Origin of the sequence: Herbidospora solisilvae, assembly GCF_009901565.1 — a bacterium.
Taxonomy (GTDB): Bacteria; Actinomycetota; Actinomycetes; order Streptosporangiales; family Streptosporangiaceae; genus Herbidospora; species Herbidospora solisilvae.
Genome location: NZ_WXEW01000005.1, coordinates 277788 through 335301 on the forward strand (window position 1 = coordinate 277788; position 57514 = coordinate 335301).

At 70.1% G+C, this 57514-nt stretch carries 52 protein-coding genes (2 of these 52 only partly in view); 31 read left to right on the plus strand and 21 right to left on the minus strand.

What is annotated here, in order from left to right; translation table 11 throughout:
- The 3 genes from GT755_RS18175 to GT755_RS18185 form a co-directional block, all read left to right on the plus strand.
- Nucleotides 1-4164 carry the 3' end of a DUF7927 domain-containing protein gene (locus GT755_RS18175; protein WP_161480884.1) on the plus strand. Its footprint begins 4713 nt before the window's first position, so only the last 4164 of its 8877 coding nucleotides appear in the window; the start codon falls outside the window, past its left edge; it ends in the stop codon at nt 4162-4164.
- 62 nt (nt 4165-4226) lie between these two features.
- On the plus strand, nt 4227-4736 hold the full coding sequence (locus tag GT755_RS18180) for a hypothetical protein (RefSeq protein ID WP_202610187.1): 510 nt from the start codon (nt 4227-4229) through the stop codon (nt 4734-4736).
- A gap of 51 nt (nt 4737-4787) precedes the next feature.
- Nucleotides 4788-5345, plus strand: coding sequence for a DUF11 domain-containing protein (locus GT755_RS18185; protein ID WP_161480885.1), 558 nt, complete (start codon nt 4788-4790; stop codon nt 5343-5345).
- On the opposite strand, the gene GT755_RS18190 is transcribed toward GT755_RS18185, so the two are convergent.
- A complete protein-coding gene (locus GT755_RS18190) occupies nt 5335-5934 on the minus strand; it encodes a TetR/AcrR family transcriptional regulator (RefSeq protein ID WP_161480886.1) in 600 nt (199 codons plus the stop codon). The genes GT755_RS18185 and GT755_RS18190 overlap by 11 nt on opposite strands.
- A gap of 93 nt (nt 5935-6027) precedes the next feature.
- Between GT755_RS18190 and GT755_RS18195 the strand changes: the two genes are divergently transcribed.
- The 4 genes from GT755_RS18195 (at nt 6028) to GT755_RS18210 (ending at nt 11793) form a co-directional block, all read left to right on the plus strand.
- Nucleotides 6028-8061, plus strand: a complete 2034-nt coding sequence (locus tag GT755_RS18195) for an MMPL family transporter (protein WP_161480887.1) — start codon at nt 6028-6030, stop codon at nt 8059-8061.
- A complete protein-coding gene (locus GT755_RS18200) occupies nt 8061-9110 on the plus strand; it encodes an LLM class flavin-dependent oxidoreductase (RefSeq protein ID WP_161481194.1) in 1050 nt (349 codons plus the stop codon). Before GT755_RS18195 ends, GT755_RS18200 begins: the two co-directional genes overlap by 1 nt.
- A 50-nt stretch (nt 9111-9160) precedes the next feature.
- Nucleotides 9161-10462 carry an FAD/NAD(P)-binding protein gene (locus tag GT755_RS18205; RefSeq protein ID WP_161480888.1) on the plus strand — a complete coding sequence of 434 codons (1302 nt, stop codon included), beginning with the start codon at nt 9161-9163 and terminating at the stop codon, nt 10460-10462.
- 200 nt (nt 10463-10662) lie between these two features.
- Entirely contained in the window at nt 10663-11793 is a 1131-nt protein-coding gene (locus GT755_RS18210) for a glycosyltransferase family 4 protein (RefSeq protein WP_235966839.1), read from the plus strand.
- Here GT755_RS18210 and GT755_RS18215 read toward each other — a convergent pair.
- On the minus strand, nt 11735-12619 hold the full coding sequence (locus GT755_RS18215) for an RNA polymerase sigma-70 factor (RefSeq protein ID WP_235966840.1): 885 nt from the start codon (nt 12617-12619) through the stop codon (nt 11735-11737). The genes GT755_RS18210 and GT755_RS18215 overlap by 59 nt on opposite strands.
- A 96-nt stretch (nt 12620-12715) precedes the next feature.
- Between GT755_RS18215 and GT755_RS18220 the strand changes: the two genes are divergently transcribed.
- Both GT755_RS18220 and GT755_RS18225 read left to right on the plus strand, forming a co-directional pair.
- Complete coding sequence (locus GT755_RS18220) at nt 12716-13774, plus strand: NAD(P)/FAD-dependent oxidoreductase (RefSeq protein ID WP_161480890.1); 1059 nt, start codon at nt 12716-12718, stop codon at nt 13772-13774.
- Nucleotides 13775-13981: 207 nt separating this feature from the next.
- Nucleotides 13982-17110, plus strand: coding sequence for a glycosyl hydrolase family 95 catalytic domain-containing protein (locus GT755_RS18225; RefSeq protein ID WP_161480891.1), 3129 nt, complete (start codon nt 13982-13984; stop codon nt 17108-17110).
- A 35-nt stretch (nt 17111-17145) separates the two neighbouring features.
- Here the strand turns inward: GT755_RS18225 and GT755_RS18230 are convergent, their stop codons facing one another.
- The gene (locus tag GT755_RS18230; protein ID WP_161480892.1) at nt 17146-17742 is read right to left on the minus strand and encodes a hypothetical protein; all 597 of its coding nucleotides are present in this window, start codon (nt 17740-17742) and stop codon (nt 17146-17148) included.
- A gap of 147 nt (nt 17743-17889) precedes the next feature.
- Between GT755_RS18230 and GT755_RS41175 the strand changes: the two genes are divergently transcribed.
- Both GT755_RS41175 and GT755_RS18240 read left to right on the plus strand, forming a co-directional pair.
- Complete coding sequence (locus GT755_RS41175) at nt 17890-19887, plus strand: sensor histidine kinase (RefSeq protein WP_161480893.1); 1998 nt, start codon at nt 17890-17892, stop codon at nt 19885-19887.
- The gene (locus GT755_RS18240) at nt 19884-20528 is read left to right on the plus strand and encodes a response regulator (protein WP_161480894.1); all 645 of its coding nucleotides are present in this window, start codon (nt 19884-19886) and stop codon (nt 20526-20528) included. Before GT755_RS41175 ends, GT755_RS18240 begins: the two co-directional genes overlap by 4 nt.
- Nucleotides 20529-20532: 4 nt before the next feature.
- On the opposite strand, the gene GT755_RS18245 is transcribed toward GT755_RS18240, so the two are convergent.
- Both GT755_RS18245 and GT755_RS18250 read right to left on the minus strand, forming a co-directional pair.
- Complete coding sequence (locus GT755_RS18245) at nt 20533-21510, minus strand: aldo/keto reductase (RefSeq protein WP_161480895.1); 978 nt, start codon at nt 21508-21510, stop codon at nt 20533-20535.
- A gap of 36 nt (nt 21511-21546) precedes the next feature.
- The gene (locus tag GT755_RS18250; protein WP_161480896.1) at nt 21547-22176 is read right to left on the minus strand and encodes an HAD family hydrolase; all 630 of its coding nucleotides are present in this window, start codon (nt 22174-22176) and stop codon (nt 21547-21549) included.
- 126 nt (nt 22177-22302) lie between these two features.
- On the opposite strand from GT755_RS18250, the gene GT755_RS18255 reads away from it, so the two are divergent.
- Nucleotides 22303-22884 carry an HNH endonuclease family protein gene (locus tag GT755_RS18255; protein WP_161480897.1) on the plus strand — a complete coding sequence of 194 codons (582 nt, stop codon included), beginning with the start codon at nt 22303-22305 and terminating at the stop codon, nt 22882-22884.
- A 75-nt stretch (nt 22885-22959) separates the two neighbouring features.
- Nucleotides 22960-23394, plus strand: a complete 435-nt coding sequence (locus tag GT755_RS18260) for an ester cyclase (protein WP_161480898.1) — start codon at nt 22960-22962, stop codon at nt 23392-23394.
- On the opposite strand, the gene GT755_RS18265 is transcribed toward GT755_RS18260, so the two are convergent.
- Nucleotides 23391-24122 (minus strand): GDSL-type esterase/lipase family protein, encoded by a 732-nt coding sequence (locus tag GT755_RS18265; protein WP_161480899.1) that lies wholly within the window; start codon nt 24120-24122, stop codon nt 23391-23393. The two genes, GT755_RS18260 and GT755_RS18265, sit on opposite strands and share 4 nt — an antisense overlap.
- 49 nt (nt 24123-24171) lie before the next feature.
- Here GT755_RS18265 and GT755_RS18270 point away from each other — a divergent pair, with 49 nt between their 5' ends.
- Nucleotides 24172-25341 carry a cytochrome P450 gene (locus tag GT755_RS18270; protein WP_235966842.1) on the plus strand — a complete coding sequence of 390 codons (1170 nt, stop codon included), beginning with the start codon at nt 24172-24174 and terminating at the stop codon, nt 25339-25341.
- A 23-nt stretch (nt 25342-25364) separates the two neighbouring features.
- Here the strand turns inward: GT755_RS18270 and GT755_RS18275 are convergent, their stop codons facing one another.
- Entirely contained in the window at nt 25365-26342 is a 978-nt protein-coding gene (locus GT755_RS18275; protein ID WP_161480900.1) for a polysaccharide deacetylase family protein, read from the minus strand.
- Nucleotides 26343-26521: 179 nt separating this feature from the next.
- Between GT755_RS18275 and GT755_RS18280 the strand changes: the two genes are divergently transcribed.
- The 4 genes from GT755_RS18280 (at nt 26522) to GT755_RS18295 (ending at nt 30551) form a co-directional block, all read left to right on the plus strand.
- Complete coding sequence (locus tag GT755_RS18280) at nt 26522-28522, plus strand: cellulose binding domain-containing protein (protein ID WP_161480901.1); 2001 nt, start codon at nt 26522-26524, stop codon at nt 28520-28522.
- A gap of 111 nt (nt 28523-28633) precedes the next feature.
- A complete protein-coding gene (locus GT755_RS18285; protein WP_161480902.1) occupies nt 28634-28915 on the plus strand; it encodes a ribbon-helix-helix domain-containing protein in 282 nt (93 codons plus the stop codon).
- Between the two features lie 38 nt (nt 28916-28953).
- On the plus strand, nt 28954-29340 hold the full coding sequence (locus tag GT755_RS18290) for a hypothetical protein (protein ID WP_161480903.1): 387 nt from the start codon (nt 28954-28956) through the stop codon (nt 29338-29340).
- Nucleotides 29341-29717: 377 nt separating this feature from the next.
- Entirely contained in the window at nt 29718-30551 is an 834-nt protein-coding gene (locus tag GT755_RS18295) for a WD40 repeat domain-containing protein (RefSeq protein ID WP_161480904.1), read from the plus strand.
- Here GT755_RS18295 and GT755_RS18300 read toward each other — a convergent pair whose 3' ends face one another.
- On the minus strand, nt 30552-31586 hold the full coding sequence (locus GT755_RS18300) for a LacI family DNA-binding transcriptional regulator (protein WP_161480905.1): 1035 nt from the start codon (nt 31584-31586) through the stop codon (nt 30552-30554).
- Nucleotides 31587-31696: 110 nt separating this feature from the next.
- On the opposite strand from GT755_RS18300, the gene GT755_RS18305 reads away from it, so the two are divergent.
- From GT755_RS18305 to GT755_RS18340, 8 genes are read left to right on the plus strand one after another with little or no spacing between them, the layout of a single operon-like run.
- A complete protein-coding gene (locus GT755_RS18305; protein ID WP_161480906.1) occupies nt 31697-32779 on the plus strand; it encodes a Gfo/Idh/MocA family protein in 1083 nt (360 codons plus the stop codon).
- Nucleotides 32776-33762 (plus strand): Gfo/Idh/MocA family protein, encoded by a 987-nt coding sequence (locus GT755_RS41180; protein WP_161480907.1) that lies wholly within the window; start codon nt 32776-32778, stop codon nt 33760-33762. The genes GT755_RS18305 and GT755_RS41180 overlap by 4 nt, the downstream gene beginning before the upstream one ends.
- Entirely contained in the window at nt 33759-34769 is a 1011-nt protein-coding gene (locus GT755_RS18315; protein ID WP_161480908.1) for a Gfo/Idh/MocA family protein, read from the plus strand. Before GT755_RS41180 ends, GT755_RS18315 begins: the two co-directional genes overlap by 4 nt.
- Entirely contained in the window at nt 34766-35848 is a 1083-nt protein-coding gene (locus GT755_RS18320; RefSeq protein ID WP_161480909.1) for a Gfo/Idh/MocA family protein, read from the plus strand. Before GT755_RS18315 ends, GT755_RS18320 begins: the two co-directional genes overlap by 4 nt.
- Nucleotides 35849-35863: 15 nt before the next feature.
- Nucleotides 35864-37186, plus strand: coding sequence for an extracellular solute-binding protein (locus GT755_RS18325; RefSeq protein ID WP_161480910.1), 1323 nt, complete (start codon nt 35864-35866; stop codon nt 37184-37186).
- 51 nt (nt 37187-37237) lie between these two features.
- The gene (locus GT755_RS18330) at nt 37238-38098 is read left to right on the plus strand and encodes a carbohydrate ABC transporter permease (RefSeq protein ID WP_161480911.1); all 861 of its coding nucleotides are present in this window, start codon (nt 37238-37240) and stop codon (nt 38096-38098) included.
- Complete coding sequence (locus tag GT755_RS18335; protein ID WP_161480912.1) at nt 38095-38919, plus strand: carbohydrate ABC transporter permease; 825 nt, start codon at nt 38095-38097, stop codon at nt 38917-38919. Before GT755_RS18330 ends, GT755_RS18335 begins: the two co-directional genes overlap by 4 nt.
- The gene (locus GT755_RS18340; protein ID WP_161480913.1) at nt 38916-40853 is read left to right on the plus strand and encodes a beta-galactosidase; all 1938 of its coding nucleotides are present in this window, start codon (nt 38916-38918) and stop codon (nt 40851-40853) included. Before GT755_RS18335 ends, GT755_RS18340 begins: the two co-directional genes overlap by 4 nt.
- A 37-nt stretch (nt 40854-40890) precedes the next feature.
- Here GT755_RS18340 and GT755_RS18345 read toward each other — a convergent pair whose 3' ends face one another.
- Both GT755_RS18345 and GT755_RS18350 read right to left on the minus strand, forming a co-directional pair.
- On the minus strand, nt 40891-41970 hold the full coding sequence (locus GT755_RS18345) for a beta-L-arabinofuranosidase domain-containing protein (protein ID WP_161480914.1): 1080 nt from the start codon (nt 41968-41970) through the stop codon (nt 40891-40893).
- Nucleotides 41967-42143, minus strand: coding sequence for a hypothetical protein (locus GT755_RS18350; protein ID WP_235966844.1), 177 nt, complete (start codon nt 42141-42143; stop codon nt 41967-41969). The genes GT755_RS18345 and GT755_RS18350 overlap by 4 nt, the downstream gene beginning before the upstream one ends.
- On the opposite strand from GT755_RS18350, the gene GT755_RS18355 reads away from it, so the two are divergent.
- Nucleotides 42130-42471, plus strand: a complete 342-nt coding sequence (locus GT755_RS18355; protein ID WP_235966846.1) for a substrate-binding domain-containing protein — start codon at nt 42130-42132, stop codon at nt 42469-42471. The genes GT755_RS18350 and GT755_RS18355 overlap by 14 nt on opposite strands.
- A gap of 59 nt (nt 42472-42530) precedes the next feature.
- Nucleotides 42531-43004 carry a hypothetical protein gene (locus GT755_RS18360; protein ID WP_202610191.1) on the plus strand — a complete coding sequence of 158 codons (474 nt, stop codon included), beginning with the start codon at nt 42531-42533 and terminating at the stop codon, nt 43002-43004.
- 210 nt (nt 43005-43214) lie between these two features.
- Here the strand turns inward: GT755_RS18360 and GT755_RS18365 are convergent, their stop codons facing one another.
- Nucleotides 43215-44063 (minus strand): hypothetical protein, encoded by an 849-nt coding sequence (locus GT755_RS18365; RefSeq protein WP_161480915.1) that lies wholly within the window; start codon nt 44061-44063, stop codon nt 43215-43217.
- 102 nt (nt 44064-44165) lie between these two features.
- Complete coding sequence (locus tag GT755_RS18370; protein ID WP_161480916.1) at nt 44166-44882, minus strand: SDR family NAD(P)-dependent oxidoreductase; 717 nt, start codon at nt 44880-44882, stop codon at nt 44166-44168.
- A 71-nt stretch (nt 44883-44953) separates the two neighbouring features.
- On the opposite strand from GT755_RS18370, the gene GT755_RS18375 reads away from it, so the two are divergent.
- Nucleotides 44954-45862 carry a LysR substrate-binding domain-containing protein gene (locus GT755_RS18375; protein ID WP_161480917.1) on the plus strand — a complete coding sequence of 303 codons (909 nt, stop codon included), beginning with the start codon at nt 44954-44956 and terminating at the stop codon, nt 45860-45862.
- On the opposite strand, the gene GT755_RS18380 is transcribed toward GT755_RS18375, so the two are convergent.
- Both GT755_RS18380 and GT755_RS18385 read right to left on the minus strand, forming a co-directional pair.
- A complete protein-coding gene (locus GT755_RS18380; protein ID WP_161480918.1) occupies nt 45782-47185 on the minus strand; it encodes a hypothetical protein in 1404 nt (467 codons plus the stop codon). The two genes, GT755_RS18375 and GT755_RS18380, sit on opposite strands and share 81 nt — an antisense overlap.
- A gap of 59 nt (nt 47186-47244) precedes the next feature.
- A complete protein-coding gene (locus GT755_RS18385) occupies nt 47245-48411 on the minus strand; it encodes an endo-1,4-beta-xylanase (protein ID WP_161480919.1) in 1167 nt (388 codons plus the stop codon).
- Nucleotides 48412-48664: 253 nt separating this feature from the next.
- Here GT755_RS18385 and metH point away from each other — a divergent pair, with 253 nt between their 5' ends.
- Entirely contained in the window at nt 48665-52201 is a 3537-nt protein-coding gene (gene metH, locus GT755_RS18390; RefSeq protein WP_161480920.1) for a methionine synthase, read from the plus strand.
- A gap of 97 nt (nt 52202-52298) precedes the next feature.
- On the opposite strand, the gene GT755_RS18395 is transcribed toward metH, so the two are convergent.
- From GT755_RS18395 to GT755_RS18415, 5 genes are all read right to left on the minus strand, one after another.
- On the minus strand, nt 52299-52685 hold the full coding sequence (locus GT755_RS18395) for a nuclear transport factor 2 family protein (RefSeq protein WP_161480921.1): 387 nt from the start codon (nt 52683-52685) through the stop codon (nt 52299-52301).
- A gap of 4 nt (nt 52686-52689) precedes the next feature.
- Nucleotides 52690-53499: a sigma-70 family RNA polymerase sigma factor gene (locus tag GT755_RS18400; RefSeq protein WP_328794401.1), complete on the minus strand. Its 810-nt coding sequence runs from the start codon at nt 53497-53499 to the stop codon at nt 52690-52692.
- A gap of 40 nt (nt 53500-53539) precedes the next feature.
- A complete protein-coding gene (locus GT755_RS18405; protein ID WP_161480922.1) occupies nt 53540-54376 on the minus strand; it encodes a hypothetical protein in 837 nt (278 codons plus the stop codon).
- 90 nt (nt 54377-54466) lie between these two features.
- Entirely contained in the window at nt 54467-55111 is a 645-nt protein-coding gene (locus GT755_RS18410) for a hypothetical protein (protein ID WP_161480923.1), read from the minus strand.
- A 105-nt stretch (nt 55112-55216) separates the two neighbouring features.
- Nucleotides 55217-55708: a MarR family winged helix-turn-helix transcriptional regulator gene (locus GT755_RS18415; protein ID WP_161480924.1), complete on the minus strand. Its 492-nt coding sequence runs from the start codon at nt 55706-55708 to the stop codon at nt 55217-55219.
- Between the two features lie 63 nt (nt 55709-55771).
- Here GT755_RS18415 and GT755_RS18420 point away from each other — a divergent pair, with 63 nt between their 5' ends.
- Complete coding sequence (locus GT755_RS18420; protein ID WP_161480925.1) at nt 55772-56911, plus strand: amidohydrolase family protein; 1140 nt, start codon at nt 55772-55774, stop codon at nt 56909-56911.
- Here the strand turns inward: GT755_RS18420 and GT755_RS18425 are convergent.
- Nucleotides 56908-57321, minus strand: a complete 414-nt coding sequence (locus tag GT755_RS18425; RefSeq protein ID WP_161480926.1) for a hypothetical protein — start codon at nt 57319-57321, stop codon at nt 56908-56910. The two genes, GT755_RS18420 and GT755_RS18425, sit on opposite strands and share 4 nt — an antisense overlap.
- Nucleotides 57233-57514: the 3' portion of a CopD family protein gene (locus tag GT755_RS41185; protein WP_161480927.1), read on the minus strand. It continues 1419 nt past the right edge of the window; only the last 282 of its 1701 coding nucleotides appear in the window; the start codon falls outside the window, past its right edge; the stop codon is at nt 57233-57235. The genes GT755_RS18425 and GT755_RS41185 overlap by 89 nt, the downstream gene beginning before the upstream one ends.

The following is a 57514-nucleotide window of genomic DNA, read 5'->3' on the forward strand; positions in this document are numbered from 1 at the left end:
ACGAGCACCACTCCGGGCTCGGTCATCCGCCTGAATGCCACCTTCACCAACACGGGCCAGACGCCCTACACGGGCCTCACCGTGTCGGCATCCAGCCTGGACGTGATCGACGACGCCGTTCCGAACGGCGACCAGGTGGCCAGCTCGGGGAACCTCGTGCTGGGGCCGACCGGCATCAACTGGACGGGCGACATCCCCGTCGGCGGCACGGTGACCGTCACCGGGACGCTGACCGTGAAGAACCCCGACACCGGTAACAAGATCATGCGGGGTACGCTCGTCTCCGACGCGCCGGGCAGCTCCTGCCCGACCGGCGGCACGAATCCGGCCTGCACCGCGCGGATCGACGTGCTGATCCCGGCCCTGACGATCACCACCACGCCCGACACCACCACCCAGGTGCCCGGAGGCGTCGTCCAGTACACGACGACGATCACCAACAGCGGCCAGACGCCCTACACCGCGATCACCGTCTCCAACGACCTGACCGGCCTGCTCGACGACGCCGTCTACAACGGCGACGCGTCGGCCACCGCGGGCACAGCCGTCTTCGTCACGCCGCAACTGCACTGGACGGGCGACCTCGCCGTCGGCGCCACCGCGATCGTGACCTACAGCGTGACCGTGCGCGACCCCGACCCGGGCGACAAGCAGCTCATCAACGCGGTGACCTCGGCCGAGCCGGGCAGCACGTGCGTCTCGGCCTGCACGTCGCGGGTGGTCGTGCTGACTCCGGCGCTGACCGTGGCGACCTCGGCCGACCGGCAGACCGCCGTTCCGGGCGACACCGTCACCTTCACCACGACGATCACCAACACCGGCCAGACGTCCTACACGGGCACCACCGCGCTCACCGACCTGGCGGGGCTGCTCGACGACGCCGCGTACGGCGGTGACGCCGTCGCCACGTCGGGGTCGGTCGCCTACACGGCGCCCACGCTCACCTGGACCGGGGACCTCGCCGTCGGCGCCAGTACGACGATCACCTTCACGGCGGTCGTCGACAACCCCGACCTGGGCGACAAGCGGCTGACCGCGGTGACCACCTCGGCCGCACAGGGCGCCAACTGCCCGGCGGGAGCGGCCGATCCGCCGTGCGCGGTCACCGTGGTGGTCACCGACGCCACCGATCTCACCTTCACCAAGACGGCCGACCCGTCGTCGGTGGTGCGGGGCGGGGTCGTGACGTACACGATCACCGTGGCCAACACCGCCGCCACGACCTATGTGGGGGCGACCTTCACCGACCCGCTGACGGAAGTGCTGGACGACGCGTCGTACAACGGCGACCTGGCCGCGACGTCGGGCACCGCCGATTTCACCTCGCCGAACGTGACCTGGACGGGGAACGTCCCGGCCGGGGGCACGGTGACCGTCACCTACTCGGTGACGGTCAATCCGGCGGGCGGTTCGGGCGACGACCTGCTCACCGGTACGCTCACCTCCCCCTCGCCGGGAGACAACTGCCCGGCCGGGGGCACCGACCCGCGCTGCTCGGCCACGGTCACCGTGTCGGAGCTGCGGATCGCCGCGTCTTCCAGCGCCGCCAGCGTCAAGCCGGGGCAGACTATGCAGCTCACCACCGTGTTCACCAACACCGGGCAGACGCCCTACTACGGGATCAGTGTGACGATCCCCGCCGGCGGCTTCGTCGGCGACATCACGCCGACCGGCGAGCAGACGGTCACCTCGGGGACGTTGTGGGTCGAGGGTCCCAACCTGATGTGGACGGGCGACATTCCCGTCGGCGGCAGCGTCACGGTGTCGGCGGTGTTCATCGTCGACTCGCCGCCGACCGGAGACCGGCGCATCGTCACCCGGCTGACGTCCGCCGCGCCGGGCTCCAACTGCCCGGTGGGCGGCACCGACCCGGCGTGCGCGATCGACGTGCCCGTGCTGCTGCCGCAGCTCACCATCGCCAAGACGGCAGACCGTGCGGTGGCCCAGCCGGGCGACGTGGTGGCGTACACGATCACGATCGCCAACACCGGCGAGACGCCCTACACGGGAATCAGCGTTTACGACCCGCTGGAGGGCGCGCTCGACGACGCCGTGTACGGCGCGGACGCCGCCGCCACGACCGGATCGGTGGACTTCGCCGACTCGGCGCTGAGCTGGACCGGGGACCTGGCGGTCGGGGCGTCGGCGACGGTGACGTACACGATGACCGTGCGGTCGCCCGATCCGGGCGACAAGATCATGGCCAACACGGTGACGTCGGACGCCGAAGGGGTGTCGTGCGCGGCGTGCACGAGCAACGTCCAGGTGCTCACCCCGGCGCTGACGATCGTGAAGTCGGCGAGCCCGGAATCGACGACGCCGGGCGGGACGGTGACCTACACGGTCACGGTCGCCAACACCGGGCAGACGAACTATCCGGCGGCGACGTTCACCGACGCGCTGGCGGGGGTGCTCGACGACGCCGTCTACAACGGCGACGGAAGCGCCACGAGGGGGACCGTCGACGTGTCGGCCGGCGAGTTCGCCTGGACGGGCGCGCTGGCCCCCGGCCAGACGGCGACGGTCACCTACTCGGTCACCGTCCGCAGCCCCGACCCGGGCGACCGGATGTTGTCGAGCCGGATCACCTCACCGACGGTCGGGAGCAACTGCGGGACCGACCCGCGCTGCGAGACCGACGTGCCGGTGGCGGTGTTCACCGTCGCCACCGCCGCCGACCGGACGGTCGCGTTGCCGGGAGACGTCGTGCGCTACACGGTGACGGCGACCAACAACGGCCGCACCACCTTCACACCGGCCGACTTCACGCTGTCGCTGGCCGGCGCGCTGGCGAACGCCCAGTACAACAACGACGCGGTGGTCAGCAGCGGCACCCTGACGTTCAACCTCGACGACTCGGTCACCTGGAACGGCCCGCTGGCCCCCGGCGAGTCGGTCACCGCTACGGCCTCGATCACCGTGATCGACCCGGGCGGCGACGGCGGCACGCTGACCAGCGAAGTCACCTCGACGACCCCGGGCCTCGACTGCCAGGCCTGCACGACCGCGGTCACCGTCCTCGTCCCGGAACTGAGCCTGACCACGGTCGCCGACCGGGAGACCGCGACCCCGGGCGACGTCGTGACCTACACGATCACCGCCAGGAACACCGGCGAGGCGCCCTACCAGGACGCCACCTGGAGCACGTCACTGATCGGCGTGCTCAGCGACGCCGACTACGACGACGACGCCACCGCGACCTCGGGCGTGGTCGACTACGCCGAGCCGACGTTGTCGTGGACCGGCGACCTGGCCGTGGGCGCGGTCGCCACGGTCACCTTCTCGGTGCGGATCAAGGACCCGGATCCGGGCGACGGCCGGCTCACCCAGCAGGTCGTGTCGCCGACGACAGGCGCGACCTGTCCGGGCGGCCCGTCGTGCTCGACGACCGTGCGGGTGCTGACGCCGCAGCTCACGATCACCAAGCGGGCCGACGCGGCGAGCATCGTCGCCGGTGGCATCGTGACCTACACCGTGACGGTCGCCAACACGGGGCAGACGCCGTACACGGGGGCGACCTACACCGACCCGATCGGAGGGGCGATCTACGGCGGCGACGCCTGGGCGTCCACGGGCTTCGTCTCGCCCGTCGACGGCGAGCTGATCTGGACGGGCGACCTGACGGAGGGCGCGACCGCGACCGTCACCTACTCGGTGCGGATCGACCCGGCGGCCGGGAACGGCTCTCTGGCCACCACGATCACGTCGCCCACCCGTGGCTCCAACTGTGCGGTGGGCTCGGCCGACCCGCGCTGCTCGACGACCATCACCGTGCTCGCCCAGAGCATCGCCGTGGCCGACCTGACCACGAGCTTCACGCTGACCGGCCCGCCCGACACCACCCAGCGGGGCGACGGCATCGTGACGATGAACGTCATCACCAACAGCCCGACCGGCTACACGGTGACCGTGCGGTCGTCGGCGTCCGCGCTGACCTCGCCGGTCACCGGCGCCTCGATCCCGATCTCCGCGCTGAAGGTGCGGTCACCCGAGACGTCCGGGTTCGAGCCGCTGTCGGCGACGACGCCGATCGTGGTGCACCGGCAGCCGGGACCGTCGGCGCAAATCGGGGATTCACTCTCGAATGATTATGAGGTGGATATTCCATTTGTCCCGACAGGAAGCTATTCGGTGATCCTCGACTACATTGCCAGCACATCGTGAGTTTAACTGCGGGAAAACGCGGTGATCATGGCTGTCGAGGTTAATTGAAAGGGATGGCACAAATGCCTGACATGAAAATCGTGTGCGCGGCCTTCGCCTGCGTCGCGGGCGTGCTGCACGCCGTGCCCGCCGCCGCCGACACGGCCACCGGCAACACCGAGGCGGTCGTCGTGGTCACCGACGAGATCACGCTCACCGAGCTGACCCCGTCGTTCACCCTGACCGGCGTGCCGGGAGCGGTCGTGACCACCGGATCCCCGGTGACCATGCGCGTGACCACGAACAACTTCGCCGGCTACACCGTCACGGTGCAACCGACGACGCCCAACCTGCTGCCGTCGATCGCCGGCAGCACCGACGTCATCCCGGCCTCGCTGCTGGAGGTGAGCGGGCCGGCGCAGGCCGGTACATTCACCCCGCTGGACCCGGGAACGCCGGTCGTCGTCGACACCAAGGCGTCGGCGTCGGCGCCCACGGGCGACATCATCGCGAACAACTACCGCATCACTGTTCCGTTCGTCCGCCCCGACACCTACACGGGCACGCTGAATTACATCGCCACCACGCTCTGAGGCCGGAAGAATGGCCGGCGGAATATCCGTCCGCCGGCCTCTGGGGGGACCATGGCGTTTTGGGGAAAAGCCGCGGGAATAATCGCCGTACTGCTCGTCGCGGCGCCGGCCGCGCACGCGAAACCGAAGGCCCAGCTGACCATCGCGGTCGAGGGCGGCAGTGATTCGATCAAGCAGGGTCAGCGGCTGACGTACACGACGACGGTGGTCAACACCGGCGCCGGCGACGCCAGGTCTCTCGACATCAGCCAGACGATCGATCCCGGCCTGACGCTGGTCTCCTCGTCGCCGTCGGGGAAGGCGGCCGACGGCCGGGTGCACTGGATCCACCCGCTGAAGGCCGGCGAGACCGTGACGTTCAGCGTGACCATGGACGTGAAGCGGCTGACGCCGGGCCTCAAGCGCCTGGCCGTGGTCTCCTGCGCGGCCCGCGAGGGCGAGGCGCGGCCGCTGGTGTGCGCGACCGACTCGGCCCCCGTGGCCGCCCCCGCGCCGGTGGCCATGAAGACCCAGGGGTCGTCGGCGCCGCTGACCTGGGGGGTGGGCGCCGCCCTCCTGGCGGTGCTCGGCGTGCTCGTCTGGCGCCGCCGGCTCAGCGCTACGCGCTGAGCGACGTCAGGTAACCCTTCAGCACCCGCTTGAGCTCGGCGACCTCGGCCGGGCGCTCCTCCTCGGGCGCCGCCGCCACGAGCGGCGTCATGGCCTGGAAGACGCGCACCAGCACCCGCGCGCTCCGCGCCCGGTCGGCCGGGGCCAGCCCCGGCACCCGGGCGTCGAGGATCGACTCGACCTGCCCGAGCATCGCCGCCTGGATCGGCCGCGACGACTCGGCGAGCGCCGACGGCATGTCGGGCCGGGCGAACAGCGCCTTGAACCCGGGGTTGGCGAGGTTGAACGCCACCAGCGGGTCGACCACCCGGTCGAGCAACTCGTCGAGGTCCATTCCGGCGACGTCGGCCTCGCCGAACGCCGAGCCGTGGGCGGCGCGCATGTCGGCCACGAACCGGCCGGCCAGCGCGCTCGCCACCGCCTCCTTGCTCGGGAAGAACTGGTAGAGCGACCCCGGCGAGATGCCGGCCCGCGCGGCGATGGCGTTCGTGGACGCCTTCTCGTAGCCCAGTTCGGCGAAGGCGTCGGCCGCCGCGTCGAGGATCTCGGCCATCCGCCGCTCACCGCGCGCCTGCCGGCGTCGCTCCATCGCGATCTCCCTTGAAAATGCGAGCGACCGCTCGTATTGTTCAAAACGCGAGCGATTGCTCGCAAAGAATCCTACCAAGGGGATCGATTCGCCGTGCCCGGAGCCAGATGGGTGCTCGTCCTGGGCGTCCTGATCACGCTCGCCGCCGGGGCCGTCGCCGCCGGAACGCTCGACGCCCTGTCGCTCAACCGCTTCGAGGCCCCCGGCTCGGAGTCGATGCGGGCCAAGGAGGCGCTCGCCGATCGGTTCGGCACCGGCAGCCCCAACCTGGCCCTCCTCGTCACCGCCCGGCAGGGCACCGTCGACGACCCCGAGGTGGCCGAGGCGGGCCGGGAACTGACCCGCGAACTCGCCGCCCGGGTGGGGGACGCCTGGTCGTACTGGACCCGAGGGTCGGCCACCCTGCGCAGCCGGGACGCCCGCCAGGCGCTCGTGCTCGCCTGGATCCCCGGCGACGCCGACACGGTGCGCCGGACCGTGCTGCCCGCGCTGGTCCCGTCGTTCACCCGCGACGGGCCGCTGGTCAGGGTCGAGGTCGGCGGCGGAGACGAGGTGTTCCGGCAGGTCATGGAGCAGGCCAGGGCCGACTTCCTGCGTGCCGAGCTGGTCGTGCTGCCGATGGTCCTGCTGCTGCTCTGGCTGGTCTACCGCAGGTTCGCCGCCGCCCTCGTCACCCTCGCCGTCGGCATCGCGGCCGTGGCCGGGTCGCTGGCGCTCATCCGGGTGGTGACGCTGTTCACCGACGTCTCGACCTTCGCCGCCAACCTCGCCCTCGTCATGGGCGTCGGCCTCGGCGTCGACTACGGCCTGTTCGTCGTCTTCCGGTTCCGTGAGGAGCTCGGCCGGGGCGCGGAGGTGGCCGAGGCGGTCGCCCGGACCGTCCGGACCGCCGGGCGGACCGTCCTGTTCAGCGGCGTCACCGTCGCCGCCGCGCTCGCGGTCCTGCTCGCCTTCCCGTTCCCGTTCCTCCGGTCGTTCGGCTACGCCGGCCTCGCTGTCGTCGCCGCCGCCGTTCCCGGCGCGACGGTGCTGCTCCCCGCCGCGCTGCGGCTGCTGGGCCACTGGGTCACCCGGCGTCGTGCCGCCCCGCCCTCGGTCTTCTGGGGCGAGGTGGCCACTCGGGTCATGCGCCGGCCGTTCTTACTCGGCGGGGCCGCGCTGGCGCTCGTCCTGCTGCTCGGCTCGCCGTTCCTGGGCATCAGGTTCGGTCTGCCCGACGACCGCGTGCTGCCCGAGTCGGCCCCGGCCCGCCAGCTCTACGACCAGGTCAGAGCCGGGTTCCCGGTGGAGGAGGCGGACGCCGTCCAGGTCGTGGCCCCGGGCGGGAGCCTGACGGCCGCCTACGCGGCGGAGTTGTCCCGGATCGAGGGCGTCGCACGGGTCGACTCCGCCGCGGGGTCCTTCACCGGCGGGCGGCCGGTCGAGGCCCCCGGCGGGACCCGGTACGCCGCCGGAGGCGCGAGCCGGTTGTCGGTGGTGGCCTCCGGCGACCGGCTGGGCCTGGTCGCCGACATCCGGGCCGTGGCGGCTCCCGTCGAGGTGGTCGTCGGCGGCTATCCGGCCGAGCTGACCGACTACCGTGACGGCGTCGTCGGCCGCCTGCCGCTGGTCGCCGGGCTGATCGTGCTGGTCACGTGTGTGGTGTTGTTCGTGATGAGCGGCAGCCTCGTGGCCCCGCTGAAGGCGGCCGTGCTGAACCTGCTCAGCCTCTCGGTCATGTTCGGCGCGCTGGTCTTCCTCTTCCAGGACAGAACGGGCAGCATCGAGCCCAGCATCCCGATCCTGATGTTCTGCGTCGCCTACGCCCTGTCCATGGACTACGAGGTCTTCCTGCTCTCCCGGATCAAGGAGGAGTACGACCGCACCGGTGACGTCGTGAGCTCCGTACCGAACGGGATCGCGCGGAGCGCGCCGCTCGTCACCGCGGCGGCCGCGATCCTGGCGGCCTCCTTCGCCGTGTACGCCACCTCCGGCGTCGTCTTCCTCCAGATGCTCGGCGTCGGGATGGCCCTCGCGGTCGTGGTCGACGCGACGATCATCAGAGGGGTGCTGCTGCCCGCCGCGATGGCGCTGGCCGGGCAGGCGAACTGGTGGGCGCCACGATCACTGAGAAGGAGAGGCCGCTGATCCGCATCGGGATCTTCCTGGTCGGCGCGCTGTTCCCCGGCCAGACCTCCGGCGAGGTGCTGCGGAACACCGTCGAGACCGTCGTCGCCGCCGAACGGGCCGGTTTCCACGACGCCTGGCTCGCCGAACACCACTTCATGTCCTACGGCGTGATCCCCTCGGCCGTCACGCTGGCGGGGGTGGCCCTGGGCCGCACGTCGCGCATCCACGTCGGGACGGCGGTGAGCGTGTTGTCCACCCGCCACCCGGTCGCCCTCGCCGAGGAGGCCGCGATCCTGCACCACACCTCGGGCGGCCGGTTCGAACTCGGTGTGGGCCGGGGCGGGCCCTGGGTCGACCTGGAGGTCTTCGGCACCGGCCTGCCCCGGTTCGACCGGGGCTTCGCCGAGTCCCTCGACCTGCTCAGCGCGGCGCTGACCCGGGAGAGCGTCTCGGCCGACGGGGAGTTCTTCCGCTTCCGCGAGGTGCCGATGACGCCCTCGCCGCCGAGACTGCGCCCGGTCGTCGCCTGCACCTCCGGCGAGACCGCCGACGTGGCCGCCGCGCGCGGCCTGCCGATGTTGCTGGGCATGCACGTCGGCGACGACGAGAAGGCCGCCATGCTCGCCCGATACCAGGACCGGGCGATGCCCAGGTGTTCGCCGCCGCGCGCGCAGACGCTGACGGCCGAGCAGATCGCGGCCGCCGACACGGCGTCGGCTGACCACGTCGGGGCCGCCGTCGGTTTCGTCGCCGACACGACCGAGGACGCGGTCGCCGAGCTCAAGAGGGCCATGCCCCGATGGCTGCGCCCCGGCCTGGCCGGTTACGTCCCGGTCGACGGCCGCCCGCGCGCCGCCCGCGACGTCGACGCCTACGTCGACCTGCTCTGCCGCATCCACCCGGTCGGCTCGCCGGAGCACTGCGTGCGGGTCATGCGCGAGACGCTGCGGACGACCGGCCTGACCCGGCTGATCCTCCTGGTGGAGGGCGCGGGCGACCACCGCAGGACGCTGGAGAACGTGGCCAGGCTCGGCCGGGAGGTTCTGCCGCACGTGTCCGGGGCGTGAACTCGAGATTGCCTATAAAAGAGGTAGGTAAAGTTGCCTATCCTGGGGGCATGACTCCCGTCATCGTGGTCGTGGGCGGTGGGGCCAGTGGCACCCTGGCCGCCGTTCACCTGCTGCACAACGCACGCACCCGCCGTCTCCCGCTGCGCGTCGTGCTGATCGACCGGTACGCCCGGCACGGTCTCGGTCAGGCCTACTCCACCACCGACCCCGCCCATCTCCTCAACGCCGCAGCGGCGAAGATGAGCGCCCTCCAGCACGACCCCGACGACTTCGTCCGCTGGGCCAGGGCGCCGGAGTGCGCCTTCCTGCCCCGGCAGACCTACGGCCACTACCTGCGCGAGGTTCTGGAACGTGCCCAGGACGGGTCCGAGCGCACCGTCCAGCGGATCACCGGCGAGGTCGCGGCGGTCTCGCGGCGGCCCTACCGGGTGGGCCTCGCCGACGGGCGGCGCTTCGACGCCGACGCGATCGTGCTGGCCACCGGCAACGCCGCCCCGGGGCTGCGGCTGCCCGGCGAACGATGTACCAACGACCCGTGGGCGGTGGGCGCGCTCGGCGAGGTCGCCGACGGCGACGTGCTCGTCGTCGGCACCGGCCTGACCATGGTCGACATGGCCGTCACGCTCAGCCGCGTGCCCGGCCGCACGGTCTACGCGGTGTCGCGGCACGGCCTGCTGCCCCGCGTGCACGTCGAGGGGCCGGTGATCCCCCGCCACGTCACGCTGCCCGAAGGGCCGCTGACCCTGCGGGTGCTCTTCCGGGCGGTGCGCGAGGCGGCCTCCGACGACGACTGGCGGGGCGTGGTCGACGGGCTGCGCCCCCGGGTGCCGGAAGTGTGGTCCCGGCTCCCGCTGAAGGAGCAGCGCCGGTTCCTGGCGCTGGCGGCGCGCCACTGGGAGATCCACCGGCACCGGATCCCGCCCGTCACCGCCGCGAGGATCCAGAGCCTGCGGTCGTCGGGCCGGCTGAAGGTGCTGAGCGGCTGCGTCGACGGGGTGACCCCCCGCGCCGACGGGGTGACGGTGCACCTGAAAGACCGCGACCTGCCCGTCTCCTGGGTGGTCAACGCCACCGGGCCCGGTTCGGTCTGCGCCCGCGACCCGCTGCTGACCCGGCTCATGGGCGACGGCCTGGTGCGGGCCGACCGGCTCGGGCTCGGCGTGGAGGCCGACGCGCGCGGCCGCCTCGTCGACGCCGTCGGCCGCGCCGACGACCGGCTCGTCACCCTCGGGCCGGTGCTGAGGGGCAGCCGCTACGAGACCACGGCCGTCCCCGAAATCCGCGGTCAGGCCGCGACACTCGCCCCCCACGTCATCGACGCGATCGCGCGCTGGCCAAGTGTGATCTAGATCACATAAGCGAATTGTGTGTTCACTGCGTCTTAATAGCGGGGAAATCACACATTTCAAAGGGGAAAATGTTGCCGATTTCGGGAGCTTTACGACGGGCGGTCATCCGACTCCTGGAGAAACGCGATCAGCGACGGGCCAGAAACGCGCCACCGCCCGACACTCGCGAGATCCGCATTCTCCTGCTCCACGCCTACGGCTTGGGCGGCACCATCAGAACGGTCTTCAACCTGGCCGCCCACCTGGCCGAACGGCATGACGTCGAGATCGTCAGCGTCGTACGCGAACTCCCGGAATTCTTCTTCGAACCGCCGCCCGGCGTGCGCATCACCTATCTGGACGATCGGGTGAACGGCAGAAAAGGGGTGCTCAACCGCTTCCGCAGCCGCCTGACGCCGCCCGACGAGGCCGCCGCCCACTGGTTCACCCTGAAGACCGACCTCGCCCTGGCCCGCTACATCCGCAGCCGCCGCGGCGGGGTCCTCATCGGCACCCGTCCGGCCCTCAACCTGCTGATCGCCCGGTTCGCCGGACCCGAGGTGATCACCATCGGCCAGGAGCACGCGAACCTCCCCTCGCACGGCGAGGAGACCACCAAGCAGATCGTCCGCCGCTACGGCCGCCTGACCGCCGTGGCCACGCTCACCGAGACCGACCTGCGGTCGTACCGGAAGGCCCTGAAGAAGCGCCCGGCCCACCTGGTCCGGATCCCGAACGCGGTGCCCAAGCTGAACGCCGCCACGGCGCGGCGCCCCGGGCCGGTCGTGGTGGCGATCGGGCGGCTGGCCCACGTCAAGGGCTACGACCTGCTGATCCGTGCCTGGGCGCACGTCCACCGCGTCCACCCCGAGTGGGAGTTGCGCATCTACGGCTCGGGCCCCCGCCACGACAAGCTCCAGGCGTCGATCGAGAAGAAGGAGCTGACCGGCTGCGTGCGCCTCATGGGCCCGGCCACCGACGTGGGCGCGGTGCTGGCCGAGGCGTCGATCAACGTGCTCAGCAGCCGCCGCGAGGGCATGCCGATGACCATCCTGGAGGCCATGAGCGTGGGCGTCCCGGTCGTCGCCTACGACTGCCCGACGGGCCCGGCCGAGATCATCACCGACGGCCACAACGGCCTGCTCGTGCCGGCCGGCAAGATCCACGCCATGGCCGACGCCATCGGCCGCCTCATCGTCGACCCCGATCTGCGCGGCCACCTGGCCGAGAACGGCCTGGTCACGGCCAAGGAGTACGACATCGCCGCGATCGGCCCCCAGTGGGAGGAGCTGCTCACCGCGTGCTCAGCGGCGTCTCCTCGGCCAGACGGGACAGTTTCTCCGGGTTCCTGACGTAGTAGACCTCGGTGATCAGGCCGTCCTCGACGCGCATGGACATCAGCCCGTCGAGGACGCCGTCGAGGTAGGCGAGGAAGGCGGGGCAGCCGTTGGCCTCGACCGGTTCCAGCGTCATCATCGCGCCGTAGGAGCGGAGGATGCCCGCGTAGAAGCGGATCATCTTGTCCGCGCCCACGAGGGGCCGGTGCATGGCCTGGACGTTGCCGCCGCCGTCGGCCAGCAGCACGACGTCGGGGGCCAGCAGGTCGAGCAGGCCCTGCGGGTTCCCGGTCTCGATCGCCTGCCGGAAGGCGGCCATCGCGTCTCTGGTCTGCGTCTGGCTGGGCACGCCGCGAGGGCGGCGGGCGGCCACGTGGGCGCGGGCGCGGTGGGCGATCTGCCGGACCGCCGCCTGGGTCTTGCCGACGGCCTCGGCGACCTCGGCGTACTCGAAGTCGAAGACCTCGCGGAGCACGAAGACGGCCCGCTCGGTCGGGGTGAGGGTCTCCAGGACCAGCAGCATCGCCGTCGACAGGCTGTCGGCCAGTTCGACGTCCTCGGCGACGTCGGGGGCGGTCAGCAGGGGTTCGGGCAACCACGGGCCGAAATAGGTCTCCTTGCGGCGGCCCAGGACGCGCAGCCGCCCGAGGGCCTGCCGGGTGGCGATGGTGACCAGATAGGCGCGCTGGTCGCGGACCGCCGAGAGGTCCACGCCGGTCCACTTCAGCCACGTCTCCTGGACGACGTCCTCGGCGTCGGCGGCCGAGCCCAGCAACTCGTAGGCGACCGTGAAGAGCAGGGTGCGGTGGGCGACGAAGATCTCCGTCGCGGAATCGGTCATATCCATGAGATGCCGGAACCGGTCGTTTCGTGACATGTCACAAAGAAGTCGCGCCGAGCGTCTCCTGTCCGAGGCAGTCGAGACAAGGAGACGGCAATGCAGATCGTGGTGATCGGAGCCGGATACGCGGGCACCTACGCGGCGAACATCCTGGCCAGGAAGACCAAGGCCGACATCACAGTGGTCAACCCGCGTGGCCACTTCGTCGAGCGCGTGCGCCTGCACCAGCGGGTGTCGGGCACCTCCCCGGCGCACGCCCCGCTCACGTCGATGCTGCGCGCCGGGATCACGACCAGGATCGGGACGGTCGAGAAGATCGGCGACGGGCTCGTCACGCTCGACGACGGCGCCTCGCTCGAATTCGACCTCGCGGTGCTGGCCGTCGGCAGCACGGCCCAGCCCATGCCGGGCACCATCCCCGCGGGCACCTGGGAGGGCGCGGAACAGGCGCGCGCCGCGCTCGCCACGCTGCACTCCGGGGCGGTCGTCACGGTGATCGGCGGCGGCCCGACGGGCATCGAGACGGCGGCCGAGATCGCCGCCGCTCGCCCTGATCTGCGGGTCCGCCTCGTGGGCACCGCGGTCGCCGGCGGCTTCGCCGAAGGAGCGCGGCGCCGGGTGCGCGCCGGGCTCGACCGGCTCAAGGTGGAGGTCGTCGAAGACGGCGTCACGGCGGTGGCCGACGGGCAGGTCGTGCTCCGGTCCGGTACGGCTCTCGCCACCGACCTCACCCTGTGGGGCATCGTCTCGGGCGTCCCCGACCTCGCCGCGCGCAGCGGCCTGACCGTCGACGAGGAGGGCCGCCTCGTCGTCGACGAGTTCCTGCGCAGCGTCGACGACCCGCGGGTCTTCGCCGCCGGCGACTGCGCGGCCGTGCCGGGGGCGCGGATGTCCTGCCAGGCCTCGGAGCCCCAGGGCGCCACGGCGGCCCTCAACGTGGCACGGACGATCCAGGGCCGCGAGCTGACCCCGCACGTCGTGCGGTTCGTCGCCGTCTGCGTGAGCCTCGGCCGGGCGGACGCGGTGGCCCAGCTCACCCACTTCGACGACTCTCCTCGCCGGGCCTACCTGGCCGGACGCACCGGGGCGGTGCTCAAGGAGCAGGTCACGCGGGGCACCGTCTTCGGGGCGAAGGCGGGTATCCCGTTCAGATAACTCGAAATACATCCGATCTGTGAGCCGCAACGACGGGATCAACCGGTCAGGAACTCACCGATAGTCGAGGAAACATCGGATGCCAAGCCTTGTTTCAGGGTTGTTTCGATGCTATTTCCTTGACTTGACCCCCCTCACCTGACCGGAGGACCCGTGCGCCGAAGATTATGCACCGCCGGATTGGCGGTGTTCGCCATGGTGGCCGGTATGACCGCTGTCACCCAGACGCAGGCGTCCGCGCTGGCCCTGCCGCCCACCGACGACCTGACCCTCTGGTACAACTCCCCGGCCACCAACTGGGAGACGCAGGCCCTCCCGATCGGCAACGGCCCGCTGGGCGCCAAGGTGTTCGGCGGCGTCGCCTCCGAGCAACTCCAGTTCAACGAGAAGACCCTGTGGACCGGCGGCCCCGGCGCGCAGGGCGGCTACAACCACGGCAACTGGACCTCGCCCCGCCCGGGGGCCATCGACAACATCCAGGCGCAGATCGACCAGCAGGGCCGGATCACTCCTCAGACCGTGGCCAACGCTCTCGGCCAGGGCAAGACGAACTTCGGCTCCTACCAGACCTTCGGCGACCTGTTCCTCGACTTCGCCAACCCGCCCACCAGCACCAGCGAATACCGCCGCGAGCTCAGCCTCCGCGAGGCCATCGCGCGCGTCGGCTACACGGCGGGCGGCGTCGAGTACACCCGCGAGTACTTCGCCAGCAACCCCGGCAACGTGATCGTGGCCCGCATCTCGGCCAATCAGACTGGCCGGGTGTCGTTCACGCTGCGGCACACCTCGCCGCGCAACGACAAGACGGTCACCGCCTCGAACGGGCGGCTCACCATCAAGGGCACGCTGGCCAACAACGGGCTCAAGTTCGAGGGCCAGGTCCAGGTGGTCAACCAGGGCGGCACGCGCACGGACGCCGGTGACCGTGTCACCGTCACCGGCGCCAACAGCGTGCTGCTGGTCCTGTCGGCCGGCACGAACTACTCCGACGTCTACCCGACCTACCGGGGGGCCGACCCGGCCGCCGGGGTCACCTCACGGGTGACGACGGCCGCGGCCAAGAGCTGGGACGAACTGAAGGCCGCCCACCTGGCCGACTACAAGAACCTGTTCGACCGGGTGAAGCTGAACATCGGCCAGACCAACCCGACCGTGCCGACCAACACGCTGCGCGCCAACTACACCGGCGGTTCGTCGACGCAGGACCGGGCGCTGGAGGCGATGTTCTTCGCGTACGGCCGCTACCTGCTCATCTCCTCCTCGCGGGAGAACGACATCCTCCCCGCCAACCTGCAGGGCGTGTGGAACAACGTGGTGAACCCACCGTGGGACGCCGACTACCACGTCAACATCAACCTGCAGATGAACTACTGGCCGGCCGAGCAGACGAACCTCCGCGAGACCACCAGGCCCTACGACCGCTACGTGAACTCGATGGTCGCCCCCGGCCGGGTCACCGCCCAGAACATGTACGGCGCCCGCGGCTGGGTGGTCAACAACGAGACCAACCCCTACGGCTTCACCGGCGTGCACAACTACCCGCAGTCGTTCTGGTTCCCCGAGGCCGCCGCCTGGACGACCCAGCACCTCTACGACAGCTACCGCTTCAACGGCGACGTCAACTACCTGCGTGACACCGCCTACCCGGCGATCAAGGGCGCGGCCGAGTTCTGGCTCGACTTCCTGCACGTCGACCCGCGTGACAACCGCCTGGTGGTCTCGCCGTCGTACTCCCCGGAGAACGGCGACTTCTCGGCCGGCGCGTCGATGTCGCAGCAGATCGTGCGCGAGGTCTTCACCAACGCCCTGGCCGCCGCCCGCACCCTGGGCGTCGACACCGCGCTCCAGAACGAGCTGACCACCGCCCTGTCGCGGCTCGACCCGGGCCTGCGCATCGGCCGCTGGGGCCAGCTCCAGGAGTGGAAGACCGACTGGGACTCCCAGACCGACACCCACCGCCACGTCTCCCACCTGTTCGCGCTGCACCCGAGCAACCAGATCCTTCCGGGCACGGCCGAGGCCGGCGCCGCCCGCGTCTCGCTGAACGCGCGCGGCGACGGCGGCACCGGCTGGTCGAAGGCCTGGAAGATCAACTTCTGGGCACGTCTCCTCGACGGCAACCGCGCCCACAAGCTGCTGTCGGAGCAGCTCAAGTCGTCCACCCTCGACAACCTGTGGGACACCCACCCGCCGTTCCAGATCGACGGCAACTTCGGCGCGACCTCCGGCGTCGCCGAGATGCTCCTGCAGAGCCAGCACGACACCGTGCACGTGCTGCCCGCCCTGCCGTCGACCTGGGCCAACGGCTCGGTGACGGGCCTGAAGGCACGCGGCGACATCACCGTCGACACGACGTGGAAGTCGGGCGCGGCCGAGACGATCACCCTGCGGACCGCCCGGACCAACCCGATCAAGGTCCGCACCGCCGCCGCCACGGGCACCTACGCGGTCAAGGACGAGACCGACGCGACCGTCACCGCCACCCGGACCGGCGACACGCTGAGCTGGAACGCGACCGCCGGGAAGACGTACACGATCAGCTTCACCACGGGCGGCGGCACCACCCAGACCGTCGAGGGGGAGGCGTTCACCTCGCAGTCGGGCGTCCAGCCCGCCGGGCACGCCACCGCCAGCGGCGGCCAGACCGTCGGCTACATCGACAACGGCGACTGGGCGGCCTACTCGCAGGTCAGCACCGCGGGCCTGCGCACCTTCAGCGCCCGGGTCTCCTCGGGCGGCCCCGGCGGCACGATCACGATCAGGGCCGGATCGCCGACCGGGACCGTGCTCGGGTCGGTAGCGGTCGCGCCCACCGGAAGCTGGGACACGTTCACGACCGTGTCGACGACGTTGACCGGGACCGGCTCCGGCCCGCTCCACCTGGTCTTCTCCGGCGGGGCGGGCAGCCTGCTCGACGTCGACACCATCACGGTGTCGACCACCGGCGGCGGCCCCCAGCCGGTGACCGTGCAGGGTGAGGCCTGGACCTCGATGAGCGGCGTGCAGCAGGCCGACCATCCGAGCGCCCAGGGCGGATACTCGGTCGGCTACATCGACAACGGCGACTGGACGGCCTATTCGGGGGTGAACACCTCGGGCCTGCGCAACTTCAGCGCCCGGGTGTCATCGGCCGGGGCCGGCGGCACCATCCAGATCAGGTCGGGCTCGCAGACCGGCACGCTGCTCGGCTCGGTCGCGGTGGCGCCCACGGGCGGCTGGGACACCCACGTGACCGTCTCCACGACGCTGACCGGATCGGCCTCCGGGCCGCTCTACCTGGTCTTCACGGGAGGCGCGGGCTCCCTGTTCGACGTGGACTCCTTCACGGTGTCCTGACGTGAAAGGGGCGTCCCGGGCGGGGCGCCCCTTTCCTACTTCTCCGTACGGACCAGCTCCGGCCGGAAGGCGATGATCAGGCCGAGCGTGGCGTAACCGACCAGCAGGTGCGTCGCGCCGACCACGTCGCCCACCTCCGGGCCCAGGATGCCCATGGCCGGGATCGTCACCACGGCCCAGCTCTCGGCGACCACCGGCCACACGCGGGCCAGGCCGCGCCAGCGCCCGGCGAAGGCGACCTTGATCCCGATCACGAACATGCCGAGCATCGAGAGCGGCCAGAAGACGTCGAGGATCGCCAGCCAGTCGGCGTCGCGCTGGCCGGGCAGGAGGGCGTGCAGCAGGCTCCAGACCATCGCCGGCACCAGCAGCACCCGCTCGACCTGCAACATGCCGCGGGCCAGTCGGCTCGTGCCGGTCGCCCGGGTGCGGATCATGAGGGCCAGCAGGCACATCAGCCCGAACTGGAAGGCCAGCCCGCCGAGGTCGGTGAGCTTCCAGCCCAGGTCGGTGGTCGGCTGGAAGCCGTAGAAGAGGCTGGCGGCCGACCAGACCAGCGCGCCCGACGACAGACCCAGGGCCAGTCTGCGGATGGTGGTCTCGGTCTCGGTGGGGGCGGCGGTGAGGGTCATCGTGCGTCCTTCGTCTCTCGGGAACGACGACCATGCTGCGGATCGGGCGGCCCGGACCGTCAGGGCACGGCGTCCTGTTCCGGTGCCCGGTACAAATGGGACACGAGTCCTAGGGACTTCGCTGACCTGCTGCGGGACACTTTCCTGGTGCGGAAGGTGCTCTTCGCGGTCGCGGTGGCCGCCCTGCCCGCCGCGGCCCTCATCGACGTACGGGTCCCGGCGGCCCATCGCGCCGGGCTGGCCCTCCAGCCGGGCGCGTTCGACGCGCTGGCCGGGATCGCGCTGGCGACGGCCGGAATGGTCGTGCTCGGCAGGTTCCCCCGGCACGCGCTCGGCCGGCTGATGTCGGTGTTCGGCGCCTGGTGGGCGCTCGACGGGCTGGCGTCGTCGTGGCTGGCGTACTCGACGCTCGAAGGACTGCCGGGCGACTCGGCGGCCTTCCTGATCTACCAGCGCTTCGGCGCGGGCCTCCTGCTGCTGTTGCCGCTGCTCCTGCTGCTGTTCCCCGAGGGGAGGCTGCCGACGGGCCGGTGGCGGGCAGTCTCGTATGTCAGCCTGGGCCTGACGAGCCTGCTGCCGCTGGCGTTGGTGGCGGCGCCGTCGCGGATCGCCCAGGCCACCTCCGAACCGGGCCCGATTCCCGCGGCCCTGCGAAGCGTCGACCTCGACCTGCTCTATCTGCCGCTGCCCGACGAGGTCTGGACCGTCGTGTTGCGGGTGGCCCAGCTCTGCGTGCCGCTGAGCCTGGTCGCGCCGTTCGTCGTGGTCGTCCGGCGCTACCGCGCGTCGGCCGGGCTCGACCGGGCGCGGTTGCGCTGGCTGGTCTGGGCGGGCGTGGTCGACCTCATGGTCATGCTGACGTTCCGGCTGCTGCCGGGTTCGTGGACGGCGATCGGCCTCACGGTCGGCGTCGTCCTCACCGCCGCGGCGGTCGCGGTCGGCGTCGTCCGGCCCGACCTGGTCGACGTCGACCGCCTGCTCGGCGGAACCGTCGTGTACGCCCTCCTGCTGGCCCTGACCTTCGTGCTCGACCTGGTCGTGCTGGGCAGCGCCGGGCAGTACCTCGGCTCCCGCCTGAACGACGGCGAACGCCTGGTAATCGCCGTGTTCGCGGTCGCCATCGGCTACGCGCAACTGCGCCACCGGTTGCAGCGGCTGGTCCGCCGCTGGGTCGTGGGCGACCGCGACGACCCCTACCACGTGGTCTCCGGCCTGGCCGAGCGGCTGGAGGCGACCGACGACTCCGAGGCGCAGCTCCTCACGCTGGCCCGCACGGTCAGGCGGGCGTTCCGGACGTCGTACGTCGGCGTCGAGATCACCGACGCGCTCCTGGTCGAAGACGGCGAACGCCCGGCGGAGACCCGGGCGCTGCCCATCGCCTACCGGGGAGAACGCGTCGGCCGGCTGGTGCTGCCCGCCCGGGTCACCCGCCCGACGTCGGGCGACGAACGGCTGCTCGCCGACGTGATCCGCCAGGCCGCGGCGGCGGCGCGGGCCGTCCACCTGGCGGAGGAGCTGCAACGCGGCCGGGAGAGAATCGTCTCGGCCGTCGAGGACGAACGCCGCCGCCTGCGCCGAGAGCTCCACGACGGCCTCGGCCCGACCCTGGCCGCCGTCGCCGCCCGCATCGACATGGCCAGGATCACCGCCCGCCGCTCCGGCGACGACGCCGACCAGATCCTCGGCCAGGCCCGCCAGGAGCTCACCGGCCTGCTCGCCGAGGTCAGACGCCTGGTCCACGGCCTGCGGCCCCCGGCACTCGACGACGTCGGCCTGGTCGGGGCCATCCGCCAGCTCGCCCCCGACCTCACGATGCGGGTGGAGGAACACGGCGACCTGACGGGCCTGCCCGCGGCGGTCGAGGTGGCCGCCTACCGGATCGCCGCCGAGGCCGTCACGAACGTCCGCCGCCACGCCCGCGCCACGACCTGCACGGTGACCCTCATCCGCGCCGACGGCGTCCTGAACGTCGAGATCACCGACGACGGCGTCGGCCTGGGAACGGCCACGACGACCGGCGTGGGCCTGGTGTCCATGCGCGAACGCGCCGCCGAACTCGGCGGCACCTGTGAGATCGCCCCGATGGAGCCGAGAGGGACCCGCGTGCTGACGAGCCTGCCCGCCCGCGACGAGGTGACGGTATGACCATCAGGGTCCTGGTCGTCGACGACCACCCGGTGTTCCGCGAGGGCTTCGCCGCCCTGCTGGGCAGCATCGACGAGATCGACGTCATCGGCACCGCCGCGAACGGCGCCGAAGCGGTGACCCGGGCGGTTCGGGAGGAGCCCGACGTGATCGTCATGGACGTCTCGATGCCCGAGATGGACGGCATCGAGGCCACCCGCCGCGTCCTGGCCGACCGCCCGGAGACCGGCGTGGTCGTCCTGACCATGTCGGAGGAGGACGGCACCATCTTCGACGCCCTCCGCGCCGGCGCCCGCGGCTACCTGCTGAAGGGCGCCGAACCCGACGAGGTCGTGCGCGCCATCACGACGGTGGCCGGGGGAGGCGTCGTCTTCGGCGCCGTCCTCGCCGGCCGCATCGCCGACTTCCTCGCCCCGCGCCCCCCGGCCACCTCGGGCGAGACCTTCCCGACCCTGACGGCCCGGGAGCACGAGATCCTCGACCTGGTGGCCGCCGGCCTGTCGAACGGCCAGATCGCCGCCCGCCTCTTCCTGTCCCAGAAGACCGTCCGCAACCACGTGTACGCGGTCATGGGCAAACTCCAGGCGGCCGACCGTGCCGAGGCCATCATCCGAGCGAGAGACGCCGGCCTCGGCCGCTAGCCGGCTACCAGCGGTTCCCGATCTGGGGAGCGATCAGTTCGTCGTAGATCTCGTTGACCGCGGCCAGGGTCTCGCCGCTCAGGGGTGCGAGGTCGGCGGCGGCGCTGTTCGAGCGGGCCTGGCCCGGGTTGCTGGCGCCCGGGATGATAGCGCTCACACCCGGCTGGTCGATGATCCAGCGCAGGGCGAACTGGGCCATCGTGGCGCCCTCGGGGACCAGCGGGGCCAGGCGGCGGACCGCTTCCAGGCCCGTCTCGAAATCGACGCCCGAGAACGTCTCGCCGACGTCGAAGGCCGCGCCGTGGCGGTTGTAGTTGCGGTGGTCGTTCTCCGGGAAGGTCGTGGCGGTGTCGTACCGGCCGGAGAGGAGGCCGCTCGCCAGCGGGACCCGGGCGATGATGCCGACCCCGGCCTCGCGGGCGGCGGGCAGCACCTCCGCGAGCGGGCCGAGGCGCAGCATGTTCAGGATGATCTGCACGCTGGCCACGCCCGGACGGGCGATCGCCTTCAGGGCCTCCTCGCGGGTCTCCACGCTGACCGCGTAGTTCTTCATGCGGCCCTCGGCGACCATGGTGTCGAGCGCGTCGAAGACCTCGTCGCTCGAGTAGACCGGCGTGGGCGGGCAGTGCAGCTGGACCAGGTCGAGGGTGTCGACGCCCAGGTTCTGCCGCGACCGGTCGTTCCAGGCGCGGAAGTTGTCGAGGTTGTAGTTCTCGGGGGTCTGCTCGACCCGGCGGCCCATCTTGGTCGCCACCAGGATGTCGGGGTGGTCCTTGATGAAGCGGCCGATGAACTGCTCGCTGCGGCCGTCGCCGTAGACGTCGGCGGTGTCGAAGAAGTCGACGCCCGTCTCTACGGCGGTCTCCAGGACGGCGAAGGCGGTCTCCTCGCTGACGTCGCCCCAGTCGGCGCCGAGCTGCCAGGTGCCGAGGCCGACCACGGACACGTCACGGCCGGTCCGGCCGAGTCTGCGGTGTTCCACGTCTTTCCTTCCATAGTGGAATCTGCAGGTCCGAGACTAGTCACCCGAGATCAGGGCTTCCGACTCCAGGACGTCGGCGACGACGTGGTCGGCCCCGGAGCCGTGCGGTTCCCGGGTGATCCAGATCGTGCGCAGCCCGGCCGCCCGGCCGCCCTCGATGTCGGCGGCGTGGTTGTCGCCCACCATCCAGCCGCCGCCCGCCAGGGGCAGGCCGCACCGCTTGGCGGCGATCTCGAAGAGGGCCACGTCGGGTTTCCTGATCCCCTCGACCCCGGCCACGGCGAACCCGTCGACCGCGTCGGCCAGCCCGGTGGCGCGGAGTTTGCCGAGCTGGTTGTCGGCCATGCCGTTGGCCACGATCCCGACCTTCCACCCGGCGGCCCGCAGCCGGGCCAGCATGGCCAGCACCTCAGGCCGGCACTCGACCAACTCCGGCATCCGGGCCCGGTAGGCGGCCCAAAGTTCCTCGGCGGACGGGGCGAGGTCGAAGTGATACTTGATCCACCGGAACATCAGGTCCCGGTGGGGGATGTCCAGATCGAGCAGCCACCGCACCCCGTCGTCACCCAGGCCGTGGATTCCGGCGAACTCGGCGGCCCAGGCGCCGAACGCCCCGTCGAGATCGATGAGCGTGTTGTCCATGTCGAACAGGACCAGCCGTTGCACGCGGCCGACTCTATAGAGGTTCATGACCGCGCGACTCGCCGCGAGGTCATGGCAACGGCGACCTGGTGACGTCATGATCACGTTCGCCGGACCACGGGGGCCCGGCGGGAACGTGAGGAATGACCGATGAGCTGGGTTCTGGCCGCCTTTCTGCTGGCCGAGGTGCCGGGGGTGCCGACCGTCGCCGAGGCGCTCGACCGATTGGAGACGCTGGAGGTCGCCGAGGAGCGGAACGCGTCCACCTATGACCGGGTGCTGTTCCCCCACTGGTCGACCGTGGCGGGCACCTGCAACACCCGTGAGACCGTGCTCCGGCGCGACGGGGTCGGCGTCGTCACCGACGAGGCCTGCCGGGCGGTGTCCGGCACGTGGCACAGCCCGTACGACGGCGCGATCTGGACCATGGCCGCCGACGTGGACATCGACCACATGGTCCCGCTCAAGGAGGCGTGGCGGTCGGGGGCCTGGGCGTGGACGACCGAGAAGCGGCGCCGGTTCGCCAACGATCTGGACGGGCCGCAGCTCTGGGCGGTGACCGACAACGTCAACCAGGCCAAGGGCGACAAGGACCCCTCGGATTGGAAACCGCCGCTGCGGGACTTCCAGTGCGTGTACGCGAAGTCCTGGATCGCCGTCAAGCACGCGTACACGCTGACTTTGCAGGCCGAGGAGAAGACGGCGCTCCTGGACATGCTGCTCACCTGCTGAGGCAACGACTCGGAAAAATGCCTTCAAACCGCCACGAACAGGTTGTTAGTTTCGGCAGAAAGGGGGGTGGTTGTGTTGACCAGTGCCCGGGAGGTCAAAGACCGCTGCATCGAGGCCTACAACCGGCACGACATCGGCGCGATGTTGCGGGAGTTCTCGCCCGCGGGTGTCCTGGTCACGCCGACGGGCATCCAGGAGGGCCGGGAGCAGGTCGCCTGGTACTACGCCCACTGGTTCGCGGCGTTCTCGGATCTGAAGGTGACCGCGTGGATGTTGCCGACGTCCTGCGACCCGGCCGTCACCGAGTTCACGATCACCGGCACCCATGACGGGCCGTTCCTGCTCGTCGACGGAGCGGAACTGCCCGCCACGGGGCGGCGGATCGCGCTGCGCGGGGTGTCGGTCTGCACGATCGAGGACGGCCTGATCGTCACCGACCGCGACTACTACGACCAGCTGGAGCTCTACAGCCAGCTCGGGCTGCCGGTGGGCGTGGGGGTCTCTTCCTAGACCGCCGGGGCGGGTTTGCGCGCCTCGACGACCACGGGGAACGGCCGGGGATAGGGGGCGCCCACGCCGAACTGGCCCGCGAGGGTGTCGGCGAAGGCGGCCGCGATGCGCAGTTCGCCCTGGCCGTTGGGGTGGGTGCCGTCCCAGGTGTGGGCCGAGGCGACGAACTCGGCGTGGGTGGCGGCGATGACGATCGGGGAGCGCGCGGTCGTCATGTCGCCGGCGGTGAGGATCAACCGGCGGTTGAACTCCGACACGCGCGCGTTGAACTCGGGGTCGACGGACGCCCGGTGGGTGTCGAGGACCGTGCCCAGGACGATCTTCACGTCGTGGTTGCCGGTTCTGGCGTTGGAGATGAAGGCCCGCAGGTTGGCCTCGTTCTGGTCGGCGGAGTGGCCGTACCAGAAGAGGTCGTTGATCCCCAGCAGGACCAGCAGGTATTCGGGCCGGTGGGCGGCCACCTTCTGGGCGATCTCCGCCATCTCCAGGCAGTAGGGGCGGCCCCACTGGGCGTTGTGGTCGGGGTCGAAGTCGGGGTCGGCGTAGGCGTCGTCGCCGTCGCCGGGCTCGGGGGTGGCGATGGCGTCGAGGTCGTTGCGGGGGCCGACGAAGTCGAGGGTGACGCCGTGGTTCTTGAGGTGCTTGAACAGCCGGTAGCGCCAGGTCCAGTCGCCGCTGCTGCCGTGGCTGATGGAGTCGCCGACGATCATCAAGGTGACAACGCTCATAATCACTGAATGTAGCTGTATGAACACGGTTCGTCATTCAGGAGTTGTCATGCTGCCGCTGCACATGCGCCGTCAGGAGTTCGACCCGCACCCCGATCTGACCGGGCTGATCCACCAAGAGGGGCTCGCCCGGGTCCCGACGCTCTACGGCGGACCGGAGGCGTGGCTGGTCACCCGCTACGACGAGGTGCGCGACGTGCTGCGCGACCCCGAGACGTTCAGCAACGCGCTCAGCCTCAACCTGCGCTTCCCCGACCTGCCGGAGCCGACCCCGGAGGAGGAGGTCCAGATGCGCGCGGGCGCGATGCTCATGATGGACCCGCCCGAACACACCCGGCTGCGGCGGATGCTGACGCCCGAGTTCACGATGCGGCGCATCCGCCGCCTGGAGCCTCGGGTGACGGAGATCGTGCACGACCATCTCGACGCGATGGAGGCCAAGGGGCCGCCGGCCGACCTGGTCACCGACTTCGCCATGCCGGTTCCCTCGCTGGTCATCTGCGAACTGCTGGGCGTGCCCTACCAGGACCGGGCGGCCTTCCAGGAACGGACCGCCACGATGATGGACATCGCCTGCCCGCCCGAGAAGCGGCTCGCCGCGCAGCGGGAGGCCCGCGACTACATGGCCGACCTGGTCGCGCGGCACACCGCGACCCCCGGCGACGACCTGCTCGGCATGCTCATCCGGGAACACGACCTGGAGATCGACGAGCTCATCGGGATCGGCGGGCTGCTGCTGATCGCGGGCCACGAGACGACTGCCAACATGCTCGGACTGGGCACGCTCGCCCTGCTCCGCAACCCCGACCAGCTCGCCGGCTTGCCCGACGACGTCGACGGCGCGGTCGAGGAGCTGCTGCGTTACCTCAGCATCCTGCACGCCGGGGTGGCCAAGGTCGCCACCCGCGACGTCGAGCTCTCCGGCACGAAGATCCGCGAGGGCGACGTCGTGGTGGTCTCGCTCCCGGCCGCCAACCGCGACCCCGCCTTCGCCGAGCACCCCGACCGGCTCGACATCGGCCGGGAGAACCACGCGCACGTCGCCTTCGGCTACGGCGCGCACCACTGCCTGGGCGCGCCGCTGGCGCGCATGGAGATGCGCATCGCCTACCCCGCGCTGTTCGCCCGGTTCCCGGGCCTGCGCGAGACCGGGCCGGGCGCGGTGTTCCGGTCGCACCACTTCGTGTACGGGCTCTCGACGCTTCCCGTCGCCTGGTAGGCGGCGCCGAGAGCCCGAAACTTTCAGCCCACCCGGCAGGAGACGGTCGGCCAGGTGCTGTTGCCGTTGCGCATGATCGTCACGCCCCAGTTGTTGCCGCTGCCGTTCGGGCGTGCGGTCAGCGTCTGGGCGTTGGGGTAGCTCGCGGAGATGTTCCACGTCGAGCTGATCTTCGAAGGCGACGGTACGTTCATCGTCACCGTCCAGTTGTTCGAGCCGGTGACCGAGACGTTCAGGTTGTAGCGGTCACTCCACGACTGGCCCGCCGAGAGGCTGGCCGTGCACGAGCCCCCGCCGCCGGTCGGGGTGACGGTCGGCGTGGGGTTCGGGCTGGGGTTTCCGCCGGTCGGGGCCACCGCGCGGCCGGTGGAGGTGGAGATCATGCCGGCGCAGAGGTTGCGGCTGGCCAGGTTCTGGGCGATCTGCGGGATGGCGTTCACGGTGGTGGCGTAGCCGTCGTGCATGAGGATGACCTGGCCGTTCTGCAGGCGGCCGGCCGCCTGGACGATGGCCGAGGTGCTGGCGCCGTTCCAGTCCTGGGAATCGACGTCCCATAGCACCTCGGTCAGGCCGAGCTGCTGCGCGATCGAGCGCACGGTCGCATTGGTCTCGCCGTAGGGCGGGCGGAACAGGCGCGGGGCGGTGCCGGTGGCCGACTGGATGGCGGTCTGGGTGCGGGAGAGTTCCGACTGGATCTGCGAGCTGCTCATCTGGGTCAGGTGCGGATGAGTGTAGCTGTGGTTCGCGACCCACATCCCGGCGTTGACCTGGGCGCGGACCAACGCGGGGTTGGCGGCGGCGTTCTGGCCGGTGTTGAACATGGTGGCCCGGAGGCCGGCGTTGCGCAGCGCGTTCAGCAGGGTGTTGGTGTTGCCTCCTGGGCCGTCGTCGTAGGTCAGGCCGACGTAGCCGGCGCTGCAGTCGGCGGCCTTCGCCGGGACGGAGACGAGCGCTCCGGCCAGGGCGACTGCCGCGGTGATCAGGATGGTTCTCAGACGCATCGCGAAACCTCCGGGTGGCGTGCGGTTACCGACGCATTCTGAGAACGTGTCCCGAAAATTGTCAATGTGTAACAGAAAGTTTCGGGGCTTGACGGGAGCGGGACGTCCGACGCACGATCATCGTGCCTTCTGGTCAGGAGGAGGCTTTCCGTTCACCGCTCCCGAGCCAGGTGTTTGTGATGCCGAAAATCCTCCTGCGCGCCGCGTCCCTGCTGGTGCTGGCGCCGCTCCTCACTCCGACCGCCGCCCACGCCGACCCGCCCGCGCCCGTCCCGGTGACCGTGAACGCCAGGGCCGGGCTCGCCGTCGTACCCGAAACCGGAATCGGCGCCAACCACGCCATCTGGGACACCACCCTGGGTTCCAACGAGACCGCCGACCTGCTCAAGGACGCCGGGGTGCAGCTCGTGCGCTACCCCGGCGGGTCCTACTCGGACATCTACCACTGGGAGACGCACACCGCCCCCGGCGGCTACGTCGCGCCCAACACCGACTTCGACACGTTCATGGCGGGCGCCCGGCGGACCGGCGCGGTGCCGATGATCACCGCGAACTACGGCACCGGCACCGCCGAGGAGGCCGCGGGCTGGGTCGAGTACGCCAACGTCACCAAGGGCTACGGCGTCAAGTACTGGGAGATCGGCAACGAGAACTACGGCAACGGCCGCTACGGCACCCCCTGGGAGGCCGACAACCGTGCGGACAAGAGCCCGGCCGAGTACGCCCGCCAGGTGGTCGCCTACGCCGACGCCATGAAGGCCGTCGACCCGACCATCAAGATCGGCGCCGTGCTGACCACGCCGGGCGAGTGGCCCGACGCCATCACGGCCTCCGGCGACGCCGGGCCGTGGAACCAGGTCGTCCTCACCAACGCCGCCGCGAAGATCGACTTCGTCATCCTGCACTGGTACCCGGGCGCGACCAACCGCACCGACCGCATCGCCGACATGGTCCAGCTCGCCAAGGAGCAGGTCGCCAGATACACCGGCCGCTCCGACATCGGCATCGCCATGACCGAGTTCAACACCGGCAGCAGCGCCAACGGCGCGACCACCCAGCCCGGCGCGGTCGCCGCCGCCGACTCCTACGCCCAGCTGCTGGCGGCCGGGGTGTTCTCGGTCGACTGGTGGAACGTCCACAACGGCATCGGCGCGATCAGCCAGGTCGCCGGCCACACCGACTACGGCGACTTCGGCCTGCTGTCGAGCGCCGGCTGCACCAGCGACGGCACCGTCTGCGAACCGGCGTTCAACACCCCCTTCGCCCCCTACTTCGCCCTCCAGATGATGAGCAGATTCGTCCGCCCCGGCGACCAGTTCGTGAAGGCGACGAGCGGCGACCCCGCCGTCGTCGCGCACGCCGCCCGCCGCACCAACGGCGATCTGGCGGTCATGCTGCTCAACACCTCCCACGACACCGCCCACACGGTCAGCCTCGGCTACCAGGGCTTCACCCCGTCGGCCGCCGCCCCCACGGGCTGGCTGCACACCAACGGCGCGACCGCGTTGTCCCCCACGCCCTCCACGACCCTGGCCCCGCTGTCGATGACGACCTTCGTGGTCAAGGCGTCGTCGAACCCGTCCGGCCTGCCGGGACGCCCCGGCCAGCCGGTCGTCTCCGCCGTCACCGGCACCACCGCCACCGTCACCTGGCCCGCCGCCACGGCCGGATCCCGGCCGATCAGCAAGTACGAGCTCCACAACCAGGCCGGCGGCCAGCTCGGCGAGACCACCGGCACCACCCTAAACCTGACCAACCTGACCCCGAACACCCGCTACGTCCTCAACGTGATCACCCGCGACGCCGGCGGCGGCACCTCCCGCCCGTCGGTCCCGCTGGTCTTCACCACCGGCAACCCCGCTCCGGGCGGCTGCAAGGTGACCTTCACCGACGCGTCGAACTGGGGCAACGGCTACGTCGGCTCGCTCGACGTCACCAACCTCGGCGACCCGATCGACGGCTGGACCCTGACGTTCACCTGGCCCCGCCACTGGCAGAGCCTCGGAAGCGGCTGGAACGGGACGTGGACCCAGTCGGGCCAGACCGTGACGGTGACCAACGCCGACTTCAACAAGACCATGGCGACGGGCAGCACGATCAACATCGGGTACGTGGGGAACTACTCCGGCCCGAACGTCTACCCGACCGGCTTCAAGCTCAACGGCCGCGTCTGCGGCTGACCCCCGGCGACCTGGGCCGCCCGGTTCTCCGGGCGGCCCAGTCTGAATCGGCGAAACGGCGTCTCCCCGGAAATCGGGGGTGACCATCCATCGCCAAAGTATGATTTTCGTATGAGCGAAACGAAGAAGCGGATCACCGTCACGGTGGATCACGCGCTCAACGACTTCGCCGAGCGCATGGTCGAGACCGGACGCGCCGCGTCGGTCAGCGCGGTCGTCTCGACGGCTCTGGCCGCCCTGCACGCCCGGGAGCTGCGGGGGGCCAAGGCGTGGCAGGACAAGCTCGACGAGGCCGCCGCCGACCCGACCGTCCGGGAGAAGGTCGACCGGATGATGGCCTCGGTGCACCGCCAGCTTCGTGAGCAGGGACTCCCTGGCCCCGGTGCCGCGTGACCCACGTCCCGACTCCGTGGGTGCTGGATGTCAGCGTTATGGACGAGGTCGCCCGAGGCGACACCCAGTTGATCACGTTCATTCAGCGTTGTGACGGCATCGGGCAGCCACTCGTCGTCCCATCTCTGGCGTTGGCCGGAGTCGCGGCGTCAGCGCACCACGACACCGACGCCGAAGATCTGCTGACCGGCGTGGTGAGTCTGGACATGGTCACGGTCGCACCGCTCAAGGGCGTGGAACAGGGTTTCCGCCTGGCCCGCGTCACCTCCGTCACGGGCCTGGACCCGTGGGACGGACACGTCGCGGCCATCGCCGACGCGAGCGTCTGCCCGATCTTGACCGTCGACGCCGAAAAGTGGCAGGGCCCGTCCAAGGCACTGGAGCATCCGCTTCACATCATCGAGATCACCGAAGACCCCGAATGACCGGCGGCGAGTGGCATGACCTGCCGTGGGACGCCACGACCATGGAGACCGCCGCCTGGTGATCAGCCGGGGTCGAGCCGCGGAGGATGATCTCCGTCGGCAGGTGATCATGGCGAACAGCATCTGAGCCGCCGTGCGGCGAAGGAGCGGTCGTCGAAGCCGGTGCCGCCACGTCGTCGGGGACGCGCAGGCCCAGGCTGTGGGCGGCGCCCCTGATCCCGGCGGCGACGCCCAGAACCGCTCCTGCCTCCGACGCGTCCGCTGACGCCGAGCGTATTCACCACCCGATGGAATGTGCGCCGGCGCTCGCGGAGAGTGCCGCCGTCGGGTGGCAGAAGCTGGGCTCGGCGGCCGACGCGGAACGGACGTGCGGCTGAATGAGGCGTCTGCTGGTGGCGCTGGCCCTGATGGCGACCGCGGGGAGCTCGCTCGAATGGAAGGCCGTCTACCTGGTGAAGAACCGGGACCACACGGTCCGGGTCTACGACACCGGCGGCGCGGCCGTCACCGGTGTCATCAGGTTGCCGGGGGTCGGCAGGGTGCTGCGCGTCGCCGCCGCCGATGAGGGCTTCCACGTGGTGACCGAGGCGGTGGAGTATGGACCGGACTCCTACTTCCGATTACGGCCACCCCGCTACGAACCCGAGCCGGCCGACATCCTGGCCGGACACGGTCTGGCGGTCACCCGCGACGGAACCAGGGCCGCCTACATGACCGGCGCCCCCGAGCACCCCACCCTGGTCATCCGCGACCTGCGGACCGGGCGCCAGACGACCACGAAGTCCGACCCGGTGATGCGGCTGACCTGGACCCCCGACGGGAGACGACTGCTCCTCTCGACCATTCCCGTCTGCGACGACACGAGTGACTGCGTGTTCCCGGAGACGCTCCGCTTCCACGACTCCGAAAGACCCGTGAAGACGTTCAGGACCATCACCGCCGCTCCCGTGGTCACCGGTGACCTGATCCTGGTGCCCAAGCGGGGCGGGATCATCGAGCACTACTCACACGACGGCAGACTCCTGCGCCGCGTGCGCACACCGGGAGAGATCGCCCAGATCTCCGTCAGGGCCGGCCGGCTGCTGGTCGTCGTCGCCGAAGACCGCATGTGGCCCGGTCGCGGAACCCGGCTCGTCACCGGTCCGCTGACCGGCGGCGAGTGGCATGACCTGCCGTGGGACGCCACGACCATGGAGACCGCCGCCTGGTGATCAGTCCTCCCTCGCCGGGGTCGAGCCGCGGAGGATGATCTCCGTCGGCAGGATGACCTTGCGTGGGGCCGGGCCGCCGCTGATCATGGCGAACAGCATCTGGGCCGCCGTGCGGCCGATGTCGTCCAGGGGCATTCTGACCGTCGTCAGGGTCGGGGTCGTGCGGGCGGCGAAGGAGCGGTCGTCGAAGCCGGTGACCGCCACGTCGTCGGGCACGCGCAGGCCCAGGCTGTGGGCGGCGTCCATCACCCCGGCGGCGATCGTGTCGGAGCCGCAGACCACGCCCGTCGGTCTCGACGGGTCGCCCAGGATCTTGAGCGCTTCGGCGGTGGCGGCGTCGGTGTCGAACGGCACGCGGATCTCGCGGGCCGAGGTCACGGCGTCGCCCGCCGCCTGGACGCACTTCCAGAAGCCCGCCGAACGGAGTTTGCACGCCGACACGTGGGCCGGGCCGTTGAGCAGCACGAGTTCACGGCGGCCGGTGTCGAGCATCAGCCGGGTCAGGTCGTGGGCGGCCGAGTCGTGGTCGGAGTCGACCCAGCCGACGCCCTCGCGGTTGGTGCGGTGGCCGATCAGCACGGTCGGGGCGCCGATGCCGGTGAGCTGCTTGATCAGGGGGTCTCGGGGGCCGGCCGCCGGGAGGACCACCCCGTCGACCCGTCGCCGGGTGACCGTGTCGACCACGTGGGCGGCCTTCTCGGCCGACTGGGTCAGCAGCAGGATGTCGTAGCCGGCGCGTTCGGCGGCGTCGCCCAGGGCTCCGATCAGGGCCGGATAGATCGGGTGCATGACGACCTCGGAGGCGTGCAGCGGGAAGACGACGGCGAGGGTCTGGCTGCGCCCGGTCGAGAGCATGCGGGCGGTCGGGTCGACCTGGAACCGGTGCTCTTCGATGATCTGCTGGATGCGCTGCCGGGTCTCCTGGCCGACCCCGGCCTGGCCGTTCATCGTGCGGGAGACGGTTCCGGCGGAGACGCCCGCCAGGGCCGCTATGTCCCTGATTGTCAGCTTTCCTTCCTTTTTGACGTTGATCATCCCCTTGTAAGAAACGTGGACGTAACCTCTTGTGCTCCACCTCGGCAAGGTTCACTATACAACGCAACCGGTTGCGTAAACCGGTTGCGTAACCGAGGAAGGATCCTGCCTTGACTGATCTGGGGATCGGCATCGTCGGACTGCACAACCACTACCACGCGTATCCCTTCGCCGACTATCTACGGCGCGGCGTCGACGGCCTCCGCCTGGTCGGGGTCGCGGACGAGCGGGCCGACCTGGCCAAGGAGTTCGCGGCCCAGTACTGCGACGGCGACTGGACGACCGACTACGAGCAGCTCATCCGCCGTGACGACGTGGACGCGGTGATCGTCACCTCCTACACGTCGGCGCACGCCGACCACGTGGAGCTCGCGGCGGCGGCGGGCAAGCACGTGCTGCTCGACAAGCCCATCGCGACCACCATGGCCGACGCGCGGCGGATCGTCGCGGCGAGCGGCCAGGTCAAGGTGATGATGGCCTACCTGCTGCGTTATCTGCCGGCCTACCGGAAGGTGCTCGACCAGGTCCGGCAGGGGGCGGTCGGCGACCTGGTGTCGGGGTTCTACTCGATCCGGTTCCCGGTCGGAGCGATCACCGACAGCCCGAACACCGACACCCAGGGCTGGTACGCCGACCCGGTGCGCGGCGGTGGCGGCGGGTTCCTCGACCACGGCGTGCACTTCACCGACTTCTTCCGCTGGTTCTTCGGCCAGGACGCCGTCTCGGTCACCGCCCACATCGGCTCGCTGACCTACAAGGACCTGGGCGTCGAGGACTACGGGATCGCGACGTACACGATGGACGGCGGCGCGATCGTGACGGTGGAGAGCACCTGGCACGCCCCCGACTACTTCGGCCCCCTGTCGAGCCCCGACCACGCGTCGCTGAGCGGCACCCGGGGCGAGATCGAACTGCACTACCAGAAGAGCCCGCAGGTGGAGGTCCAGGGCGTCGACGACCCGTGGAAGGGCCGGCACTACTTCGACCTGGTCGGCGAGGAGCGCTACGAGGCCTGCTACCGCGACCTGCTGGTCGCCTTCCGCGACTGGGTGAACGGCGCCGAGCTCCGCGACCTCGACGGGGTGCCCACGGCCGAGGACGGGCTGAAGGCCCTGGAGATGATCATCGGCGCCTACGAGTCCCACGAGACCGGCCGCCGCGTCTCCCTGCCCCTCGGGGAGGACACCAAGTGACCGTCAACGTCGCCCTCATCGGTGCGGGGCGGATCGCCCGGGTCCACGCCAACGCCTACCGGGGTGTCTCGGGCGGCCGGCTGGTGGCGTGCACCGATCCCGTCGAGGCCGCCGCGCGGAGCCTCGCGAAGGACTTCGACATCGAGGTCGCCCCGAGCATGGAGGCGATCCTGGACAACCCCGACATCGACGCCGTGCTGATCGCCTCGCCGAACGCGCTGCACCCCGACCAGACCGTCGCCGCCCTCAAGGCGGGCAAGCACGTCTTCTGCCAGAAGCCCATCGCCCTGACGCTGGAGGAGGCCGACCGGGTGGTCGCCGAGGCCGCCACGGTCGACCGGATCCTCCAGTACGGCTTCATGCTCCGCTTCACCCCGCCGATGCCGCAGCTCAGGCAGCGGATCACCGACGGCGAGCTGGGCACCCTGATCGCCACCCGCGCGGCCGTGTTCGGCTGGGAGCCCACCGGCGACTGGTTCTACGACCCGGCCCAGGGCGGCGGGGTCATCCTCGACACCCTCGTCCACTTCGCCGACCTGATCCTCTGGTTGTTCGGCCCGGCCGAGAAGGTCTACACCGACGGCGGCGCCTACGTGCTCGACGGGGCCAAGCGCTTCGGCAGCCCCGACAACGCCACCGTCCAGGTGCGCCACTCGACCGGCGTGGTCACCTCCATGTACGTCACCTGGACCGCCGGACACGGCAACTTCACCATCGAGACCTACGGTTCGGCCGGCAGCGCCGCGGTCGACCTGGTCAGCTCCCAGATCACCCGCACCTTCAGCCGGGACAAGGGCTTCGGTTTCCCCGACCTGGTGTGGGACTACGGCTACCGGGGCGAGCAGCAGCACTTCGTCGACCGGATCGCCGGGACGGCGACGGAGGTGATCGGCGGCGGCGTCGTCGAGGCCCGCGACGCGCTCGCCCTGTGCCTGGCCGCCCAGCGGTCCCTGGACGAGGCCAGGGTGGTGACCTTCCCATGACCATCGGAGTCGTGGTGGTCGGCGCCGGTTTCTGGGCCACCCAGATGCACCTGCCGGCCCTGGCCCGGATTCCCGGAGTGAAGATCACCGGCGTGGTGGCGACCAGCAGGGAATCGGCGGAGAAGGCCGCCGCCCCCTACGGCGCCCGTGCCTACACCGACCCGGACGAGGCGGTCCAGGACGCCGACGTCGTCGACGTCGTGGCCCCGCCGGACGTCCACCTGCCCGCGGTGAAGACCGCCGCCCGCCACGGCAAGCATGCGATCTGCATAAAGCCGCTCGCGCGCAGCCTCGACGAGGCCGACGAGATGCTCGCGGCGGTCGAAGCGGCCGGGACCCGGCTCTTCTACGCCGAGAACGTGCCGTTCATCCCCGCCGTGCAGGAGGCGAAGAAGGCCGTCGACGCCGGACGGATCGGGGAGGTCTTCCGGGTCAAGGCGTGCGAGGGCATCGGGAGGCCCCACTCCGACTGGTTCTTCGATCCGGTGCGCAGCGGCGGCGGGGCGATGCTCGACATGGCCGTCCACAGCCTGGAATTTTGCCGATTCTTCGCGAACGCCCCGATCACCAGTGTCTATGCGGATGCGGACACCTATGTGTGGGGCGACCGGACCTCCGCCGAGGACACCGCCCTGCTCACCGTTCGCTTCGGCAACGGGGTTCTCGGCCAGTGCGAGGACAGCTGGAGCCTGGCGGGCGCGATGGACTCCCGTTTTGAGGTTTTCGGCACCGAGGGCCGTATCCTCATCGACAACCTGCACAGACAGCCGTTGCAGGTCGTCGGCGCGACGGGGTGGTCGTTCCCCCTGCCGATTCCGGGGCTGCTCGCCGACGGGCACCTCGACATGCTGACCCATTTCACCAACTGCATCCGGACCGGCGAGCCCTCGGTCTCCGAGGGCCGGGTCGGCCGGGACGTCCTGGCGGTCGTCGACGCGGCGACCCGATCCCTGGCCAGCGGGCGCCGGGAGAACGTACACCACCAATCTGAAGGGCAGTCGTCATGATCCGGGTCGGGATGATCAGTTGGGCCCACGTCCACGCGGAGTTCCGGGCCAAGGCGCTGAGCGAGATCCCCGGCGTCGAGGTGGTCGCGATCTCCGACGATGACGTGGCGCGCGGCCGGGCGGCGGCTGAGCGATGGGGCGTCGCGGACTTCCACGAAGACTGGCGTGACCTCGTCAAACGGCCAGACGTCGACATCGTCATGGTGCACTCCGAGAACTCGCGGCACCGCGACCAGGTGATCGCGGCGGCCGAGGCCGGCAAGCACGTCTTCTGTGAGAAGCCCGTCGCGACGAAGACGGAGGACGCCAGAGCCATGGCCGAGGCCGTCCGGAGAGCGGGGGTGGACGGCACCGCCGCCTTCGTCAGCCGCTTCAGCAAGGAGGCCGACCGGGCGAAGAAGATCGTCGAATCGGGCGTGCTCGGGAAGGTCCTGCTGACCCGGAGCTTCATCGGCCTGGCGGGGATCGCCGAGATCGGCTGCCCGCCCGACATGGCCGAGTGGATGAACGACCCCGTGCTCGGCGGTGGCGGCGCCTGGATCGACGAGGGATCCCACGGCGTCGACCTGCTGCGCTGGCTCGTCGGCGACATCACCGAGGTCACCGCGATGACCGCCAACCGGAACAAGCCCGGCCTCGACGGCGAGGACATCGCGGTCGCGCTGGCCCGCTACGCCGACGGCGGTCTCGCCGAGATCGGCACGGTCTGGAGCCTGTCGGCCGACATCGGCATGCGGAACTCCCTGGAGATCTACGGGACCGAGGGCACGCTCGTCATGCGCGCCACCGACCCGTTCCCCCGGGTGGAGGTCTACCGGTCGGGCGACGACCCCCTCTACCGGGGCTGGACCACGCCGCACATCGAACCCGACGTCAGCGAGCCGCACGACTACGGCTCGTGGCCGCCTCACGTGCACCACTACAAGCGGGAGGTCGCCTCCTACGTCAACCGCGTCCAGCACGGACTGCGGCCCTTCGGTCCCACGCTCGACGACGGCCTGGCCTGCCTGGCCGTCATCGAGGCGGGCTACGCCTCCGCCGCCTCGGGGGGCACGGCGGTGCCAGTGAAACACCTTTGAGTAAGGAGATGCCCGATGTCTCGACGATCCCCCCGGTGGCCGATAGCCCTCTTCACCGCACTGACTCTGACCGCCTGTGGTTCCACCGGCGGCTCCACCACCACCGGCGACCCGAACGCCGCGCCCGCCCAGCCCGGCGGCCCCATGGGGAAGTTCCCCGGCGCGAAGCTCGTGCTCTCCCGGTGGGCGGGCGACCCCTGGACCAGCGGGCAGAAGGAGGCCGCCGCCGAATGGTCGGCGGCCACCGGCGGCACCCTCGACCTCGACGCCGTCCCCTATGAGAACCTGCACGACAAGCAGGCCCTGACCCTGTCGGGGGCGGGCGGCTACGACATCCTCTACGTCCACCCGAGCTGGTTCGGCGAGTTCGCCAAGGCCGGGCACCTGGCCCCGATCGACAACTACCTCGCCGACGCGAAGCGCAACCCGAGCGGCTACTCCGCCGCCTCGTTCCTGCCCAACGTGCTGGCCCAGGGCGCATACGACGGCAAGCAGTACTGCGTGCCCGACTTCGTGTCGACGACGCTGGTGGCCTACCGGAAGGACGTCTTCGAGGCGGCCGGCATCCCCGCGCCGAAGACCCTCGACGACGTCGCGGCGGCGGCCTCGGCGCTGAACGGCAAGGATGGGATGGCCGGCATCGCCATCCCCGGCAAACGCGCCGGGGCGGTCGCCGACATCATGGGCTCCCTGCTCACCGCGCAGGACAACTGGTGGTACGGCGCCGACCAGAAGACCACCCTCGACCGCGCGAAGGCGGCCAAGGCCGTCGACTTCTACGTCAAGGCCGCCAAGGCGGCGCCCAGCGGCGTGCTCAACTTCCACGTGGACGAGGCCGCGACGGCCGCCGCCCAGGGCAAGGCCGCGATGATCATCTCGACGACCCCCTCGCTCCAGGCGCTGGAGGACCCGGCCAAGTCGGCCACCGCCGGCAAGTGGGGCTACGCGCCGATGCAGTTCACCGACGGGAAACCGGCGGGCGAGCTCATCTACTGGAACTGGTGCATCGCGGCCGGTTCGAAGCACCAGGACGCCGCCTACTCGTTCCTCCAGTGGTACACCAGCGGCGCGCAGCAGGCGAAGGTGGCGCTGGCCGCCGCCACCGCCGGCGCGACCAAGGACTTCTACACCAACGCCGACGTGCAGGCGAAGCTGCCGTTCCTGACCGCCATGAACGAGGCGCTGACCACGTCGAACCCGCAGCCCAGTCTGCCCTCGTGGCCCAAGGCGCAGGACCGGATCGAGCTCGCCGTCCAGGAGGCCGTCCAAGGGAAGCTCACGCCCGACCAGGCGGCCGACGCGATGGTCCGGGCCGTCCAGGAGACGCTGGGCGGTTGACCGAGCAGCGGGCCCGGAGGCCGGCCGGGCCCGCTCACCACGGGAGAAGGCATGCGAAACAAGGGACTGGGGCACTGGATGCTGGCCCCGGCGCTGCTCCTGCTGCTCGCGTTGATAATCGTGCCGCTGCTCTATTCGGCCGGTTTGTCGGCGTACAGCTGGAATCTGACCGACATCGACCTGCCCAAGCAGTTCACCGGGCTGGCCAACTACACCAAGCTGTTCGGCGATCCGACCGTGGGCACGGCGGTCCTCAACACGGTGATCTACGTGGTGTTCGCGGTGGGGATCGAGCTCGTGCTCGGGTTCGTCGTCGCCGCGGCGCTGTTCGAGATGACCAAGGGGCGCAAGCTCGCGAACGCGCTGATCCTGCTGCCGATGATCATCGCCCCGGTCATCACGGCGCTGCTCTGGCGCTACCTGCTCGACCCGCAGTTCGGGCTGGTCGCCCAGCTCACCGGCACCTCGATCGGGTGGTTCGGGGAGGCGAACCTCGCGCTGCCCGCGCTGATCGCCGTGGACGTCTGGCAGTGGACGCCCTTCGTCATCCTCATCCTGCACGCCGGGATGTTGTCGATCGGTCAGGAGCAGTTCGAGGCCGCCTCGATCGACGGCGCCGGGCGGCCCACCGTCTACCGGCGGATCGTGATCCCGGCGATCGTGCCGCAGATCATGATCGTGCTGCTGTTCCGCACGATGGACACCTATCGGATCTTCGACACGGTGTTCGTGCTGACCAAGGGCGGTCCGGGGCTCTCGACCGAGACCATCGGGCTCTATACGTACCGGACCGGGTTCTCCTATTTCGACATGGGTTACGCCATGGCGCTGAGCATCTTCATCCTCGTCACGGTCGTGATCATTTCGAGCTTCTACATCAGGCTGCTGCGGCGGCGGGAGGTGCTGCGATGAGACGGCGAGACTGGTGGGTCGTCGGGAGCTACGCCGTCGTCGGGCTGTTCCTGCTCTGGGTGCTGGTGCCGATCGTCACGGTGGCGCTGAACTCCGTCAAATCGCCGCAGGACATCTTCTCCTCCTCGCCGACGTTGTCCTTCACCCCGACCGGCGACAACTACGGGAAGGTGCTCGGCGAGCTGAGCTTCCAGACCTTCCTGGTCAACAGCACGATCGTGGCCCTCGGCAGCACGCTGCTGTCGGTCGTCGTCGGGGTGCCGGCCGCCTACGCGCTGGCCCGGCTCCCGGTGCGCGGCCGGGAGTGGTGGGCCTGGCTGATCCTGTTCACCCGCATGGTGCCCGCCGTCGCGCTCGTGGTGCCGATGTTCGTGATCTTCCAGCGGCTCCAGCTGCTGGGCACGTACACCGCGCTCGTCGCCGCGCACACCACGTTCAACCTGCCGATCGTCATCTGGATGATGCGGTCGTTCTTCGAGGAGCTCCCGCGTGACCTGGAGGAGGCGGCGCAGGTCGACGGGAGCGGGCGGTTCGGCGCGTTCCTGCGGGTCGCGCTGCCGTTGACCTCACCCGGGCTGGCCGCGACGGGGGTGCTCTGCCTGCTGTTCTCGTGGAACGAGTTCCTGTTCGCGCTCGTGTTGTCAGGCCGCGAGACGCAGACGACGCCGATCGGCGTGGCCTCGTTCATCGGCACGGTCTCGGTCGACTGGGGCGGCAGTTCGGCCGCCGCCGTGCTCGCCATGATCCCCGTCTTCGTGCTGGGGCTGGCGGCCCAGCGGTTCCTCGTACGCGGCCTGACCTTCGGAGCAGTGAAAGGATGACCATGATCATCGGCGCCCAGTACTACCGGCCGCCCAACCCCCCGCGCGCCGACTGGGACCGCGACCTCGGCCGGATGCGCGCGGCCGGGCTCGACACGGTGAAGTTCTGGGCGTGCTGGAGCTGGCTGAACCCGGCCCCGGGGGAGTTCGACTTCACCGACCTCGACGAGCTGATGGACCTGGCCGCCGGGCACGGGCTCGGCGTGGTGATCAACACCATCCTGGAGAACGCGCCCTACTGGCTGGAGGAACGGCTCCCGCACGCCCGGTACGTCGACCACGAAGGCCGCGCGATCCGGCTGACGGCCGCGATGAACACCCCGGGCGGCGGCTGGCCGGGGCTCTGCTTCGACGACGAGGAGGTGTGGACGGCGGCCACGGCCTTCCTGGAGGCACTGGTGAGCCGCTACCGGAACCATCCGGCCCTGCGCTTCTGGGACGTGTGGAACGAACCCCACCTGGAGCCGGCCTCGTATTTCCCGGACCGGATTTTCTGCTACTGCCCGGCCTCGCTCGCCCGGTTCGAGACGTGGCTGCGCGCCCGCTATTCGCTCACGGAACTGAACACGGCCTGGTCACGGCGGTATTCGTCCTGGGACCAGGTCGCCCCGCCGCGGGTGTTCGAGGCGGTGCCCGACATGATCGACTGGCGGGAGCACTGGTTCGCCAATATCGCGGGATGGCTCGACCGGCGTTGTGAGATCGTGCGCGCGGCCGATCCGGACACGCCGGTCATGACCCACGTGGCGCTCAGCGGCTTCACCGGCCAGCTCGCGACCCACACGCTCGACGAGTTCGACCTGACGGGTCCCGTCGACCTCTTCGGCACGTCCAGCTTCCCGACCTGGCTGATGGGCGACGACCCGGTCGAGCACCTGTTCAACCTCGACGCGGCCCGGGGAGCCGCCGCCGGGAAACCCTTCTGGCAGGCCGAACTCCAGGGCGGCCGGGGCCGGCGCGACGGCTACCGCAGCACCGGACACCCGGCCGCCGACACCGTGGGCCTGTGGATGTGGAACTCGATCGCCTCCGGGGCGACGGGCGTCGTCTTCTGGCAGTGGCGGCCCGAACTCCTCGGCCCGGAAAGCCCCGGGTACGGGTTGTGCGCTCCCGACGGCTCGCCGACCGACCGGGTGAAGGCGGTCACCGACTTCGCCTCGGCGGTGCGGGACCTGGGCGAGGTCGTGCCCGAGCCCGGCCGGACCGGCCTGCTGGTCTCCCGGCGCTCCGCCCTGCAGGCCTTCGCCACCGACCGGGGCATGGACCTCTACCGGGACGCCGTGATGGGGGCCTACCGGCTGCTCTGCGACGCGGACGTGCCGGTCGAGATCCTCCACGACACCCGGGACATCCCCGACCACATCGAGGCGATCTACTGGCCGATGCCGTCGGTCGCTTCTGCCGGCCTGGCACGGGCCCTTGAGGCGTTCGTCGCCCGGGGCGGTGTGCTCGTGGCCGAGGCGGCACCCGGCGAATACGCCCCGAACGGCGCGCGACTGCCACGCATCGCACTGGAAGACCTGTTCGGCGTGCGCCACCTGGACGCCGGCCTGGCCGACGGGGAAATCGACTTCGCCGGTGTCGCGCTGCCCACCTGCTGGCAGCGCGACCACCTGGAACCGGCCGGCGCGGAGGTGCTGGCGTCCTTCGCCGACGGCTCCCCGGCGATCACCCGCCACGGCACCGCCGTGCTGGCCGGGACGTACTTCTCGCTGGCTTACGGGCGGAAGGCCGACGCTGCGCTGCGGTCGGCGGTGTGCGGCCTGCTCGGCGCCACCCCGGGCACGCCCGGCCTCTACACCCGGCCCGTGACGGTCAAGGGCCGCCCCGCCGTCGTCGCGGTCAACTGGACCCACGAGGACCTGGAGACCCGCGTGGGGGAGGTGACGATCACCGTCCCGGCCAGGAGCGGTCAGATCAGTTCCGTCAGGTGAGAGCCACAGCTCCTCGCGCCCGACGGCGTCTGCCGGGTCACCCCTTGGGCAACCACACCCGCATCGTCGCGGGACCGTGGTTGCCCCACTGGTAGTAGGGGCGCAGCCGCAGACTGATCGCCTCGGCCTCGGCTCGCGGGCGCGGGCCGTACGGCCAGGGCTGGTCTTCGGCCGAGGTCAGGGTGGCCGAGACCGCGATCTCCTCGTCGACGACCTCGGAGGCGCGGGAGGTGTCGACCGTGATCCGGGTCAGCGGCGGCTGGTCGCCGGGGGACTCGGCGCAGTAGACGAGCGGGCCGCGTTCGACCGCGACGCAGCCGCGCAGCGCGTCGATGCGGGGGTCGGGTTCGACCCAGCGCGGGGTCATCCGCAGGTCGACCGAGACCTCCTCGCCCGGCGCCCAGACGCGGCACCATTCGGCGGTGCCGCCGCCGGCCCAGATCGGCAGCCGCAACGACAACACCCGCAGCCGGTCGGGCGCCTGGACCACCCGCAGGGTCGCGGCGCCCCGCCAGGGCATCTCGGTGTCCACCTCCACCACGAAGCCGTCGTGCTCGACGCGGGCCGAGGTCGGGTGGTGGAGCTGCAACCCGGCGTCGGTGCCGGTCGCGACGTAGGCGGGCAGGGCGGCGAAGGTGCGCGCCAGGTTGGTGGGGCAGCAGGACACCGCTCGCCAGGAGGCCCGCAGTCCGCCGTCCGCGCGCGGGCTGACTCCCGATGTGACCTCTCCGGCGACTCTGACCTGCAGCGGGTTATAGAACCCGACCGCTCCGGGCAGGAAGAACGCGGTACGGAAGAAGCCGACCCTCGGCCGGCGGTCCTGCACCAGCAGCGCCAGCCCGAGCGCCACGGCCGAGAGCAGGATCGTGATGATCACCGTGTACCTCAGAGTGAACAGCACCGAGTCGAGGAACAGCGGGTCGTCGGGGATCTTCGTGTAGTCGGCCGGGAAGTTGGGCCTGGCCGGGCCCAGCAGCGGCCACCTGCGCAGCGACATGACCACGACGAGCACCAGCGGCGCGACGAACAGCACCGCCACGATGACCGCCGTGGGAGCGGCGTACGCCCACCCGGCCAGCGCGGCCGCGCCGGGGGCGGTTGAAGACGGACTGCTCACTGGGTGAGCGACTGGTTGAGGGTCTCGTTGAGTTCTGGCAACTTCGCGACGTCCCCGAACAGCGCCTCACGGGCGAACCGCAACCACGGCCCCTGCGGGTCGTTGTACGTCTCGCCGAACTTCAGCGCGTAGGGCGTCTGGCCCTTGCCCACCAGCGAGTTGATCAGCACCACGCGCGGGTCCTCGGCCGCCGCCGCGATGGTGCTGCACGCTGACCCCGAGGTTGACGCGGTGTTCTGCGGCAGCGACCAGATCGCGGCCGGGTTCGTGGAGGCCGCCAGGGAGCGCGGCCGGCGCATCCCCGAGGACATCGCCGTCGTCGGCTACGACAACTGGGAGGTGCTGGCCGCCGAGAGCCGCCCCCCGCTGACCACCATCGACCCCAACCTGGAGGTGCTCGGCCGCACGGCGGCCCAGCATCTGTTCGCGGCCATCGACGGCCGTGCCACCCCGGGAGTGCACCGCATGCCGGTACAGCTCGTCATCCGCGACTCCACCTGATCCTCGCACCGCCACCCGGGTGGAACCCGCCCGCGAACCTCGTCAACCCGCTCAATCAGGTGTGGTCGCACGTCGGGAGCACCTACGGGAACCTCTACGGCTTCCGCAACTACAACCGGGGTTACGTGAACTACTGCGTTCGCTGGGACTCCCCGGCGTCGGTGACCGCCGCCCAGCGCGACGCCATCCACGCCGCCTTGCAGCGGCAGTTCAAGAAGTGGATGGACGTCATGGCCGGGCACCACGCCTGGCCGTACACCGACATGCCGGTACGGGTGGCCGGCTGGGCCGTCAGGGACCGGGCGCAACTCCAGTGGACCGACAACTCCGTCGACGTCTACGTGGGCGACATCCGCGAGAACGCGCCGCAGTGCGCTCCGCCGTGCGGGCGGTTCTTCACGCCCAGCTGGATAGACGTTGAGGTTGATCGCCTGCAGGACGCGGCCCTCCAGGCGAGTTCGCAGATGGGTTCGGTGAATCTGGGAACATGGCCTAATCGGAAGCCTTTTTCTCCGTCGTACCGCGACGATTGACCGGCCTACCCATTCGTTGCGCTGGGTGCTGCGACTTTTTCACGTGCGATCCGCCGGGCCGTTCGAGTGGTCCAGAAGACTGTGGCGGAGCATTACAGGTAGCCGCGCAGTAGGGCGTGCGCCCGCGTGGCCTGGCGTTGAAATGACCGCCGAAGTTCTTTCCTGTGGCCGTTCGACTCGGCCAATGTCTGTCGAGCCGTGTATCGAGGCCTAGCGGAAAATGTCCTCCAGCCGCTCCACCGAAATCGCGCGTTGTGCCCAGACCTCAAGTTTGTCGGGGTCGGTGCACTCGGCGATCTGCGCACGCATCTCGGCGGTCAGCACGAAACCGCGATGTTCGGCGGTGAACAGCAGCATCTTGCGGAAGGTCTCGGCCTGGCCGGCCGCGTAGTTCGTCACCGCGACGATGCTGTGGCGTTCGGGCTCGATCATCGTCATGAGAGTCTCCAGCTCCCTCTTCGCGGCCTCAGACAGACGCTTGGCCACGTACTCAACGTACACGACGGTCTTGGACGGCTCGATGGCGTTCAACGCGTGGACGACGGCTTCGAGCACGTCACGGTTGTGATCTCCGTGAACCGCGCCGGACAGCACGGCCAACTCGGGCGACTCACGGGCGACCTGGGGGTCGGTGATCATGGGGACGGCGTCGGGGCCGATCACCAGTGGGGTCAGGGTCAGGCCGGGATGGCCGATCGGGATGGGGGCGGTGTAGCGGCGGGCGGTTTTGCGGTCGGGGGCGTACACCACCAGGGTGGTCGGGCACCGGCGGCGGGCCCAGAGGTTGGCGACGTAGGGAAACCAGTCGTAGACCTTGTCCTTTTCGAAGCGCAGCTGGACTTCGACGATGACGGCCATGACGACCTTGTCGCCGTCGAGGAGGAGCACCACCGAATCGCAGTGGTGCTCGGTCACCTTCGTCTCGTTCAGCGCGGAGGAGTCGACACGCAGGGAGGTGTGTTTCGGGGGATCGACTCCTAATTCGCTGAGAAATCGGGTGACGAGGGAGGGGGAATCCCGGATGAGCTCCAGGGGGACCTCGTGCTCGGTTGACACCATGGCGAGGAATTTACCTCAGCCGAATCGAACTGCCGATCGAACATTTCCCTCGAAATTCGGGTCAATCCCACCAATTCACGAGTGAAATATTACGGGCGCCCGCTAAGCCGTCTGCCCACCGTCAAGCGGAATCCGGGCCCCGTTCAAATACCCCGATTCGTCCCCCGCCAGGAACACCGCCATGTCGGCGACGTCCTCCACCGTCCCGATCCGCCGAGACGGGATCGCCTCCAGGTCGACATGTTCGCGGGCGGCCAGCGACATCGGCGCGTCCACGATGGGCAGCGTCAACGCGTTCGCCGTCAGCCCGTAAGGCCCGTACTCGTGCGCCCACGTCTGCGTCAGGTTCTCCAGCGCGGCCTTGCTGGCGTTGTAAACGGACGCCCCCGGCCACGCCCGCGTCACCCCGATGCTGGAGATGTTCACGATCCGCCCACCGGGCTTCCTGATCAAGTACGGCACCACGTCCCGCGTCACCAGGAACGCCGCCCGGAAGTTGAGCCCCACGATCCGGTCGAAGTCGTCGTCGGTCACCTGGTCGGTCACCGTGTCCCCGAACGCGGCGGCGTTGTTGACCAGCACGTCCAGCCCGCCCTGCGCCTCGACGGCGGCGACGAGGGTGGCGCGGGTCTCGGCCGAGGTCAGGTCACCCGGCACGAACGTGGCGCCCTCGATCTCCGCGGCGATCCGTTCCCCGAGGTCGGCCCGGCGGCCGGTGAGCACCACGGTCGCCCCTTCGGCGCCGAAGCGCCGCGCGATGCCCTCGCCGATCCCCGAGGTGCCGCCGGTGACGAGTGCGATTTTCCCTGAAAGTCTCATGACTCCGACGCTAGAAGCGGAGCGTTCATAAGATCAAAGACCGTTTCTCAATGCGTGGATAAGCTGAACGCATGAACTTCGAGCTGCGCCATCTGGAGGGCTTCGTCGCCCTGGCCGAGGAGCTCCACTTCGCCCGCGCCGCCGAACGCCTCCACATCGCCCAACCGGCCCTGTCCCAGCAGATCCAGAAGCTGGAGTCGGTCCTGGGCGTGCAGCTCCTCATCAGGGAGAAACGCCGCACTCGCCTCACTCACGTGGGGGAGCTGTTCCTGGTCGAAGCCCGCCGCACCCTCGTTCAGGCGAAGACCGCGCAGGCCGTCGCCGACCGGGCCAGACGTGGTGAGTCGGGCCGGTTGAGGGTGGCGTACATGCCGACGACCTCGTCGGGCCCCTTCCTGGCCATGCTCGCCGACTTCCGCGACCGGCACGCCGGAATCGAGGTCGACCTGCTCGAACTCCCGCTGGGCACCACGAGCCAGCCGCCGGACGTGGACGTCGCCTTCATCTCCCGGATCGGCAGCATCGACTGCCCCGAGGGGGCGATCCTCTCGGTCGAACCGTTCATCGCGGCCCTCCCGGCGAAACACCGCCTGGCGTCCCACGCGGTCATCGAGATCGCCGACCTGGCCGACGACCCGTTCGTCTTCCTCGACCTGGCCGACTGCGCCGAATGGGCCCAGACGGTCCACGACATGTGCACGACGGCCGGCTTCCGCCCCCGCGTCACCCACCGCGTCTGCCAGGTCTCCACCCAGCTCATGAGCGTCGCGGCCGGGCTGGGCGTCGCCCTGGTCCCGGCCTCGACGGAAGGCCTGCGAAGGGAGGGCGTGGCCTTCGTCCCGCTGAAGGGGCCGACGGCGAAGGTCACCGGAGCGGCCCTGTGGAGCGGCTCCGACTCGTCACCCGTCCTGGCGAGGTTCGTCGCGAGCCTGCGCACGGAAGACGTTCGCGGCGTGCCAGGCGAAGTAGTCCCTGCTTGAGCCGGTCCACGCCGCGACCGGGCGACCGGCCAGGCGGCGGGCGTGCTCGTTCAGGTGGGGGTGCCCGAGGAGCTCCGGGCTGAGCTCGACCACGCCGTCGTCCGAGATCCCGATGTAGCCGTGCTCGTAGAGGCTGTCGCAGCCCAGCGTGCAGGCCAGCATGGCGACGTTGTCGAGGTCACGCCGCTCCCGCTCGTCACACGCGGTGCGCTTCTTGATGTGTGCCGCCACGAGGAGGCGTTCCGGCAACTCGGCGCCGCATAGGGCGCACTGCGACGCGCCCCGGGCCAGCAGCAGACGGCGCAGCACATGCTGTTCGCCACGTCGCAGGACCACCACGTCATAGCCCAGCTTGCCGGTGTAGGCGGTGCGCCGGCGGGCCTCGACCGCCGGGGCCGTCGTGCCGAGGCCGACGGCTGTCAGCAGAGGGCGCTCGTCGGTGCCGTCGAAGTGGTCGAGCAGCAGCCGGTCGACGGCGGTGCTCACGGCCAGCCGGGAACCGGCGAACAACTGGTGGCTTTCCTCGGTCAGGCCGCCCGTGGTCCCGGGGTGGGTGTTGAGCCATCTCAGCCGGGGGTCACCGTGCTTGCCCTTGGCAGGCGGGGTCGCCGACAGCTCCCATAATCCGCTTCCGGCCAGGGCGAGGAACGGCAGGTGGGCGTTCTTGGGGGAGTCGGTCGGGTGGCCGAAGTCGTCGATCAGGGATGCGATCACGGTTCGCGCCTCCCGCCAGGGGACCTGGCGCGCCTTGCCCTCCACGGCGCGGCCGATCGCCCACAACAGCGTGAGGGGCTGGTGGCGCTTGCTGGTGCCGTCCGGAGAACGCTGGACGTTCAGCGCGTCGAGCGTCAGGAGCATCTTCTCGACCGGGCTTTCCACGTCTCCGGACAGGTCCCTGGCCAGCAGCTCAGGGGTGTATCCCGGCACCGCCACCCGCAGTCGCAGGCGTTTGCGTTCGTTGCCCGACTTCCTGGCGTCCGGATGCATGCCGATCCGGCCCTGCTTCCTGGTCAGGAGCAGGCGGATCTCCTCGTCACTCGCCGTCGTGGTCGCGAGCGGCAGCGGCGCGTCGATCAGCCGCCGGTCGGCCTCGCTCAGCGAGGCGGTCTGCGCCGAGTCGACGAGTGCGTCCTCGATCACCGCGCCGAGTTCTCTGAGCCGGGAGATGAGCAGGACGAGGGCCCGGGTGTAATCGGAGTTCCGGGATGCGCCGGTCTTCGTCTTCCCACCGGCGCTCTCAAGGATGATCGCCAGGAGATCGCCGTCCTGCTCCACCGACCAGGCGGCGTTCAGTACGGTGCCGTCGAGCTCCGTCAGCTGCATGGGAGTCGATTTTCCCGGAAAGGGCCGTGCGGCGAAATCCCACACGGCCCTTTCGTGTACTAGCGGCGAGGTCTGGGCTGGACGTGCGGCGGGCCCGCGAACACCAGATCAGACTTGATCGAGTTGTAAGCCCGCTTCGGCTGGTAGTTCTCGTCGTACAGCGTCGCCAGGCCCTCCGGCGGGTCGGTGAACCACGTCGGCACCCACGAGTGCTTGTCCGTGAAGCCCCACACCGTGTACGACAGACAGTTCCGGTTCAGCAGGCACGCCTGCAGCAGCACGCTGAAGTTCGACGCCGACGCCTGCAGGCGCGGGTTGATCTCGTTGGAGTCCCCGGCCTGCACCCCGGCCGTCATCTGGCTCCGCACGTCGACCTCGGTGAACGCCGACACCATGCCGAGGTCCGAGAACGCGTCCAGGACCTCCTTCACCTGGAAGGCGTCGAAGTTCCCGTACTGCGTCCCCAGGTGCCCCTGGGAGCCGAAGCCGTCGATCGGCACGCCCTGGGCGCGCAGGTTCTTGATCAGGTTGTAGATGAACCACACCTTGTCGGAGGGGCCCCGGTCGCCGAAGGCCTCCATGTTGTAGTCGTTGTAGAAGAGCAGCGCGTGGGGGTCGGCGGCGCGGGCCCAGCGGAAGGCGTCGGCGATGTAGGTCGGGCCGAGGTTCTGGGCCCAGAAGCCCTTCAGGTGGATCTCCGACGGGCTGTCCCACGGGTCGCTGGCGGCCTCGTTGACGACGTCCCACTGCCAGATCTTGCCCTTGTAGCGCTTCACCACGGTCGTGATGTGCTTCTTCAGCAGGTCGCGCAGCTCGGTCTTGGAGATCGTGCCGTTGGCGACGCCCTCGGTCAGCCACGCCGGGAGCTGGTTGTGCCACACGAGCACGTGCCCGCGGACCTTCTGGTTGTTCTTCTTCGCGAAGTCGATCAACGCGTCGGCGGGGCCCCAGTTGTAGGTGCCGCGTGTGGGTTCGAGGCTCTCCCACTTCATGGCGTTCTCGTGGGTGACGCTGCTGAACTGCTGGGTGGCGATGGCCTTGTACTGGGGTTCGGCCAGGGCGTCGTTGCTGATGGCGGTGCCGATCGCCAGGTTGTGCCGGGCGGCCAGGGCCTTCAGGCTCTGGTCCTGTACGGCCGGAGGCCGGCCGTTGGCCGACACGGGTCCCTGGCTGAGCACAGCCACGAGTCCGAGCGCCGTGGCCGCGATGACCACCAGTCGTCTCATCGAACTCTCTCCTTTGGGGGGTCAGGCTCCAAAATGTTTCGGAGATGTTCCGAAACCGGATGCTAACCGTGTCGGGCAAAGTGAGAAAGACCCAGTTTGAAACGCCGAAAAGTTTCGATGGTATTGACAGCCGGGGCGTTTGTTAAACTAGGCGGCAGGTCGAGAGGCGCTGCAACGGGCTGGTCAACGCCCGCCACGCTCGGCTGGAACCACCCCGACAAGGTCGCCTCTTCCATCGTTCGGAGGAGGCTCAGTGGATCTTCGTCAGCTGCTCGCCGACCGGGTCGCGGTGCTCGACGGCGCCTGGGGAACCATGCTCCAGGGCGCCGGGCTCACCCCCGCCGACTATGGCGACGAGCGCTACGCGGGCGACCCCGACATGCTCAACGTGACCCGGCCCGACGTGATCCTCGACGTCCACCGGCAATATCTCGCCGCCGGCGCCGACATCACCACGACCAACACCTTCACCGCCACCAGCTTCGGGCAGGCCGACTACGGCGCCGAGCAGTTCGTGCGGGAGCAGAACCTCCAGGGTGCGCGGCTGGCGCGGCAGGCGGCCGACGAGTTCGGCGGGCGGTTCGTCGCCGGCTCGGTCGGGCCCCTCAACGTCACGCTCTCGCTCTCGCCGAAGGTCGACGACCCGGCCTACCGGGCGGTCACGTTCGACCAGGTCAAGGCGGCCTACGTCGAGCAGATCGCGGCGCTCGCCGAGGGCGGGGTCGACCTGCTGCTGATCGAGACGATCTTCGACACGCTCAACTGCAAGGCGGCCATCGCCGCCGCCCGCGAGGTCGCGCCGCACCTGCCGCTGTGGATCTCGGTCACCATCGTCGACCTGAGCGGGCGCACCCTCTCCGGGCAGACCGTCGAGGCCTTCTGGCGGTCGATCGAGGCCGCCGAACCGCTGGTCGTCGGGGTCAACTGCTCGCTGGGCGCGACCGAGATGCGGCCCCACGTGGCCGAGCTCTCGAAGATCGCGGGGGTGTACGTCGCCAGCCACCCCAACGCCGGCCTGCCCAACGCGTTCGGCGGCTACGACCAGACGCCCGAGGAGACCGGCGCGCTGCTCGGCGAGTTCGCCCGGCAGGGCATGGTCAACATCGCCGGCGGGTGCTGCGGCACCACCCCGGCCCACATCGCCAAGATCGCCGAGGCCGTGCGAGGCCTCAAGCCGCGTGTGGTGCCCACTCCCGAGAAGGCCACCCGGTTCTCCGGTCTTGAGCCGTTCGCGATCGGGCCCGACACCGGGTTCGTCATGATCGGCGAGCGCACCAACGTGACCGGTTCGGCCAAGTTCCGGCGGCTCATCGAGGGCAACGACCACCAGGCGGCCGTCGACGTCGCGCTGGAGCAGGTGCGCGGCGGCGCCAACCTGCTCGACGTCAACATGGACGCCGACCTGCTCGACAGCGAGCAGGCCATGACCACCTTCCTGAACCTGATCGCGACCGAGCCCGAGGTGGCCCGGGTCCCGATCATGGTCGACAGCTCGAAGTGGTCGGTGCTCGAAGCCGGGCTCAAGTGCGTCCAGGGCAAGGGCGTGGTCAACTCGATCAGCCTGAAGGAGGGCGAGGAGGTCTTCCTCGACCACGCCCGGCAGATCAAGAACTACGGCGCCGGCGTCGTCGTGATGGCCTTCGACGAGCAGGGCCAGGCCGACACGACCGAGCGCAAGGTCGCGATCTGCGCCCGCGCCTACGACCTGCTCACCCAGCGGGCCGGGTTCGCGGCCGAGGACATCATCTTCGACCCCAACGTGCTGGCCGTGGCGACCGGCATCAGTGAGCACAACGCGTACGCGAAGAACTTCATCGACGCCCTCCCGCTGATCAAGGAACGCTGCCCCGGAGTCCGGATCAGCGGCGGCATCTCGAACCTGTCGTTCTCGTTCCGGGGCAACGACGTCGTCCGCGAGGCCATGCACTCGGCGTTCCTGTTCCACGCCGTCAAGGCGGGGCTCGACATGGGCATCGTCAACGCCGGGCAGCTCGCGGTCTACCAGGACATCCCCGCCGAGCTCCTGGAACTCGTCGAAGACGTGATCTTCGACCGGCGTGAGGACGCCACCGACCGGCTCGTCTCCTACGCCGAGACGGTCAAGGGCAGCGGCACCGCCCGGACCGTCGACCTCTCCTGGCGCGAGGCGCCGGTCGAGGAGCGGCTCGCGCACGCGCTCGTCCACGGGATCGTCGACTTCATCGTCGAGGACACCGAGGAGGCGCGGCAGAAGTCGGCTCGGCCGCTCGACGTCATCGAGGGGCCGCTGATGGACGGCATGAAGATCGTCGGCGACCTCTTCGGCAGCGGCAAGATGTTCCTGCCGCAGGTCGTCAAGAGCGCCCGGGTGATGAAGCGCTCGGTCGCCTACCTCGAACCGTTCATGGAGCAGGACAAGTCCGAGACCGGCCAGGGCACGGTGGTGCTGGCGACGGTGAAGGGCGACGTCCACGACATCGGCAAGAACATCGTCGGGGTCGTGCTGGGCTGCAACAACTACAAGGTCATCGACCTGGGCGTGATGGTCCCCGCGGCCAAGATCCTCGAAGTCGCCGAGGCCGAGGGCGCCGACGTGATCGGCCTGTCCGGCCTGATCACGCCCTCGCTCGACGAGATGGTGTCGGTGGCCGCCGAGATGTCCCAGCGCGGCATGTCCACGCCGCTGCTGATCGGTGGCGCGACCACCTCCAAGCAGCACACCGCGGTCCGCATCGCGCCCGCCTACGACGCCCTCACCCTGCACGTGCTCGACGCCTCGCGCGTCGTCGGCGTGGTGTCCGACCTGCTCGACCCGGCGCGGGCCAAGGAACTGGCGATCAGGTCCAAGGCCGACCAGGCGCGGCTGCGCGAGCAGCACGAGACCCGCATCCGGCAGCCGCTGCTGTCGCTGAGCAAGATCCGGGCCAACCGCACCGCCGTCTCCTACGACGACCTGCCGGTCCCCGAGTTCACCGGGGTGCGCCGGGTGAGCCCCTCGATCGCCGAGCTGCGCGAGTTCGTCGACTGGCAGTTCCTCGGCCTGGCCTGGGGCCTCAAGGGCAAGTACCCCGCGATCCTGGAGCGGCCCGAGGCGCGCGAACTCTACGACGACGCGTTCGCCATGCTCGACCAGATCATCGCCGACGGCTCCTTCCGGGCCGAAGGGGTCTACGGCTTCTGGCCGGCCCACTCCGAGGGCGACGACATCGTCATCGGCGACCGCCGGTTCCCGATGTTGCGGCAGCAGACCCAGAAGCCCGAAGGACGCCCCAACCGGTGCCTGGCCGACTGGGTGGCCCCCGAGGGCGATCACATGGGCGGCTTCGCCGTGGCCATCCAAGGCGCCGAGGCCCTGTCGGCCCGCTACGAGGCCGACAACGACGACTACAAGTCGATCATGGTGAAGGCGCTGGCCGACCGCCTGGCCGAGGCGTTCGCCGAGTGGATCCACCTCAAGGCCCGCCGCGAGTGGTTCGAGCCCGGCGCCGAGCCCGCGCTCGAAGACCTGCACGCCGAGAAGTTCCGCGGCATCCGCCCGGCGCTCGGCTACCCGGCCACCCCCGACCACAGCGAGAAGCGCGACCTGTTCGAGCTGCTCGGGGCCGACGAGGTGGGCATCGGCCTGACCGAGTCCTACGCGATGACCCCGGCGGCGGCGGTCAGCGGCCTGATCCTGCAGCACCCCGACGCCCGCTACTTCACGGTCGGCCGTCTCGACAAGGACCAGATCCACGACTACGCCGCCCGGCGGGGCATGCCGGTCGACGAGGTGGAGCGCTGGTTGCGCCCCAACCTCGCCTACGAGCCCTAAAGAGCCCCGGACTCCTTCTGACGGCCGCCGAGGTGCTGGTTCGGGCACCTCGGCGGCCGTCGTTCAGGCCGTGGCCGGGCCGGGCGTCGCGGATGGTTCACTCATCCGCGTGCTCCATGGGGAACGAGTGGTGCTCGTGGGCGATCTGCCACGCCCCGTCGATCTTCTTGAGCCCGAAGGTGAGACGCAGCCGCGCCGGGCCGTCGTCGGCGGCGGCGGCGCAGCGGGCCAGGGCGTACGCGAACGCCACATCGGTCCCTTCGACGACGTCGAGCGACTCAAGCTCGAAGACCGCGCCCGAGCGCTGCCACTCGAAGAACTCGGGCCAGGTGGTCCGGTAGGCGTCGAGGCCGTAGACCCCCTCGTAGGGAGGGGGCACGTCGAACATGGCCACGTCGTCGGTGTGGTGGGCGGTGACCTGCTCCAGGTCGCCCTCGTGGGCTGCGCGGGCCCAGGTCTCGATCAGCTTGCGGATGTCATCCATACCTCTACAACCCGCAGAACTTCACGAATTCGTCGCCGATGAACGAGACGACCGAGGATATTTTGGCGCCACGGAAGACGAGGATGTCGAGGCTGGCGGGAAGCTCCACGCCGTCGTCGATCACGTAGGTGACCCAGACCTTCGGCGAGGCGGTCGGCACGAACCGCCAGCCGTACTGGAGCGGCCCATCGGCCAGGAACTTCCGGATCTCCGCGTGACCGTGGTAGCGCTCGTCGAACGGCGGCATCGTGAACCGGGCGTCGTCGGTGAGCATCGAGACGATCGCCTCCAGGTCGCCGGCGGTCCAGGCCTCGGCGTAGCGGGCGGCGGCCTCCCGCTGCCCCTCCTCGCCGAGCGAGTCCTGTTCGGCGAGGACCGCCCGTGCCCGCCTGACCGCGCTGTGCACGGCGGCAGGCGAGGTCCCGAGCATGTCGGCGGCCTCGCGGGCCGAATAGCCGAGCACGTCGCGCAGCAGCAGCGCGGCCCGCTGCGTCGGGGTCAGGTGGTGGATGGCGGCCACGAAGGCCAGCTCGACGCTCTCCCGGACGAGCACCTGCGCCTCGGCGCTGTCGACGAACATCGGGGGGCCGAGCTCGACCGGTTGCTTCCGCTGCCCGATGAGGGTCAGCGCCCGGTTGGTCGCGATCTTGTAGAGCCAGGGCCGCAACGAGCCCTCGAACCCGTCGAGGTTGCGCCAGGCCCGCTGGAGGGTCTCCTGTACGGCGTCCTCGGCGTCGTCCATGGAGCCGAGCAGGCGGTAGCAGTGGGCCCGTAACTCGTCGCGGTAGCCGGCGACTTCCTCGAAAGACGTCACCCCGCCGATTCTGCCGAACCGGCGGGGTGCGGGACGGGCGTCAGTCGCCCAGGTTGATCCCTCCGAGGACCTTCGGCGCGAAGCTGAAGTCGGCGTCCTCCAGGTCCAGCACGTACTTCTCGGCCGGAGCGTCGATCCAGACCTTCTTGCCCCAGTTGGTCAGGTGGGTGTCGGAGGCCAGCACGACCTTCTGGGTGTTCTTCGCGCTTGGCGACTCGAGCTCGTCACGGGTCGTGATACGGCGGATCAGGCCGTCCTTCGTGCCGATGTACAACTTCCAGTTGGTCGTCCACAACAACGGATAGTCGGGCAGGCCGAGGTCGAGCTTGATCTTGCCGGCGTAGACCGTGGTCGCCACCCCGTCGACGACGCCGCCCGGCTTCTTCGACGTCGTCGTCTTCAGCAGCGTGCGCAGCTCCTGGGGCGACAGGACGTTGACGGCCGTGCTGCCCAGCCCCGACGCGTTGCCCTTGCCCTTGAGCCGGAGCCAGCTCTTGCCCGGGGGCATGTCGAAGAAGTCGACGAGCCCGCCGCTCATGTAGGTCGCGCCCTTGAGGCTGATCGTCTGGGACGAGGCGTCGGGGAACTCGCCGAACAGGTCGGTGAACTCCTTCGGCAGCTCACCGTCGGCGGAGCTGGTGGCGATGGTGTTGCTCGCCGTCACCCGCGAGCGGCCGAACTGCAGGTCGCCGTAGGTCCGGCTCTTGAATCCCAGCGAAGGGGTCAGCTTGCTGACCGAGTTGAAGTGGACGCCGCGGGCGCTCGTGAGCTGCGCCGCCAGCGCCGCCACCGGATCTGCCGCCTTGGCCTGCGCCGCCCCCGTGGTCAGCGCGGTCACCATGACGAACGCCGCGGCGGTCGCGATTAATCGCCTCATTGTTGTGTGCCACCCCGTTGGTTGTGATGTGCCGGTAACCCTGTCCTATCCGGACAGGGTTATCAAGCGGACGTTACGAAATCGGTTCTATTAGCTAGTCGAGGTGACGAATCGCTGGTCAGGGGCGTAAATCCAGACCTGCTTGCCCCATTCCGAGAGATGGGTGTCGCGGACCGTGCGGTCTTTTCCATCCTTATTCGCCGTGTCACTCGTGACCCGCCGAATCAGACCGTCACCGCCGATCCAGACTTTCCAGTCCGTCACACGGGTCTTCCCGCGTATGCGGCCTTCGTAGACCGTCGTCGACACCCCGTCGAGGACGCCCCCAGCGGATTTCTTCTTCGCCGATTTCAGCAGTGCACCGATCTCCGCCACCGAGAGCGCGTGGACGGCGGGGTCGTCGAGCCCCGCGGCCGTCACGTCGCGCTTCAGCTTCCATCCGCCGTTGTCGTCGTCGTGGTAGACGTCGTCGCCGACCCAGATGGTCTCGCTGATGTTCTCGTGCCGCTCTTCCTGCGTGGCGGTGGGTCCGAGGACCCGCTCCACGATGGCGCGGTTGGCCTTCACCCGGGACCATCCGAACTGGAGGTCACCATAGATCTTGTAGGTGGCGTCGTCGGTTCTCTGCACCGTCTCGTAGTGCACCCCGTGGGCGCTTTCGAGTCTGGCCGCGAGTGCCTGGAGGGGGTCGGCGGGCGCGGCGGCGGCCGGGGTGGCGAGAACCGTGCCCACCATGGCCGCACTCCCGGCGAATGCGATTAATCGCCTCATGGCGGACAGCGTATTGGTGCGAAGTCCTCAGGTGTTGAACTTCCTGACCGTTATCACGAAACCTTCACATCAGACGCCGTCGCCGAGGTCGGTGAGCACGTCGCGCAGCAGGTCGGCGAGGGCACGCAGGCGTTCGGGCGGGACGGGCGACAGCAGCTCCCGATGGGCCTTCGTGGTCTCCAGCGCGAGCTGTTCCGACTTGGCCACGCCTTCGGGGGTGAGCCGGACCCACGACGACCGGCCGTCGGCCGGATCGGGTTCGCGGTCGACCAGCCCGGCCGACTGGAGCCGCTGGAGGATGTTGCTGGTGCCGCCCGTGGTGAGCATCAGGTGGTTCGCCAGGCCGCTCGGCTTGAGGCGGTAGGGCGGGCCCTCGCGGCGGAGGGTGGCGAGCACGTCGAAATCGGCGTAGGTCAGACCGTGGGCGCCCAGGACGCGGGCGGTGACCTCCTCGATCATCCCCTTCAGCCGGGCCGACCGTTTGACGATCTCCAGTTCGGTCGTGGCGGCCTCGGGCAGCTCGGCCCGCCACCTGGTGATCATCTCGTCCACACGGTCCATGGCTTGAGTCTAGATGCCTTGGCTGATAGCTTTCTAAAAAGCTTTCTCGAAAGGAATCTTGTCATGCGTACCCTCATCACCAACGCGACCCTGCTCGACACCGACCCGCAGCCCCGCGTCGTCGACGGCGACCTGCTCATCGAAGACGGGCGCATCGCCGCCGTCGGCCGCGGCCTGAGCGCCGACCACGTCGTCGACGCGGAGCGGGCGATCGTCATGCCCGGCCTGGTCGACGCCCACAGACATGTCTGGCAGAGCGTGCTGAGATCGCTGAACCCCGACGCGACGCTCGGCGAATACCTCGACCTCGTGCTCGGCCGGCTCGGGCCCTCCTTCACCGAGGACGACGTCCACGCCGCCAACCACTGGGGCGCGCTCGACGCCCTCGACGCCGGGATCACCACCCTGTACGACTGGTCGCACGTCCCCCACCCGGAGGCGGCGCTCGACGGACTGGCACGGGCGGGCGTGCGGGCCGTGTTCGCCCACCCCGACCGCGAGGCGCTGACCCGGCTGCGCCCTCCGGCGCACGTCACTCTGGCCCTGGCCGCCACCGGTCCCGTCTACGGGCCGGTCGAGGAGGCCGTACAGGACTGGAAGACGGCTCGTGAGATGGGCCTGCACATCAGCCTGCACGCCACGGGGACGGGCGCGGTGGAGAGCATGCACCGGCACGGGCTGCTCGGGCCCGACGTGATGGTCGTGCACGGCAACGGCTTCACCGACCGGGCCCTGCGCATGATGGCCGACGCGGGCACCACCGCCACGGTCACCCCGGCCGTGGAGGCCCAGATGGGGCACGGCGCCGCGGAGACCACCAGGTTCCGGGCCGGCGGGATCGCGACCGGGCTCGGGGTCGACACCGTCGTCACCGTGCCCGGCGACCTGTTCTCGGTCATGCGGGCCGCGCTGCCGGGCACTCCGGCGGCCGAGGTGCTGAGGATGGCGACCATCGAGGGCGCCCGCGCCATCGGGCTCGACCGGGAGATCGGCTCGCTCGCGCCCGGCAAGCACGCCGACCTGGTCATGATCTCCACTGACACGCCCGGAATGGCGCCGGTGGGCGACCCGGTGCGGGCGGTCGTGGGGTCGGCGGGCCGGGCCGACGTGCGGGCCGTCTTCGTGTCGGGCCGCCGCGTCGAGACGACCTCGGCGCGGGCCAGGGAGCGGGCCGAGGAGGTCAGGGCCCGGCTGACCGCCTAGGAGTGGCCGCCGTGCTCGGCCGTCTCGACGTGCCCGCCGAGGCGGGGGACCAGCCCGGTCAGCTCCTTCTCCGGGCCGACGACGACCCAGCGGGTGCCGACGAGGTAGGTGCCGCCGTAGGCCTGGGCCCCCTTCAGCCAGTCGGTCTGGTTCTTGTCGGCCGCGAAGGTCAGCACCACCGACTGGTAGGTCGGGGCGGCGCACATCGCCTGGCGCATGTCGGGCTGCTTGCCCTGGATCTCCGGCGTGCAGCCGATGACGCCGGTGATCTCCTCCAGGGTGTGCGCCGGGGCGACCGCGTGGTGGCCGGTGGCCTGGGACTCAGCGCCCCCGATGGCCCACCAGATCACGGGGATCGCCGCCAGCGCGAGGATCGGCAGCGTCCAGCGTCTGGTCACGACTAGCGGCATGACCGTCCTCCTTCTTCGGTGAGAGCCGCGCCGTCGCGACGGCGACGGCCGCGATCGCGGCGTAGATCAGGGCGCCGAGCCACTGGTCGCCCACGGGCAACCAGGTGATGTCGCCGAGTTGCGAATACCAGCCCCGGCCCTGGTCGGGGCCGAGCAGCAGATAGAGGGCGACCAGCGCCTGGGTCCCGGCCAT

Coding starts and splice junctions, on each gene's coding strand:
- GT755_RS18215 (WP_235966840.1), bottom strand. CDS start 12,619: ATGACCGATTCCGCGACGGAGATCTTCGTCGCCCACCGCACCCTGCTC.
- GT755_RS18425 (WP_161480926.1), bottom strand. CDS start 57,321: ATGCCGCTAGTCGTGACCAGACGCTGGACGCTGCCGATCCTCGCGCTG.
- GT755_RS18190 (WP_161480886.1), bottom strand. CDS start 5,934: ATGGAGCGACGCCGGCAGGCGCGCGGTGAGCGGCGGATGGCCGAGATC.
- GT755_RS18420 (WP_161480925.1), top strand. CDS start 55,772: ATGCGTACCCTCATCACCAACGCGACCCTGCTCGACACCGACCCGCAG.
- GT755_RS18180 (WP_202610187.1), top strand. CDS start 4,227: ATGCCTGACATGAAAATCGTGTGCGCGGCCTTCGCCTGCGTCGCGGGC.
- GT755_RS18205 (WP_161480888.1), top strand. CDS start 9,161: ATGACTCCCGTCATCGTGGTCGTGGGCGGTGGGGCCAGTGGCACCCTG.
- GT755_RS18395 (WP_161480921.1), bottom strand. CDS start 52,685: ATGGATGACATCCGCAAGCTGATCGAGACCTGGGCCCGCGCAGCCCAC.
- GT755_RS18290 (WP_161480903.1), top strand. CDS start 28,954: ATGGACGAGGTCGCCCGAGGCGACACCCAGTTGATCACGTTCATTCAG.
- GT755_RS18295 (WP_161480904.1), top strand. CDS start 29,718: ATGAGGCGTCTGCTGGTGGCGCTGGCCCTGATGGCGACCGCGGGGAGC.
- GT755_RS18220 (WP_161480890.1), top strand. CDS start 12,716: ATGCAGATCGTGGTGATCGGAGCCGGATACGCGGGCACCTACGCGGCG.
- GT755_RS18415 (WP_161480924.1), bottom strand. CDS start 55,708: ATGGACCGTGTGGACGAGATGATCACCAGGTGGCGGGCCGAGCTGCCC.
- GT755_RS18365 (WP_161480915.1), bottom strand. CDS start 44,063: ATGGTGTCAACCGAGCACGAGGTCCCCCTGGAGCTCATCCGGGATTCC.
- GT755_RS18300 (WP_161480905.1), bottom strand. CDS start 31,586: ATGATCAACGTCAAAAAGGAAGGAAAGCTGACAATCAGGGACATAGCG.
- GT755_RS18185 (WP_161480885.1), top strand. CDS start 4,788: ATGGCGTTTTGGGGAAAAGCCGCGGGAATAATCGCCGTACTGCTCGTC.
- GT755_RS18225 (WP_161480891.1), top strand. CDS start 13,982: ATGACCGCTGTCACCCAGACGCAGGCGTCCGCGCTGGCCCTGCCGCCC.
- GT755_RS18325 (WP_161480910.1), top strand. CDS start 35,864: ATGTCTCGACGATCCCCCCGGTGGCCGATAGCCCTCTTCACCGCACTG.
- GT755_RS18410 (WP_161480923.1), bottom strand. CDS start 55,111: ATGGTGGGCACGGTTCTCGCCACCCCGGCCGCCGCCGCGCCCGCCGAC.
- GT755_RS18340 (WP_161480913.1), top strand. CDS start 38,916: ATGACCATGATCATCGGCGCCCAGTACTACCGGCCGCCCAACCCCCCG.
- GT755_RS18405 (WP_161480922.1), bottom strand. CDS start 54,376: ATGAGGCGATTAATCGCGACCGCCGCGGCGTTCGTCATGGTGACCGCG.
- GT755_RS18240 (WP_161480894.1), top strand. CDS start 19,884: ATGACCATCAGGGTCCTGGTCGTCGACGACCACCCGGTGTTCCGCGAG.
- GT755_RS18320 (WP_161480909.1), top strand. CDS start 34,766: ATGATCCGGGTCGGGATGATCAGTTGGGCCCACGTCCACGCGGAGTTC.
- GT755_RS18375 (WP_161480917.1), top strand. CDS start 44,954: ATGAACTTCGAGCTGCGCCATCTGGAGGGCTTCGTCGCCCTGGCCGAG.
- GT755_RS18335 (WP_161480912.1), top strand. CDS start 38,095: ATGAGACGGCGAGACTGGTGGGTCGTCGGGAGCTACGCCGTCGTCGGG.
- GT755_RS18230 (WP_161480892.1), bottom strand. CDS start 17,742: ATGACCCTCACCGCCGCCCCCACCGAGACCGAGACCACCATCCGCAGA.
- GT755_RS18370 (WP_161480916.1), bottom strand. CDS start 44,882: ATGAGACTTTCAGGGAAAATCGCACTCGTCACCGGCGGCACCTCGGGG.
- GT755_RS18280 (WP_161480901.1), top strand. CDS start 26,522: ATGCCGAAAATCCTCCTGCGCGCCGCGTCCCTGCTGGTGCTGGCGCCG.
- GT755_RS18330 (WP_161480911.1), top strand. CDS start 37,238: ATGCGAAACAAGGGACTGGGGCACTGGATGCTGGCCCCGGCGCTGCTC.
- GT755_RS18385 (WP_161480919.1), bottom strand. CDS start 48,411: ATGAGACGACTGGTGGTCATCGCGGCCACGGCGCTCGGACTCGTGGCT.
- GT755_RS18255 (WP_161480897.1), top strand. CDS start 22,303: ATGAGCTGGGTTCTGGCCGCCTTTCTGCTGGCCGAGGTGCCGGGGGTG.
- GT755_RS18275 (WP_161480900.1), bottom strand. CDS start 26,342: ATGCGTCTGAGAACCATCCTGATCACCGCGGCAGTCGCCCTGGCCGGA.
- GT755_RS18270 (WP_235966842.1), top strand. CDS start 24,172: ATGCTGCCGCTGCACATGCGCCGTCAGGAGTTCGACCCGCACCCCGAT.
- GT755_RS18380 (WP_161480918.1), bottom strand. CDS start 47,185: ATGCAGCTGACGGAGCTCGACGGCACCGTACTGAACGCCGCCTGGTCG.
- GT755_RS18315 (WP_161480908.1), top strand. CDS start 33,759: ATGACCATCGGAGTCGTGGTGGTCGGCGCCGGTTTCTGGGCCACCCAG.
- GT755_RS18285 (WP_161480902.1), top strand. CDS start 28,634: ATGAGCGAAACGAAGAAGCGGATCACCGTCACGGTGGATCACGCGCTC.
- GT755_RS18265 (WP_161480899.1), bottom strand. CDS start 24,122: ATGAGCGTTGTCACCTTGATGATCGTCGGCGACTCCATCAGCCACGGC.